This window comes from Burkholderia sp. L27(2015) (assembly GCF_009765705.1).
Lineage (GTDB): Bacteria > Pseudomonadota > Gammaproteobacteria > Burkholderiales > Burkholderiaceae > LMUX01.
The window spans coordinates 1-57,671 of record NZ_LMUX01000009.1 but is presented as its reverse complement, the minus strand read 5'-3'; the positions used below and the strand labels follow the sequence as shown (position 1 = coordinate 57,671).

49 protein-coding genes and 1 pseudogene (1 of these 50 running past the window's edge) are annotated in these 57,671 nt (G+C 59.0%); 25 read left to right on the top strand and 25 right to left on the bottom strand.

All coding sequences use genetic code 11. The features are described 5' to 3' along the window. The 6 genes from GSQ77_RS05045 to GSQ77_RS05025 all read right to left on the bottom strand — a co-directional run. Window positions 1-1,386: the 5' portion of an NRAMP family divalent metal transporter gene (locus GSQ77_RS05045; protein WP_158899696.1), read on the bottom strand. It extends 282 nt beyond the left edge of the window; 1,386 of the gene's 1,668 nt are visible here — the first part of the coding sequence; its start codon is at window positions 1,384-1,386; its stop codon lies beyond the left edge, outside the window. A gap of 117 nt (window positions 1,387-1,503) precedes the next feature. Next, window positions 1,504-1,644, bottom strand: a complete 141-nt coding sequence (locus GSQ77_RS29165; protein ID WP_174246391.1) for a hypothetical protein — start codon at window positions 1,642-1,644, stop codon at window positions 1,504-1,506. A gap of 614 nt (window positions 1,645-2,258) precedes the next feature. Then, window positions 2,259-3,503, bottom strand: coding sequence for an MFS transporter (locus GSQ77_RS05040; RefSeq protein WP_158899694.1), 1,245 nt, complete (start codon window positions 3,501-3,503; stop codon window positions 2,259-2,261). Window positions 3,504-3,925: 422 nt separating this feature from the next. Beyond that, the gene (locus GSQ77_RS05035) at window positions 3,926-4,576 is read right to left on the bottom strand and encodes a hypothetical protein (RefSeq protein ID WP_158899692.1); all 651 of its coding nucleotides are present in this window, start codon (window positions 4,574-4,576) and stop codon (window positions 3,926-3,928) included. After that, window positions 4,573-5,535 carry a hypothetical protein gene (locus tag GSQ77_RS05030; RefSeq protein WP_216854854.1) on the bottom strand — a complete coding sequence of 321 codons (963 nt, stop codon included), beginning with the start codon at window positions 5,533-5,535 and terminating at the stop codon, window positions 4,573-4,575. The genes GSQ77_RS05035 and GSQ77_RS05030 overlap by 4 nt, the downstream gene beginning before the upstream one ends. Before the next feature lie 59 nt (window positions 5,536-5,594). Next, the gene (locus GSQ77_RS05025) at window positions 5,595-6,167 is read right to left on the bottom strand and encodes a PAAR domain-containing protein (RefSeq protein WP_158899688.1); all 573 of its coding nucleotides are present in this window, start codon (window positions 6,165-6,167) and stop codon (window positions 5,595-5,597) included. Window positions 6,168-6,518: 351 nt separating this feature from the next. Here GSQ77_RS05025 and GSQ77_RS05020 point away from each other — a divergent pair, with 351 nt between their 5' ends. From GSQ77_RS05020 to GSQ77_RS04980, 9 genes are all read left to right on the top strand, one after another. Next, the gene (locus GSQ77_RS05020) at window positions 6,519-6,821 is read left to right on the top strand and encodes a PbsX family transcriptional regulator (RefSeq protein WP_158899686.1); all 303 of its coding nucleotides are present in this window, start codon (window positions 6,519-6,521) and stop codon (window positions 6,819-6,821) included. 367 nt (window positions 6,822-7,188) lie between these two features. After that, complete coding sequence (locus GSQ77_RS05015) at window positions 7,189-7,407, top strand: DUF4148 domain-containing protein (RefSeq protein ID WP_158899684.1); 219 nt, start codon at window positions 7,189-7,191, stop codon at window positions 7,405-7,407. 135 nt (window positions 7,408-7,542) lie between these two features. Further along, window positions 7,543-8,292 (top strand): creatininase family protein, encoded by a 750-nt coding sequence (locus GSQ77_RS05010; protein ID WP_158899682.1) that lies wholly within the window; start codon window positions 7,543-7,545, stop codon window positions 8,290-8,292. Between the two features lie 362 nt (window positions 8,293-8,654). Then, window positions 8,655-9,809 carry a pyridoxal phosphate-dependent aminotransferase gene (locus GSQ77_RS05005; RefSeq protein ID WP_158899680.1) on the top strand — a complete coding sequence of 385 codons (1,155 nt, stop codon included), beginning with the start codon at window positions 8,655-8,657 and terminating at the stop codon, window positions 9,807-9,809. A gap of 144 nt (window positions 9,810-9,953) precedes the next feature. Beyond that, window positions 9,954-10,772, top strand: a complete 819-nt coding sequence (locus GSQ77_RS05000; RefSeq protein WP_158899678.1) for an ABC transporter substrate-binding protein — start codon at window positions 9,954-9,956, stop codon at window positions 10,770-10,772. A 13-nt stretch (window positions 10,773-10,785) separates the two neighbouring features. Next, window positions 10,786-11,472 carry an amino acid ABC transporter permease gene (locus GSQ77_RS04995; RefSeq protein WP_158899676.1) on the top strand — a complete coding sequence of 229 codons (687 nt, stop codon included), beginning with the start codon at window positions 10,786-10,788 and terminating at the stop codon, window positions 11,470-11,472. Continuing rightward, window positions 11,465-12,115 (top strand): amino acid ABC transporter permease, encoded by a 651-nt coding sequence (locus GSQ77_RS04990; RefSeq protein ID WP_158899674.1) that lies wholly within the window; start codon window positions 11,465-11,467, stop codon window positions 12,113-12,115. The genes GSQ77_RS04995 and GSQ77_RS04990 overlap by 8 nt, the downstream gene beginning before the upstream one ends. Then, window positions 12,112-12,840, top strand: coding sequence for an amino acid ABC transporter ATP-binding protein (locus GSQ77_RS04985; protein ID WP_158899672.1), 729 nt, complete (start codon window positions 12,112-12,114; stop codon window positions 12,838-12,840). The genes GSQ77_RS04990 and GSQ77_RS04985 overlap by 4 nt, the downstream gene beginning before the upstream one ends. A 32-nt stretch (window positions 12,841-12,872) precedes the next feature. Beyond that, window positions 12,873-14,129, top strand: a complete 1,257-nt coding sequence (locus GSQ77_RS04980) for a transposase (RefSeq protein WP_158899669.1) — start codon at window positions 12,873-12,875, stop codon at window positions 14,127-14,129. Window positions 14,130-14,153: 24 nt separating this feature from the next. On the opposite strand, the gene GSQ77_RS04975 is transcribed toward GSQ77_RS04980, so the two are convergent. Continuing rightward, window positions 14,154-14,591: a PRC-barrel domain-containing protein gene (locus GSQ77_RS04975; protein WP_158899667.1), complete on the bottom strand. Its 438-nt coding sequence runs from the start codon at window positions 14,589-14,591 to the stop codon at window positions 14,154-14,156. A gap of 470 nt (window positions 14,592-15,061) precedes the next feature. Here GSQ77_RS04975 and GSQ77_RS04970 point away from each other — a divergent pair, with 470 nt between their 5' ends. The 4 genes from GSQ77_RS04970 to GSQ77_RS04955 all read left to right on the top strand — a co-directional run bounded on the left by GSQ77_RS04970 (window position 15,062) and on the right by GSQ77_RS04955 (window position 20,003). Beyond that, window positions 15,062-15,919 (top strand): glycosyltransferase family 2 protein, encoded by an 858-nt coding sequence (locus tag GSQ77_RS04970; protein WP_158899665.1) that lies wholly within the window; start codon window positions 15,062-15,064, stop codon window positions 15,917-15,919. Window positions 15,920-15,979: 60 nt separating this feature from the next. Continuing rightward, complete coding sequence (locus GSQ77_RS04965; RefSeq protein WP_158899663.1) at window positions 15,980-17,230, top strand: flippase; 1,251 nt, start codon at window positions 15,980-15,982, stop codon at window positions 17,228-17,230. Window positions 17,231-17,422: 192 nt separating this feature from the next. Further along, window positions 17,423-18,496, top strand: a complete 1,074-nt coding sequence (locus tag GSQ77_RS04960) for a glycosyltransferase (RefSeq protein ID WP_158899661.1) — start codon at window positions 17,423-17,425, stop codon at window positions 18,494-18,496. Between the two features lie 40 nt (window positions 18,497-18,536). Continuing rightward, window positions 18,537-20,003: a hypothetical protein gene (locus GSQ77_RS04955; RefSeq protein ID WP_158899659.1), complete on the top strand. Its 1,467-nt coding sequence runs from the start codon at window positions 18,537-18,539 to the stop codon at window positions 20,001-20,003. On the opposite strand, the gene GSQ77_RS04950 is transcribed toward GSQ77_RS04955, so the two are convergent. The 6 genes from GSQ77_RS04950 to GSQ77_RS04925 form a co-directional block, all read right to left on the bottom strand. Then, window positions 19,976-21,343 carry an O-antigen ligase gene (locus GSQ77_RS04950; RefSeq protein WP_158899657.1) on the bottom strand — a complete coding sequence of 456 codons (1,368 nt, stop codon included), beginning with the start codon at window positions 21,341-21,343 and terminating at the stop codon, window positions 19,976-19,978. The two genes, GSQ77_RS04955 and GSQ77_RS04950, sit on opposite strands and share 28 nt — an antisense overlap. Before the next feature lie 22 nt (window positions 21,344-21,365). Further along, window positions 21,366-22,481: a glycosyltransferase family 1 protein gene (locus tag GSQ77_RS04945; protein ID WP_158899655.1), complete on the bottom strand. Its 1,116-nt coding sequence runs from the start codon at window positions 22,479-22,481 to the stop codon at window positions 21,366-21,368. A gap of 98 nt (window positions 22,482-22,579) precedes the next feature. Next, window positions 22,580-25,063, bottom strand: a complete 2,484-nt coding sequence (locus GSQ77_RS04940; RefSeq protein WP_158899653.1) for a polysaccharide biosynthesis tyrosine autokinase — start codon at window positions 25,061-25,063, stop codon at window positions 22,580-22,582. A 58-nt stretch (window positions 25,064-25,121) separates the two neighbouring features. Next, entirely contained in the window at window positions 25,122-26,273 is a 1,152-nt protein-coding gene (locus GSQ77_RS04935) for a polysaccharide biosynthesis/export family protein (protein ID WP_158899651.1), read from the bottom strand. 82 nt (window positions 26,274-26,355) lie between these two features. Continuing rightward, complete coding sequence (locus GSQ77_RS04930) at window positions 26,356-27,735, bottom strand: undecaprenyl-phosphate glucose phosphotransferase (RefSeq protein ID WP_158899649.1); 1,380 nt, start codon at window positions 27,733-27,735, stop codon at window positions 26,356-26,358. Window positions 27,736-27,757: 22 nt separating this feature from the next. After that, on the bottom strand, window positions 27,758-28,588 hold the full coding sequence (locus tag GSQ77_RS04925; RefSeq protein WP_158899647.1) for a Crp/Fnr family transcriptional regulator: 831 nt from the start codon (window positions 28,586-28,588) through the stop codon (window positions 27,758-27,760). A 558-nt stretch (window positions 28,589-29,146) separates the two neighbouring features. Here GSQ77_RS04925 and GSQ77_RS04920 point away from each other — a divergent pair. Both GSQ77_RS04920 and GSQ77_RS04915 read left to right on the top strand, forming a co-directional pair. Beyond that, window positions 29,147-29,812, top strand: coding sequence for a GNAT family N-acetyltransferase (locus GSQ77_RS04920; RefSeq protein ID WP_158899645.1), 666 nt, complete (start codon window positions 29,147-29,149; stop codon window positions 29,810-29,812). Further along, entirely contained in the window at window positions 29,809-31,335 is a 1,527-nt protein-coding gene (locus GSQ77_RS04915) for a mannose-1-phosphate guanylyltransferase/mannose-6-phosphate isomerase (protein ID WP_158899643.1), read from the top strand. The genes GSQ77_RS04920 and GSQ77_RS04915 overlap by 4 nt, the downstream gene beginning before the upstream one ends. Before the next feature lie 32 nt (window positions 31,336-31,367). Here GSQ77_RS04915 and GSQ77_RS04910 read toward each other — a convergent pair whose 3' ends face one another. After that, a complete protein-coding gene (locus GSQ77_RS04910; protein WP_174246390.1) occupies window positions 31,368-32,873 on the bottom strand; it encodes a sigma-54 dependent transcriptional regulator in 1,506 nt (501 codons plus the stop codon). Window positions 32,874-33,675: 802 nt separating this feature from the next. Here GSQ77_RS04910 and GSQ77_RS04905 point away from each other — a divergent pair. From GSQ77_RS04905 to GSQ77_RS29900, 3 genes and pseudogenes are all read left to right on the top strand, one after another. Then, window positions 33,676-34,374 (top strand): phosphatase PAP2 family protein, encoded by a 699-nt coding sequence (locus GSQ77_RS04905; RefSeq protein WP_158899639.1) that lies wholly within the window; start codon window positions 33,676-33,678, stop codon window positions 34,372-34,374. Between the two features lie 146 nt (window positions 34,375-34,520). Further along, window positions 34,521-35,711, top strand: coding sequence for a glycosyltransferase family 4 protein (locus GSQ77_RS04900; RefSeq protein WP_158899637.1), 1,191 nt, complete (start codon window positions 34,521-34,523; stop codon window positions 35,709-35,711). Window positions 35,712-35,830: 119 nt separating this feature from the next. Further along, window positions 35,831-36,262: pseudogene (locus GSQ77_RS29900) on the top strand (phosphatase PAP2 family protein); the annotation flags it as partial. Between the two features lie 201 nt (window positions 36,263-36,463). On the opposite strand, the gene GSQ77_RS04890 reads toward GSQ77_RS29900, so the two are convergent. Genes GSQ77_RS04890 through GSQ77_RS04865 form a run of 6 tightly spaced genes read right to left on the bottom strand, consistent with a single transcriptional unit; the run spans window position 36,464 to window position 42,551 of the window. After that, window positions 36,464-37,453, bottom strand: coding sequence for a 4,5-dihydroxyphthalate decarboxylase (locus tag GSQ77_RS04890; protein ID WP_158899633.1), 990 nt, complete (start codon window positions 37,451-37,453; stop codon window positions 36,464-36,466). Between the two features lie 19 nt (window positions 37,454-37,472). Then, window positions 37,473-38,873: an MFS transporter gene (locus tag GSQ77_RS04885; RefSeq protein WP_158899631.1), complete on the bottom strand. Its 1,401-nt coding sequence runs from the start codon at window positions 38,871-38,873 to the stop codon at window positions 37,473-37,475. Window positions 38,874-38,924: 51 nt separating this feature from the next. Then, window positions 38,925-39,914 carry an ornithine cyclodeaminase family protein gene (locus GSQ77_RS04880; protein WP_158899629.1) on the bottom strand — a complete coding sequence of 330 codons (990 nt, stop codon included), beginning with the start codon at window positions 39,912-39,914 and terminating at the stop codon, window positions 38,925-38,927. A gap of 23 nt (window positions 39,915-39,937) precedes the next feature. Next, the gene (locus tag GSQ77_RS04875; RefSeq protein ID WP_158899627.1) at window positions 39,938-40,483 is read right to left on the bottom strand and encodes a hypothetical protein; all 546 of its coding nucleotides are present in this window, start codon (window positions 40,481-40,483) and stop codon (window positions 39,938-39,940) included. Further along, the gene (dapA, locus tag GSQ77_RS04870; protein ID WP_158899625.1) at window positions 40,480-41,373 is read right to left on the bottom strand and encodes a 4-hydroxy-tetrahydrodipicolinate synthase; all 894 of its coding nucleotides are present in this window, start codon (window positions 41,371-41,373) and stop codon (window positions 40,480-40,482) included. Before dapA ends, GSQ77_RS04875 begins: the two co-directional genes overlap by 4 nt. A gap of 50 nt (window positions 41,374-41,423) precedes the next feature. Beyond that, window positions 41,424-42,551 carry a cupin domain-containing protein gene (locus GSQ77_RS04865; RefSeq protein ID WP_158899623.1) on the bottom strand — a complete coding sequence of 376 codons (1,128 nt, stop codon included), beginning with the start codon at window positions 42,549-42,551 and terminating at the stop codon, window positions 41,424-41,426. Between the two features lie 215 nt (window positions 42,552-42,766). Between GSQ77_RS04865 and GSQ77_RS04860 the strand changes: the two genes are divergently transcribed. Both GSQ77_RS04860 and GSQ77_RS04855 read left to right on the top strand, forming a co-directional pair. Continuing rightward, the gene (locus GSQ77_RS04860) at window positions 42,767-44,020 is read left to right on the top strand and encodes a citrate synthase family protein (RefSeq protein ID WP_367889647.1); all 1,254 of its coding nucleotides are present in this window, start codon (window positions 42,767-42,769) and stop codon (window positions 44,018-44,020) included. Window positions 44,021-44,173: 153 nt separating this feature from the next. Beyond that, window positions 44,174-45,223, top strand: coding sequence for an alpha/beta fold hydrolase (locus GSQ77_RS04855; RefSeq protein WP_158899621.1), 1,050 nt, complete (start codon window positions 44,174-44,176; stop codon window positions 45,221-45,223). 64 nt (window positions 45,224-45,287) lie between these two features. On the opposite strand, the gene GSQ77_RS04850 is transcribed toward GSQ77_RS04855, so the two are convergent. Next, entirely contained in the window at window positions 45,288-46,766 is a 1,479-nt protein-coding gene (locus tag GSQ77_RS04850; RefSeq protein WP_254067444.1) for an MFS transporter, read from the bottom strand. Between the two features lie 208 nt (window positions 46,767-46,974). Between GSQ77_RS04850 and GSQ77_RS04845 the strand changes: the two genes are divergently transcribed. Then, window positions 46,975-48,264 (top strand): NRAMP family divalent metal transporter, encoded by a 1,290-nt coding sequence (locus tag GSQ77_RS04845; protein ID WP_158899617.1) that lies wholly within the window; start codon window positions 46,975-46,977, stop codon window positions 48,262-48,264. A 342-nt stretch (window positions 48,265-48,606) separates the two neighbouring features. Here the strand turns inward: GSQ77_RS04845 and GSQ77_RS04840 are convergent, their stop codons facing one another. The 3 genes from GSQ77_RS04840 to dld all read right to left on the bottom strand — a co-directional run bounded on the left by GSQ77_RS04840 (window position 48,607) and on the right by dld (window position 51,170). Next, window positions 48,607-48,879, bottom strand: coding sequence for a type II toxin-antitoxin system RelE/ParE family toxin (locus GSQ77_RS04840; protein ID WP_158899615.1), 273 nt, complete (start codon window positions 48,877-48,879; stop codon window positions 48,607-48,609). Next, window positions 48,824-49,150, bottom strand: coding sequence for a type II toxin-antitoxin system Phd/YefM family antitoxin (locus tag GSQ77_RS29895; RefSeq protein WP_158899613.1), 327 nt, complete (start codon window positions 49,148-49,150; stop codon window positions 48,824-48,826). The genes GSQ77_RS04840 and GSQ77_RS29895 overlap by 56 nt, the downstream gene beginning before the upstream one ends. Window positions 49,151-49,445: 295 nt before the next feature. Continuing rightward, window positions 49,446-51,170, bottom strand: coding sequence for a D-lactate dehydrogenase (gene dld, locus GSQ77_RS04830; protein ID WP_158900452.1), 1,725 nt, complete (start codon window positions 51,168-51,170; stop codon window positions 49,446-49,448). 186 nt (window positions 51,171-51,356) lie between these two features. On the opposite strand from dld, the gene GSQ77_RS04825 reads away from it, so the two are divergent. From GSQ77_RS04825 to GSQ77_RS04815, 3 genes are all read left to right on the top strand, one after another. Next, window positions 51,357-52,241, top strand: coding sequence for a LysR family transcriptional regulator (locus GSQ77_RS04825; protein ID WP_158899611.1), 885 nt, complete (start codon window positions 51,357-51,359; stop codon window positions 52,239-52,241). A 102-nt stretch (window positions 52,242-52,343) separates the two neighbouring features. Beyond that, the gene (locus tag GSQ77_RS04820; protein WP_254067443.1) at window positions 52,344-53,948 is read left to right on the top strand and encodes an MFS transporter; all 1,605 of its coding nucleotides are present in this window, start codon (window positions 52,344-52,346) and stop codon (window positions 53,946-53,948) included. 121 nt (window positions 53,949-54,069) lie between these two features. Next, window positions 54,070-55,701, top strand: a complete 1,632-nt coding sequence (locus GSQ77_RS04815; RefSeq protein WP_158899609.1) for an ATP-binding domain-containing protein — start codon at window positions 54,070-54,072, stop codon at window positions 55,699-55,701. A gap of 24 nt (window positions 55,702-55,725) precedes the next feature. Here the strand turns inward: GSQ77_RS04815 and GSQ77_RS04810 are convergent, their stop codons facing one another. Beyond that, complete coding sequence (locus GSQ77_RS04810; RefSeq protein ID WP_158899607.1) at window positions 55,726-57,027, bottom strand: DUF445 domain-containing protein; 1,302 nt, start codon at window positions 57,025-57,027, stop codon at window positions 55,726-55,728. A gap of 326 nt (window positions 57,028-57,353) precedes the next feature. Between GSQ77_RS04810 and GSQ77_RS04805 the strand changes: the two genes are divergently transcribed. Next, complete coding sequence (locus GSQ77_RS04805; RefSeq protein ID WP_158900448.1) at window positions 57,354-57,617, top strand: BrnT family toxin; 264 nt, start codon at window positions 57,354-57,356, stop codon at window positions 57,615-57,617. Window positions 57,618-57,671: the final 54 nt, after the last annotated feature.

Sequence of the window (57,671 nt, the reverse complement as noted above, 5' to 3'; positions counted from 1 at the left end):
CAGCATCTCAAGCAAAGTCTCGCCGCTGATATCCGGGTAGATAACCGACGCCGTCAAAATAATGGACAGCATCACCAGAACCCAAACCACGGCCCCCGTAAACACATTGAGTTTCTTCGAGTTGACCCAGGGCCCCAACACAGCCTTGTCATTGCACAAGAGCAGCAGGAACACCGTGGCGCTCGGCAGCAATACGCCGGCGAGGGTTTGAACAGCCTCAGTCAGAAGCCCTAGCGGGCTGCCTGGAATCAACACCAACGCGGCAGCGGCTGCAATGATGGCGAAGTAGACGAGGTAGAAGCCCTTGGCATCGCCCACACCGCGATGCAGCGAATGGCGAATCTTGAAGACATCGCCTATGGCATACGCAGTCGACAGCGAGACCGCTGCCGCACCGATGATGCAGGCATCCAATAGCGCGATCGCAAAAATGACCGCAGAGGTATGTCCGACATACCTGCTCAGGCCGGCGATCACACCTCCTGCATCGGTGAAATTCCCAATTTCGGGCTTGCCGGCATACATCGCCGCACAGAAAGACATCATGGCGATGCCGCCGATCAACACAAATACGATACCAATCCAAAGATCGGCCTTTTCATATTTCATGAAGCGCGGTGTGATGCGCTTGTCGATGACATAGCTTTGTTGGAAGAACAGCTGCCATGGCGCGACAGTCGTACCGACAATACCGATGACCAGCAACATCACATCGCTGAGCTTGGAATTTGCAGGCCAGTTCGGAATGAAGAAGTCGCGCGACATTTGCGCTACCGGCGGATGAATCGATACCAATACCGGAATCAGCAGCAAGCTCAGCAAACATAACCCAACCGCAAAACGCTCGAACCGCCTGAAGCTGCCGGTACTGACTGCAGCCATCGTCAGAGCGGCCGCGATACATACGCCCAGAATTTTGGATATGCCGAAGAAATCGAGGACGAACGTGATCCCGATGAACTCCGTAACGATGGTCAGCGCATTGAGGATAAACAGATCGATCACGCTGAATGCGCCCCAGAACTTGCCGAAGCGCTCAAAGATAAGACGCGCGTGACCCACGCCCGTAACCGCGCCTAGACGCAATACCATTTCCTGATTGACGAAGAGCACCGGCACCAGAAGCAAGAGCGTCCACAGCAGCGTGGTGCCGTAGTTTTGCCCGGCTTGCGTGTAAGTCCCGAACGCGCCGGCGTCGTTGTCGCCCACCATGACGATGAGGCCGGGGCCGAGTATAGCCAGCAGGGTTCGTATGCGTGCCCACCAGTCGGTGCGAGGCGCCGTGTCGTGGTGTGCAATGGTGCCCAAGGCGCCGCGGATGTCCCCGACATGGGCATCATCGAGAACGGCGGAGCGGGGTGGTGAGATATTCGATGGCGTCGACATGTTCGTTTTCTCGTGAAGGCGGTATGTAATCGAACACGCGCCGACAGCATACGTAAAGGCAACCGCCATCCGAGGCTATGGTTTCCCTTGCGTATCGCCGCAGCACGCAAAAAAAAATCAGGAAACGAGCGCCTTCAGACGATTCCAAAACGCCGCAAGCCGATGCTCGCTAGTCCCATGCAGACGCAGCATCGCGTCGTAGTGGGTACGGGATTCTTGGACGTTGGGAAGGTGCGGCAGCAGCAGGCCGAAGTTCATGGCACTTCTCCGAGTATTAGGCTCGACGTGTGATTCACGGAAGCCAGCAGACCCGGAGCAATGCGCATGGCGCAGGTAGCCGCGACGGTCTACTCGCTTCCCTTGGATAAAGGCAAAGTGAGGCGGTGTAACGGGTAACTGTCACTGTCCGGCATGGAAGCTCCTTAAATTCGTTCTCGGCGAACGTGTTTATCCCTGCGCGTGCTCACGCCGCTCCGTTGAAGGAGGACGAGCGCGAGCGCACACATCACGAGCGGCGCTCGTGACTCGATGCCGTATGGACGTGCAAAAGCACAACGTCAATACGGCGAAAATGGGTGCACAGGAGGTATTGCTACGATGCGCACCGCTTGCCCGTTCGGCAAGACGGCGGCGAAGAAAAAAGCGCGGACGTCTTGCTTATCGGGCGGTAAAACCCTTCAAGGATCTACAACTACTGGTGTCCAAGGCGTCAGCCCCATTTGTGAGAACAGGCGAATTTTATGTACCGGCCGAGTCGAAAGTCAACCGAATATTTGCCGTAACCGAATTACTTTGATTACGGCGCAACACTCGGTTGTAGAAGTCCGATCTGAGCAGTGCTAATGGTCTAACCGTAGGCGCCGGATCGCGCGCTATTCGGGTCGGACCTGACTGGTGCCCGTATGGGCGAGGGTCTTTCCGACCGCACCGAAACCGGCGATTGCGGCCAGCCCCAGGAACGCGAGCGCGCTGCCGAACCAGAAATCGGCAGGGATGCCGACCCGGTCCACCACTGTGCCGCCCACCAGGGAACCGACTGCGATCGCTACCTGGATGATGCCGACGAACAAGGCCGAGCCCGCCTCGGGCAGATCAGGTGTCGCGAGTTGCACCCATACGCTAAGGCATAGCGGAATGGCGCCAAACGCGACGCCCCACAGCAGTACCGTAACCGTCACCGCAGATTCGGAATGCCGCAGCAGCGGCATCGTCAACAACGCGAACATGAGCAGCGATACTACGGTCCCCAGCGATGCTTTCAGATTGCGCGTGACGAGCGCAGAGAACGCGGCGTTGGAGACGAACCCGACGAAGCCGAAGCCGAGCAGCAACCACGTAATGCTTGAGACACTGAAGCTCGCGTTTTGCAGCAGGAACGGCGCGATGTAGGTGTAGGAAGAAAAGTGCGCGCCGAAGATCAGCGCGACCATCAGCAAACTTCTACGTGCATGGGCACGGCGCCATAGCGCGACGAGATCGGCGAATCGCAGAGCGGCCGTCGATGGTAGCGAAGGAACCAGCAATGCTTGCGCAGCCAATGCGACCGCGACCAATCCGCCGGTCACCATAAACGACGCGCGCCACGACGCCAAGCCCGAGATAAACGTGCCGAGCGGCACGCCGATCACCGTCGCGCACGTCACCCCGGTTAGTATCATCGCTGTTGCTCTCGCTGCGTCGTTGGGTCGCACCAGCCGTCCTGCCGCTGCCAGCGCTAATGTCCAGAAACCGCCCAAGCTCGCGCCGAGTATCGCGCGTCCCAGCAGCATGACCCCGAAGCTGGGGGCGAATGCCGATATCAGGTTGGACGCCAACAGCAAGACCGACAGTATCAGCAGGATATGGCGACGATCGATACGCCCTGCGCCCAGCATCAGGCCCGGAGCTGAAATTGCGGCGATGACACCGGGTACGGTCACCATCAAACCGGCAGTGCCGGGCGTGACGCCCAGATCGCGCGCAACTTGTGGCAACAGACCGACGGGCAAAAACTCCGTCGTGACAAACGCAAACGCGCCGAGCGTTACTGATCCCACCGCCAGCCACGCGCGCAAAGGAGACGAGTCGCCGCTTTCCGGGGTCGGGTCAACCGCCGGTTGATTCTTTTCCATCATCATGATGCTGCTTTCAGTCCAATATGCGCGATCGAGTGTTGGGATGGGTGATGCCGAGTCGTCCGAGGTTTCGGGAGCGCGCGCGTATCAAAGAAAAAGCCCTGTTTCCAGAGCGGTTTTCATTGAGAAGCAAGCGACGCGGTCTGACCGTTTCACCAAGTCGAATGATAGAAGACGCTCGTGACGATAACGTGCAAGCGTGCGCCTCTCTCAACCGGCCGCTCACCACGTCATCAATGTCATTTGTGCTGCCTGGCTAAGACACGTATCGATCGCTGAGTGCCTGGGCGCACGACACCATATCACCCCTGCGGATATCGTGCAGGCGGCTGAACCGTGCTTTGCCCATACCGCTGCCGCGACGAATGCGACGAATGCATAAAAATGGCAGCGGCGCTTCGCGGAGCGCCGCTGCCAATTGCAATTCATTGCTGTTCCGTCTCCGGGGTAAGCGGTTCACCCATGCTTACGTCGATGAGGTATACAGATTTCGCGCTAGGCTCGGGACGGCACTCCTCCCAGCATTTGAAATTGAAAATCATGCGATACCTTTCCGTAGCAGACAATCCGCGGCTCCCGCCCACACGTAATTCTTTAATCCCTTCCGGTGAGCGCGTATCGAACCAGTCCGGGGGACCGTCAGCCGAGGTTCTGATGGGTAGCCAGCCAGCCTTCTTGAAATCGGCCTGCAGCCGATTCAATAGGGCAATCGCTTCGTCAAACGGCAACGCGTCAAGCATCGGTGACGAAGTAATCGTTACAACTTTTCGATCTTCGTACCCAACCGCGCCAAACTTGGTAGGCGGAAGAGTAAAGCCATACTCGGGGTCGTTGAATACGATGACAACGGCCGGTTTCGATATCCAGGTCGAACCGCCGTAATACGGTTTTTCGCTGGGCGGAACGGAGTTCCTCTCGACCGGGTACGTCGATCCTTTTATGACGTCATCATAGGTTTCACCGATTCGTAGTGAGAGCGTGGTCGTTGGAACCAAGTAGTCGTGCTTTATCCATACCGCTGCCGCAACGGCTACCGCGATTCCAGCGACTGCATAAATATACCGAGGACGATTCATCGAAGGCTGGAGCCGGTCGCAATGATGATCATCGACTGTTCTATGTCCCTGCGCGCAGGTCCATTCACGAGCATGTCGAAGCGTTGGGCACCGTGCATGACGAACGCCATGCGCTGATCTGGGTCAGCGAGATCAGCGGTCAAGGTCCGCGGGAAAGTCTCTGTTCGGTCAGCAACAGGACTGCACTGCGCGGCCAGTGTAAGCTGGATTTCGGCTGCAACGCCAGTTGGTATGCCCGTCACCCATGCGGCCTGATTGCTCTTCAAGAGCAACCGCATGTCGGGTCGGTTGTACAAGACTTTTTGCAGAATATTCAACTGTTCGTGGCTGGCTAGACTATCGACGCTTCGCATTATCTTGCCTTCGTCGACTTGCTGGAAGCCTCTTAAAATTTCGTAAAACGGATAACCAAATGGCAAGATTTTCGGATCGACTGGCCATAGGACTTTATCTGCAATTTTCTGCCGATCATACTGACACGCCTCAAACCGTTGGATGCCATACCGCTTGTAAAACAAATGCAGCGGATAAATATCCAGGAATAGCGCTGTATTACCCAACGCCAACAAAGAAAGCATTTGCGAGGAGGACTTCGCCATCACCGCATAGCCATCACTAATGGTTGGGTCACCCATTGATGCACGCGAATAATCCTCTAATTCGTTGGCCTCCTGCTTAAGCTTCGCCGCATGTAGCATGCCGCAACCGACCTGCTTCGACGCGAAAGCGGCGAGCCCGGCCCACTGGAAGCGCTTATCTTCGAGCCAAAGTCGTGCATATGCGGCGTTGATTCGCGCATTGCGCGCATACGGGTCTGTAATCAACTCTCCCCTAGGTGCAACGATGGCTTCCGCTTCTTTTTGCAATTCCAACCACTTGTCTTCACAGGTATGGACGACAATTTCCTTCACTGTCTTGTCTGTAGTTGACGTCAGCGTGCGGGTGGCGACATAGAACATCTTTCCGCCGTGCTCGTTTTTGATGGTCTTTGGTACGCCCCGCGGCGGTTGTGGGTCTCTCACGCTGCTCCCCCGAGGTAGACATGAACGTCCTCTTCGCTGTCAATTGCGGCCGGCAAATGCGTACGCCCTTGGTCATCCGTTTGGCCGATTTCCGGCGCACCGTCGCCGCGCTGGATCGCGTAACGCGTATTGCAGATCGGCGTGCCGTCCACTGTGCGCAAGACGTAGCGATCATCAAAAGATGACGCCCGCGCCGCGCGCGTTGTCGTCGCATTCGTTGCACTAGCCGTCGCCTCGCCGCCTCCGTCATCGATTCTGCAGCTTCGTCCATGGACAGCAATAATGCGAGGGCGTCGCTCGCATTTGCAGAGCACAAGGTCGCCACCCAGTGCTTCTCGTTGCCCAAGCTCCGAGTCATGCATGCGCAGCATGTCGGGCGAACCCGGCGCAGCTACGATGGGCCCCACACTTTTGCACGCGTCGCAATACGCTTTATGGCCGATGAAGGCTTGATTCCGGCTCCGCCCGTCTTCGCCTTCAATTGTGAAGTTTGACGCACCTTCAATCACACAGCCGTTGCCGCCGCTATCAAGTGGATCGCCTTCCACCGCACTGTAATAAATTCCCATGTCGACATTCCAAATTTTTAGTATTGCTAATTAAACAAAGAACCACGTGTTGTCTCTTGTACAATCGAAATTCCTCCCGGCGATATCCAGCATGTTTGGTACAAGAGCCACCGAGATGCTTGACGATCTGGGTTTGCGTACCGGCTCGTCAGCCAAGTGAACAAATCACCCAGTCGAATATGTTAAGTCGTTATTTTTTTGGGAAGGGCGGTTCAGCGAAAATAAGGTTTCGTAACCCCCGCGTTCTGGCTCGGGCGGCCCAAACGGAAACATCATTGCGTCCGTCTCGCCGCGACACTTGAAATGACATCAGCAATGAAAGCTGGTTAAACGCAAACAAAAGGTCGCATCATGGCAAAAACCGCAACCCCCAGGCTTAAGGAGCGAGGCAACACCCTCGCCGCGCGTCTTCCGGCTACCGTCGCTGGCACGGTCCGATACAAGGTCGGCCAAGAGGTTGAAATATCGACACAGGAAGTCGGATTGGCCATGGAACTGATCGGTCCGCGCAAGCCGACACTAGCCGAAAGACTAGAGCGGTTCGACCCGGAAAAACATGACGACGAAGCGATGGCAACTGGGCCGATCCGCGCTGAGGTACCTACCGCACATCCGCAAGCAAACACTCAAGCAGCACCGCAGCCGAAGGCGTGAGATCCTCGCGATTACGCACACAAATCTTCACGTTATACGGCGCCCACTCATCAGCAAGCTCGATCGTCCGCAGTCCCAGCGACGAAAATCGCGTCGCAATGAAGCGCGGCGAGGGACTAATCCCCGCAAGAGCTGACAGACCGATTTAGTCACGCCCTCATTCTTCTATTTTCTGAAACGCTGATAGCCCCTTTCAATCGGTTCCATGGATGTTTGCGCCGCATTAGCCACGGAAAGTGAAGTAATCATTTTCCCGAAGCGCCCTTTGTCTTTGACGGTCCAGGAAATACCATTGTTTCTGTCGACGGCGCTTCCACTTACTGGCTTCAACCGCGCCGCCTCCCTCATTAATGACTGGAGAAACACCATGAAACGCGCACTTTTCGCCACCCTGCTGATGTCCACCGCCGCCGTACTCGGTAGCACCCTGATCGCAGCTCCCACGTTCGCAGCCACTGCGGATCAAGCCGCACTTCAAGCGCACGTGCAGCAGAAAACGCGGGCCGAGGTTCGCCAAGAATTGGTCGCCGCGGAAAAGAGCGGCGAACTCGCCCGCCTGGACACCACCATCTACGACCACAGCTAAAGACGGGTCGCAGGACCGATCGAATTTGAATAAAGAGCCTCGGCGTCTGTCGCCCGGGGCGATGCCGGCCGACGAGAGCCGGCGGCAATTTACTAGGCCGCGTTCCGATAGGAGCCGGCAGCACCGAGAACCCCAATGCTTTTACACCTATCAACCTGGGCCGAAACCGAGCAATTCCTGGAACGCAGCCGCACCATTGTCGTTCCGATCGGATCAAACGAACAGCACGGCCCGACCGGCCTGCTAGGCACCGATTGGCTGTGCCCACAGATCATCGCGGAAGAAGCGCAGGAAACCGCCGACATCCTGATTGCCCCGACCTTCAATATCGGCATGGCGCAACACCATCTGGGCTTTCCCGGGACGATCTCGCTGCGCCCCTCGACTTTCATGGCTGCCATTGGCGACTGGACGCGTTCGTTGGCCGCCCACGGGTTCCAGAAAATTCTATTCCTCAACGGCCACGGCGGTAACGTCGCGTCGATTGACGCGGCTTTCTCAGAGATCTATGCCGAGGCGAGCTTTGCCAAACGCCGTGCGGGATTCGCGTTGAAGTTGTGCAATTGGTGGGACCTCGAAGGCGTCGAGGCACTGGTGCGCGAGCAATTTCCGACCGGTCACGGCATACACGCCACGCCGTCTGAGATCGCCATCACCCAATGGGCCTTTCCAAACGCGATCAAGTCGGCCAATTACGCGCCGGAGATCGCCCCGTCAGGCCCGATCCGCGAAGCCCGCGACTTCCGGGCTCGCTTCCCGGATGGACGCATGGGCTCGAACCCAGGCCAAGCGACACCAGAAAAAGGCGGTGCGTTGGTCAAGCTGGCCGCGCAAAGCTTGGTGCGCGAGGTGGCGGCGTTTAGCCAGGAGACGGCACCGAACTGATCAGAAGCATATCGGCGCGAGTGATCGCGCTCTTCAATCGTTAGGACCCCGCCTTTTTCCGCAGACCCCGGAGGCCCCGCAGCCCCGCAGCCCCGCAGCCCCGGAGCCGCCGAAGCCCCGCCCACATGCTGGGCGGGATTTGCATCTTCCCGCTAGAAATCAAACAAGTGATGCGCAAGAGCGCCGCCCGGAAAAGTTATTTTGGCGGGCTTGAGTTTACCTATCCGACTTGATATTGTTGCAAGCGATGCAATCACTTGATTGCATCGGTTTCTATTTGATTCAGCGCATTTGATTTAGCTTTCGCATTTTATTTTGCTTCTCTTTGCAGTTAATTTTAACCGCTGAACAGAGACGAATCGATGGCTCTTTCTCCTTTCCTCACGGCACGTGTCGCCGAATTGAAACCGTCGGCCACGGTCGAAATGACTGAGCGCCTGCGCGCCGCGCGCGCCGCCGGCCGCAACATACTGAGCCTGTCCAGCGGCGACCCGAATATAGAAACCGACAGCCGTATCATCGATGCGGCCGAGCGCGCAATGCGCGCGGGCGATACGCGCTACGGTCCCGCAGCCGGCATGCCTGCACTGCGCGAGGCGATCGCCGAGCGCGAGCAGCGCCGTTGCGGCGCGACCTATGAAGCCGCGGACATCCTCGTCACCCCAGGCGGCAAGTTTGCACTGCTCACCGCCCTGATGGGAACCGTGGCACCGGGCGACGAAGTCATCGTCCCGGAGCCGGGCTGGGTCAGTTACGGGCCGTGCGTCAAGCTGTGCGGCGGCACGCCCGTGATCCTGCCGATGCTCGATCGGGTCGACAGCGCGATGATCGAGCGTGCGATCACGCCGCGCACCAAGGCCATCATCCTGAATTCACCCGTCAACCCTAGCGGCCGCGTCTTGCCGCAAGACGAGATCGACGCGGTGCTGGCGCTGGCCGAGCGGCATAACCTCGTGCTCGTGTTCGATCAGGTGTATTCCGACTTGCTGCACGAGGGTCCATTCGCCTACCCGCAGGCGACCCCTGCTGGCCAGGCGCGCACCTTCGTGGTCGACAGTTTCTCGAAGACATTCGGCATGACAGGCTGGCGCTTGGGTTATCTGGCGACGCCGCCGGGGCTGGCGAAGACTATCCTGCGCTTCGTCCAGCATTCGATCTATTGCGTGCCCGGCTTCGTACAGGCCGCTGGACTCGAAGCGCTCGGGCTATATGACGAATTGGTGCCCGTGTATCGCGAGCGCTTTCGCACCAAGCAACTGCGCGTAGCTGAACACCTCAACAAGATCGACGGCATCGAGTGCACGGCGCCGCGCGCCAGTTTCTATCTCTTTCCGCACGTGGCCGCCGACGACAGCGCGCTCGCTACCGCCTGGCTCGACAAGCTCGACGTCTCGTCGCTGCCCGGCAGCGCATTCGGTGCGGCGGGTGCCGGCCATCTGCGTCTGTCTGTCACTGCCAGCGACGCGGATATCGACGAAGCACTCGAACGAATCGCAAGATTCGGCCTCGGCGCGTAGTCCGGCCTCGGTGCGTAATTCGGCCTCGGCGCTTAGTCCAGCCTCTACGCATTGTCCGATCAGCAGCACTCGATTCGTTGATTTCGTTTATCTGGTTCGGTCAGCCAGTCTACTGACTTGATTCGTTTCTCAATGGGGAAGGCGATGAATTGCAAACATGTGCTGCGCACAGCCGCGCGCATCTTGATGATGACCCTGGCGATGCTGATGGTGGCAGCGCCCGCGGCCCACGCACAAGCATCGCAGGACGGCGTAGCCGCCATCAAGCAGCGCGGCAAGTTGCTCGCGGGCGTGAAATTCGACACGCCGCCGTTCGGTTACCTCGACGACCAGAATCAGCCCACCGGTTTCGATCTCGACATCGTGCGCCTCGTCGCAAAACATCTGGGCGTGCCGGTCGAGTTCGTCAAAGTGACCTCGCCCACGCGCATACCGCTGCTCGTCAGCGGCAACGTCGATCTGGTCGCCGCCTCGATGACCCGTACCCCCGAGCGCGCCAAGGTGATCGATTTCAGCATCACCTATTACGTCGGTCATCAATCGCTCCTGGTCGCCAGCGACAGCGCGATCAAAGGCCCCCAGGATCTGCAGGGCAAGCGCGTCACCGTGCAGCAGGGCACCACGCTCGAACAGACCATTGCCAAGGTAGCGCCCGGTGCACAGGTCATGAGTTTCAAGGACTATGACAGCGCGTGGCTGGCGCTCGCCCAGGGTCGCGCGGATGCGTTGACCGGCAGCGAATACATCTTGCGCGGCTTCATGAAGAACAACCCGAAGTTCAAGATCGTGGGCCAGCCATTCAGCTCGGAGCCGTTCGGCATCGGCGTACGCAAGGGCAATACCGCATTGCTGACACAGGTGAATGCCGCATTGAACGATGCCTGGAAGAGCGGTGAATACCAGAAGCTCTACGTGAAGTGGTTCGGGTTCCAGCCGACCACGCCGGTAGGTGCGGATAATTAAGGATGGACAGCAGGTGAACTATTCGTTCGATTGGAGTGCGCTGTGGCTGCACCGCGACCTGATCGTCAGCGGCTTCGTAACCACGGTCGAGCTGGCGTCCATCTCGCTGGTGCTGGCGACGGTGCTAGGCATCGTCATCGGTACGTGCGGCGCCGTCGGCTCGCGCGGGTTGCGTGTGCTGGCCATCGGCTGGGTCGAGCTGATACGCAGCGTACCGCTCTTGATCCACATGTATATCTGGTACATGGCGCTCGCCGTGCTCAAGTTGCCGGCGTTCGCCTGCGCTGTGCTCGCGCTGTCGATCTATTCATCGGCGTACGTTACCGAGATCGTGCGGGCCGGTATCGAAAACCTGCCGGCCGGTCAGGCGAAAGCGGCATTGGCCAGCGGCCTCACGCAGTTCCAGACGCTACGCCTGGTCATCTATCCGCAAGTTTTTCGCCGGATCCTGCCATCGCTGGCGAGCGTCTTTTCGCAACTGATCAAGGACTCGTCGCTTGCCTCGGTGATCGCGGTAGCCGACATCACCTACGAGGCTGGCGCGCTGGACGGCATGACCTTCCGGACTTTTGAAGTCTATGCGATGACGCTCGTGCTGTACCTGGTGCTGGTAAGCATCGTCAACCGGCTGCTGGGTGCGTTGCTCGGCTCGTCGATGCGCTCTTCGAGACCGTCGCCCAGGGAGCTCAGCGATGCATGACGTCATCTTCGTGAACCGCGATTTTCTCGCCGCGGGCTTGTTGGCGACGCTGCAGATCTCGGCGATTTCGATTGTGTGCGGCACGCTGATCGGCGCCATCGTGGCGCTCGTGCGCTACCTGCGTGTACCATTCGCGTCGCGGTTTTGCGCGCTGTATGTGGGGCTGATCCAGGGCGCGCCGCTGTTGGTTGTGCTGCTGTTCTGCTATTTCGCGCTGCCCGCGCTGTTCGGCTACACGACGACTGCATACTGGGCGACCGTGTTGTCGTTCTCGGTTTTCATCGGCGCCTACCTGGCCGAGGATATCCGTGCCGGGCTGCAGGCGGTCAGCCCCAAGCTGATTCAAGCGGCGCTCGCCAGCGGCCTCACCATGGCGCAAGTGCTGCGCCTGGTGGTGCTGCCGATAGGCGTGCGCTCGGTCATTCCGCCTATCATCAGTCAGTACGTGCGGCTGATCAAGTTCACCTCGGTGGCCTCGATCATCAGCGTGCAGGAGTTGACGGGCAATGCCTTGCTCGTCAACGCGCGGGTATTTGAGCCAGCGACGATCCTCAGCTTCGTGGCGATCGTCTATCTGATCGTTTGTCAGGCAGTATCGTTGTTCGGCCGCTGGCTGAACGCGCGTTTTGCGGTAAGAACATGATAGACATCCAGAATGTATCGAAATCGTACGGTGCGATACCCGTATTGCAAGACTGCTCGCTGTCCGTCAAGCGCGGCGAAGTCGTGGTCGTGTGCGGGCCGTCCGGCTCCGGCAAAAGCACGTTGATCAAATGTGTGAATGGGCTGGAGCCTTATCAATCGGGCAGCATCAAAGTGGCCGGCGTGGAAGTCGGCGCGCGGCAGACGAATCTACCCAAGCTGCGCGCAAAGATCGGCATGGTGTTCCAGAGCTTCGAACTCTATCCGCATCTCTGCGTGCTCGATAATGTGATGCTCGCGCAAATCCATGTGCTGCGCCGGTCGCGCGACGAAGCACGCACGCGTGCGATGGCGCTACTGACGCGGGTCGGACTGGCCGAGCGCGCGCACCAGATGCCCGCGGATCTCTCGGGCGGCCAACAGCAACGCGTGGCCATCGCGCGCACGCTGGCGCTCGATCCCGACGCGATCCTGCTCGATGAACCGACCTCTGCGCTCGATCCGGAAATGGTCAGTGAAGTGCTCGACGTGATCACCGCGCTCGCGCGCGACGGCATGACCATGATGGTGGTCACCCATGAGATGGGATTCGCCAGGCGCGTGGCCGACCGCGTGATCTTCATGGACCGGGGGCGTGTAGTGGAAGATGCGCAGGCGGAGACGTTTTTCGCCTCGCCCGCGAGTGCGCGTGCAAAAGAATTCCTGTCCAAGATCCTGGCGCATTGAAGCCACGCCAACACGAGCACTAGCTAGACGAGATGAGTATTCTTATTCGCAAACCCGAGGCGGCGACCGTCGACAAGATTATCGCCATCGCGGAAAAAATGTTTGCCGAACACGGCTATCGTGGCGTGTCGCTGCGCGCGCTCATGCGCGAGTGCGGCGTGAACGCGGCCGCTGTGCACTATCATTTTGGTTCGAAGGAAGCCCTGCTCGAAGAGATTTTTGTGCGACGTGCCGGCGCGCTCAATTCGGCGCGGCTACGCTTGCTTGATAGCAGCATGCAGGATGCCGGCGTAGACAACAGCGGAACCCTAGAACTCATCCTGCGCGCGTTCCTGAGCCCGGCGTTCTCGCTGCCCGACGGCGACGAGGGCGTGCGCCGCTTTACTCGCTTGCGTTCTGTCATCGCCCACGAGAACGCCGAGTTGTCGCAGCAATTGATCAGCCGCTATTTCGACGAAACGAGCGGCCACTTCATCGCAGCGTTGCGGCGGGCCTTGCCCCGGTTGCCGGATCAAGCGCTGTTCTGGCGCTTCCACTTCCTGCTCGGTGCGCAGTATTACACCTTGAGCAACCCCGGCCGAATCGAAAGCCTCTCGGGCGGATCGTGCGATGCAAGCGATCTACAGTGCGCACTCGATGAGATGATCGCGTTCGTCGCGGCGGGATTTCGCGCGCCGTTGCCGACGTCGCGAGGCCGCGGGGCACAGCCGAAGAATCTGCGGCGTGCGGATAGTGCCGCTGGTGCGGCTGGTGCGACTGGTGCGACTGGTGCGGCTGGTGCCGTTGGTGCTGCCGGTGCCGCTGCTGCTGGCGCCACTGCTGCTGGTGCTGGAAGGGCTAGAGGTGCCGGAAATGCTGGAGCTGCAACCGGTACCGCGGGCGCGATAGCTCACACCCGGGTAGCACCGGCCCCTTCGCGGCAAGGTACGGCCGCAGATCGACGCCGCGCTCATGACGCCGACCTGCAAATCAGCGACGTGACATGGTCGGCAATCGCACCGTTGCTCGAAGCCGCTTCGACACGTCTCGACCCACCGCGTGGCCGCAAGCCCATCTCCGATCGTGAAGCGCTCAGCGGCATCGTCTACATGATGCGCCACTCCTTGCGCTGGCGCGACCTGTCGAACGCGTCCGGCTTTCGCTCCGGCGCCAGTTGCTGGCGGCGGCTGCGCGAGTGGGAGGCGAACGGCGTATGGCAGCAGATCGAACAAGTGCTACGCGAGCAATTGTCCGATGGACTAACGCTGGATTACGCGACAGTGGCAACGCGTACGAACGCCGCTACCTGAGCGTATCAACGCATCCCGCACAGATCAATGATGCTCGTATTCCGCTCTGGGTTTTGGCATCGCAGCCATCACCTTGGCGTACTGAAACACCGGCATCGCCTTGATCGCACTCTTAGTCGCACCGGCAAGCACCAGCCGGCCATTGGCGAAATCGAGCTGCTCGATCGGGATCGCGACGTCATGATGCGAAACGCCCAGGAACTGGTCCGCCGCAATGATCGCGTACGACACCGACCGATCCGGCGCGACGATGATGTCATGTATGACACCCACACGCGCCCCGTCTTGATTGAATACCGGTTTGTCCATGATGGACTTCCTGACACTCCACCCTCCCAGTATCGCCGCTGATTCTTCCACGGTGATGCCGAGCGGCTGGGCGCCGGCCACTTGAGCATGCGTCGGTATCGATGCCAGCGCGAGTGACGACGCAATCAGCAATGTGAGCAAGTTCGCCTTCATGATTTTCCTTATTTAAAAAGAATTGCCGATTCCGCGCTGTCGTTGCGCCATCGGCCTATCAATGATCTGGTGAATAGCGCGCCATACGCGCCCCAGTTCATCTTAGGTCGCATTGCGGCCAATCGTTAGAAAAAAATGGCGATCTCTTATATTTTTTCTTGCACACGCACGCATAGGATACGTGCCGCGCTCCCCAGCATCCCGGCCATGCCAGTACATTGAAGCATGCATGCATTCATGGGTGTGCTTATGGGTGTGCTTATGGGTGTGCTTATGGGTGTGCTTATGGGTGTGCTTATGGGTGTGTTCACGCACCGATCATCCGACCACACGATGATAGCCTGAGCTCAGTCGCATCGGGCGGCTTGCCAGCCCGGCAATAAAGCGACCCTGACCCCGCGAGCACTAGAAAGGCCTGTGCGTAAGCCAGCACGGGGCCGTCTTCCGACCACGGTTCAAGGACTAATCCCATGCAATCTTCCCTCAAGATATCTCTGCTGCTCGCCACACTCGGCCGAACGGAACAGCTAAAATTTTTTCTCGAGAAAGTTCGCGCACAGAGCTATCAAAACTTCGAAATCGTTATCGTCGACCAGAACGCCGACAACCGTCTCGATGCGTTGCTGGCTAGTCACGGCGGCAACCTTGCTATCAAACATCTGCACTGCGCGCCGGGTTTGTCCAAGGCGCGCAACGTCGGCTTGAAATCATGCGACGGCGACATCATCGCGTTTCCCGATGACGATTGCTGGTACCCGCCCAATCTGCTGGCTCGTGTAATGCGCTTGCTGAATTCGGACTACGACGGTGTCACAGGCCGCCAGCTCGATAGCAAGGATCGCGACTCCGGGCCCCGGTACGATCGCAAAGACGGTCCGATTACCCTATTCAACGTTTGGGGGCGCGGCATTTCCTCCTGCATTTTCTTAAAAAGGCATGCAGTCGAAGCGGTCGGCGAGTTCGATGAAACACTGGGCGTCGGGGCAGGCACGCCGTATGGTTCCGGCGAGGAAACCGATTATCTGATCCGTGTCGTCAAAGGCGGCTTTCGGCTCAACTACCTCCCTGACCTATTCGTTCGCCACCCGCCTTCCGAACAGGTGATCACGTCCAAGATGTTGGAGCGTACTTATTTTTACGGTGCTGGTATGGGGTACGTGCTGCGCAAACACCACTATCCGCTCTGGTTCAAGGCGCGCTCGTTGACTCGCCCTCTGCTGGGTGCTGCGCTTGCGCTTGTGCGCCTCGAGCCGAAGCGCGCCCGACTGCATTGGACGCGTTGTCTGGGCCGCAGCCATGGATTGCTTGCCCAACATCCGTCCACCTGATGCCGAACCCGACATTGAACGCAACGTTCAATCCTTAGCCGCCCCCAGGAGATCGTCGGAATGGCTTCGGTCAGAAAAAACTTCGCCGTATTGATGACGGTGCAAATCTCGACCTATGTGGTCCCACTGCTTACCCTGCCGTGGCTGACCCGTATCTTGTCGCCGGACGGTTATGGCCGCTTGAGTTTTGCATTGGCTTTCACCACCTACTTCGTCACGTTGACCAATTACGGCTTCTACCTGACGGCTACGCCCCAAGTCGCGATTCACCGGCATGATCGGACTCGCCGATCACAAATCTTCTGGGCGACTTTCCTCGCTCAGTTGCTGATCATGGCGACCGGCTTCGTGGTGCTGCTCTTGCTGACGTTCGCGTTCCAACGTCTCGCGCAGGATCGCGGACTACTCGTCATCGGCTACGGAATGGTGCTGGGCGCTTCGCTGCTGCCGACCTGGTATTTCCAGGGTGTCGAAGACCTGCGCGCGATCAGCATCCTGGTTTTCGCGGGGCGCGCGCTCAGCATCCCGGCGATGTTCCTGCTGGTGCGCGATCGTGGCGATCTGGAGTGGGCGATGGCCGTGAACAGTGCGGTACCGATGCTGTCAGGAATCGGCGTGATGATTTATCTGTTTGTACGGCGCGAGATCGAATTCGTGCGCATCCAGCCAGGCGAGATCTTCGCGGCTTTGCGCGATGGCTGGCGCGTTTTCATGGCGACCGCGGTGGCCGACTTCTATGCTTCGAGCAACACCGTGGTGCTCGCACTCATTTCCGGCAATGTCGCAGCCGGTTATTTCGCCGCGGGCGACAAGCTGATCAGGGCGGCGCTCGGCATGCTCAGCCCGTTGAAAACGGCGGCATATCCGCATATCAGCTACTTGATGCACCATGCACGCGAAGATGCTTTTGCGTTCCTGCGCAAAATGCTGATGGTGCAAGGGACCATCGTGCTCTTCATGTCGCTGGCGATTTTCCTCGCTGCGCCGTTTGCGGTGCACCTACTCTACGGGCAGCAATTCGCGCCCACGGTGGACGTGCTGCGCTGGATGGCATTCGTGCCGTTCATGGCCGGAATGACCGACGTGTTCGGCGTGCAGACCATGTTACCGCTCGGACTCAAAGTGCCGTTCAGCCGAATCTTGATGGCGTCCGGCGTATTCAATTTCGTTTTGCTGGCGCTGCTGGCCAAACTGTTTGGTGCGACAGGCGCCGCCGCCACCGTGTTGGCGACCGAAACGATGATCGTGGTCGCCATGGCTTACACGCTGTCGCTGCAGGGCGTGGAACTCTTCAAGCGCAAGCCCGCTTGAACGGCCCGGGATACGCGTAACGTGTGCGCGCGGTGTGTGATCCTGCACAGCCCTGTGTGTGTGCCTGCGTGGGATGTGCGTGCGATGTGTCCGCGACGTGTGTGATTTCGCACAGCCATGCGAGCTCGCCACGCGTACGATAGTTCGGCAGGGTGCACACCGCGCCTATGCCACCGCGCCAGGAGCCAACCCATGACGACAGCTGCGCAGGAATCCGGCGACCGCTTGCTGACGGTCGTTATCTCCGTCTATAACCTCGAACATTACATACGCGATTGTCTCGAGTCGGTCTTGCAACAACGCTTCAGCGAAGACATAGCCGTGATCGTGGTCAATGACGGTTCCACCGACAGCACCGCGGCACAAATCGAAGCCACCCTGCGCGACCACCCAGGGCACCATGTCAGGGTGATATCGCAAGACAATGCGGGAGTAAGCGCCACGCGCAATCGAGGCATTGACGAGACCCGTTCGCGTTACCTCGCTTTTCTCGACGGCGACGACATGTGGGCTCCTGACTTCTTCGAGCAGATAATGCCGGTTCTGCTCGCGGGTCGAGCCGACATCGTCGAATTCAATATCGACGTGGTAAGCGACGCCGGCCACCCGGTCGATACGGTAACGCTGGTCCCCGTCGACGCAACAGGATCGCGCAACGTCGACACAGCCGCGTTATCCGAATTCGTCGAAACCTATCAAGCGTTCGTGTGGGCACGGGTTTATCGCAGCACGCTTTGGCATGACGTGCGCTTCCCGCTCGGGCGCCACTACGAAGACAACGCCATACTTCCCCAACTCTATTTGCGTGCCAGCTCGCTGCATCGGCTGGAGCATCGGTTATATCGCTATCGCCGCCGCGGCGGCAGCATCACCCATGTGGCAACACTGAATACGGTGCGCGATCTCGCCATGAATGCCGCGGAAGCGCTCGCGCGTTGCGGTACTGCGCAGGGGGAGTATTGGTTGAGCCTATTCCACAAGATGTTCCTGCATACCTGTTCGCAAGCGGCGCGCGTGGATGCCGCCGTATTTCCGGCCGCCCTGCAGATCGTTGGCGCCCTGGCAAAACAGCACCAGGATTTCCTCACGCAACATAGCGACGCCGCGCCGCGCCGCGCGTTGGGAAATTTTGCCTGGGGCGTGCATCTCGATCGAAGCGTGTTTCTCGTCAAGCGTACGGTGAAGCGCATTCTTGGCCGCGAGATGAAGCCACGCGCGCGCCTGGCAATCGCGTCCGTTCACGACCGCGCGCCGCCCTCGCACTGAGCGGCATACCGCTCTCTACATCTCAGACAAGGCTATCTCCATGATGCAGCGCAAACGGCCGCTATCGCGGACGCAATACCTTGGCGCCTGCGCAATGCTCGCCGCGAGTGCAAGCATGAGTTTTCCGCAGACCGCTTACTCGGCCGATGCCGTGCCGAACACCGCGCCCTCGCGGATCCAACCGCGGCCCGAACCGCCAAGGATCACCGAACTGATCGGCGCCAACGGTTGGCCGAGCTCGGCGAATGACTTCCTGGTCTGGAAAAACATGGGCTTGACCTGGGGCCGCGATTCAGTCGGCCCAGGCCGTGCAGACTCGCCCGCCAGTGCGCTCGATATCGACAAGACCGGACCCGGCTATAACACGGCGCTCCCCTCGATCATCTTGAACAACAATCGGCACGGCATCAAATCGTTGATCTTCCTGGGCTATACGCCGGCCTGGAACGGCATGGTTCCGGGCGACAGTAACTCGGCGCCGAAGAACGAGCATTATTGGCAGGAATATGTGGAAGCCGTGGTGAAGAAGTATTCGGCGCCACCCTACAACGTGAAGTATTTCCAGATTTGGAATGAAGCGGCCGGCCCATTATCGGGCGGCTCACCGCAGGCGACCTTCTGGCATGGGCCGTCACCGGACAATCCGCACGGTGATCCGCAACACGCGCAGGTCTATGCCAACGCCATGCAGGACTACGTCAACCTGATCCATATTCCGGCGGCACGCATCATTCATAAGTACCACGCCTATGTGGTGTATGGCGGATGGCCCGACCAAGGCGGTATGGACAACTACATCAAGTGGCTGGAATACGAGAGCCCCAGCGAGCATGCACGCATGCTCGACTATGTCGATTACCTCGATGTGCACTATCTCGGCATCGGCGACCTCGATCGGCTCTACCAGCGCTATGTCGCGACGGGCAAGGTACGCGGCGTGTGGCAGACCGAAATCGGTGATACGTATATGCGCAATCCGCAGTACTTGCCTGACTATTACTTCAGCCTTGCGGTATGGGCCTTGGATCACCAGTGGAACGATCCCGATAAATACCTCTCGCTGATCTATCACTGGGACGGGCTCGAAGCGTATCGGCTCACGCACCGCGGGTCGCCTCGAACCTATAACCCATCGGGACGCGCGTTGATCGCGCTCAGGCAAAACGTGTCAGGCGTACTCGCGCCGTTTCACCACCCGATACGATTTAGCGACGGCGCATCGGGCAAGGCGCTGTATGCGGATGAAAATATTGTGTTTCAGGTTCATGCACAGCAAGGCCATCGCTCGCTCGAAGTCGACGATCTGCCAGCGCCCGCTTCGGGACACGTCAAGCTGACTTACATCGATGCGGTCAGCGGCACGCCGGTGCCCGATGCGAAGCTCGAGGTATCGTGGCAAGGCACGCGCCTGTCGCTTGCCTTCGATGCACCGGGCGCAGGTAGCAACTCCGATGGCAAGCCCCTGGCGAGCCATCTCGGCTACCTGGTGGTCACACCGCTGCCGTGAATCGGTACGGTGCGCGGTGGCGTATGCGGCCCCGTCTGTGGCCCCGTCGGCGGCGCCATATTCGGCCCTGTCTGCGGGCCACCCCTTAAGCCAGTGAACCCGGCGCGCACAAGCGACCGACCGAGACCGGAGGTAACGGTAGCGGTCCGCAAGCGCGAGGCTAGCAGCAAGGAAATCGCCAGAGCCGGCAATAGGACATTCGAAGGCGTGGTAAGCCGATGTTCCGATACCGACATAACCAGCAGGCATACCGCAGACAGCTCGACAAAAACAAAGCCGGTGTAATCGGTGTAGGCGTCGCTGGCCGACGCCTTGGCGCCTTTGATCGCCCACATCATGAGTTCCCAGTAAAAGCGCATCATCAGGAACAGTCCCACGACACCCAGCTCGGCCAGAATATTCAGGAAGGAATTATGCGCATGCGAATCGCTGTGCATGATGGTCACGCCGACCGGTTGCGCGTACACCCCAAAGTAATTGACCACTGACGAGATCTGGTCGTCGAACGATCCGAAGCCCATCCCCACGATGGGACTGAGTTTGAAATATTCGAGCGCCCGCGGCCAAAGCCACTCGTAGCGGATATCCAGGTTCGCGACCTTTTCGTCCGGGTTGGATATGTCGAAGCGGTAACCCAGATAGTTGATCGACGAGTGGGTGTGACTGATCGCGATAAACAGCGACACGCCAATGAGGCCCACGATCAAGGTGGCTAGCACCGGACGCGCCCAACTGCGGCGCACAAACAGATAGGGCACGACGACCAGCAATCCAAGCATCGACCCGCGGCTGTATGTCGAAAACAGCATCATGCCGTTAAGCATCAGCATGCCCGTGAGCAGCGTGCCACGCCGCGTCAGATAACATGCGATTCCCAGGCAAAACAGAATCGCCAGGAAGCCGCCGGCAGCATTGCGGGCGACGAAATAACTACCGAACGATTCGTCGGGATGCGTGAAGATGGACAATAGGCCGGCATGTGCGAGATATACCGCGTAAACAGGAATGTTCGCTGCCACGGCGAAGATGAAGAAACGCCTCAGCAGCTTGTTCAAATCCCATCTGTGCGCATAGACACAGCCAGCGAGTATGGGCGCATAGGCGATAAAGAAATTTCCGTCGCGTCGGTAGAACTCGAAATTACCCAACGACGCCGGATCATAGAGCAGCGTCGACACCAGTGCATAGAGCGCGAACGCCGCCAGTGCCACCACGAAGGCCGGATAGGTCCGGCCAAAAAACCGCCACACGCCCAGCACAATCGGAATGAAACCGATGGCACTCAGCGGCACGAAGTTCGTGACCGAAAACAGCAATGCGATGAGCGATATGTACGCCACAAATTCCGCCTGAAATGAGTTATTACGTATCGGAAGCCAGACCGGCATCTGACGCTTCAATGTGCGCCAACGCGTCGGACAATTGATCTGCTGCCTCGCGCCAACCGTGCGCGTGCGCGCGTTTCAACCCAAGTTGCCGGTGCCTCTCACGCAACTCTGGAGAGCCCAGCATCAGCTCGATTTTCTGCGCGATGTCGTCGATCGAGGCTGCATCGCAATACAACGCCGCATCGCCGCACACTTCAGGCAACGATGCCTGCCGCGACGCGATCACCGGACAACCGCAGTACATCGCCTCGAGCGGCGGCAGTCCAAATCCTTCATAGAGCGAAGGGAACACAAAACACATGGCGTTTTCGTAAAGCGCCTTCAATTCGCCATCGGTGACAAAACCCGTTCGTATCACTTGTCGGGAGGCCTGCGATTGCGGCCCTGTCACGGCCTCGAAGACGCGGGCGTTGCTCCCTCCGGCCAGAACGAATTTGAAGTCGGGCGGGTAGGCGAGCTGCTCGATCGCCGCCAGGCATCGCGTCAGGTTTTTGCGCGGATCCAGACTACCGACCATCAGACAATACCGTTGCGGCAGCAGGGCATGCCGCGCGAGCACGCCGTCATCACTGACAATGTGTTCCAGGTGGTCCACGGCCGGGCGGATAACGGAAATCCGCGACGCCGGCACATGCAGGTGATGAATCATGCGTTGCCGCGAAAATTCTGAAACCGTAAGCAAGTGCAGTGAATTGCGACGCAGCAGCGAAAATACCAGGCGATACCACAGACGGAATTTTCGAGTGAACGCCGCAGCCGTGTCGTAGATCGCCATGTCATGGATCATCACGACGTGACGTCTTTTGAATAGGGGTCCGGTATTGCACAAACTGACGAGCGTCTGCGCGCGTGTCGATAGCGGCAACGCGATTTGCTCCCAGAGATTGCCTGTGAGACGGCCTATAATGCCGCCGCTGACTTGACGCCGCTCGAGCTCGGATTGCGCTGGCCGGGCGTTCCTGGGCACCACCAGCGCGAGGTTGCCGTGCCGCATCGCGCGCTCGGCCAACGCGCGCGTCAACTCGCTTGCGACACGCTGCACCCCAGTGATGCGTTGCGCGGTAAATTTGCCATTGATGACGAATCCCATCGTGCGCTCTCCTTTCATGAATACGGATTGCGCCAGTGCAGTCACGCCCGCTCGCGCAAACGCCTTGCACCGACCCGATACCGCTGCGGTTCCCAGTTTTAAGCGGCGCTCGCAGCGTCGACACGCGGTTCGTACACGTAGCGGGTATTGAGATCATGGCCATACGGTCCCGCTCCCTGCCGCGTCGGCATCGCATTGAAAACCGCACCGACCAGGTGGGCTCCCGTGCGGTCCAGCCCTTTCACGGTGTCTTCCACTTGCTTCTTGCTCTGCATGTCGGAGCCGAGCACGAGCAGGGTCGCTCCCGCCTGCGGTGTGACAATGGCAGCATCGGTGACCGGCAGGAACGGCGGCGTGTCCACGATCACCATGTCGAACTGTGCATCGAACTCACTCAGTAGTTGGCTGAACGTGCGCGTCATCAACAATTCGGAAGGGTTGGCCGGGTAGGCGCCGCAGGCCATGAACGACAGGTTCGCGATACCGACCGAGCGGATCGCGCTGCGCACTGGCAGGCTGCCGCGTAGCACGTCGGCGAGGCCTCCCGCATTGAACTGCCTGAAGAAAGACGCGAGACGACCACAACGCATGTCGGCATCGATGAGCAATACGCGCGCTCCTGTCTGTGCCTGCAACACGGCCAAATTGGCCGCGATAAAACTCTTGCCGGTTGCCGCAGTCGGCCCCGTGAACGCGACGATCTTGTTGGGCGCATGAACCATCTCGAAGCGCAACGCGGTACGTACGCGGCGCAACGACTCCATCGCTGCATCATGCGGAAAACTGCGGGCGAGCAGGCGATGCGCGCTAGGCGGTAGCGACGCGGTGAGATTCATCGTCTTGGCAACCCCGATGCGGGCACCCCAGCCGGGGCGCATCGGCACTTCGTCGCTGGCGCTGTCGGTTCCGCCCGGGTTCCCGCCCGGGTTCCCGCTCGGGTTTGCGCTCCGACTGCCGCTCTGGCTCCTGCTTTGAATTCCGCTTTGATTCCCGCTTTGATTCCATTCAACGCGGCTTTCCGGCTGCGTCGACCGCAGCGGCTCCGCCGACATCTCAAGGCCCGCTTGAGCACGGCTGAAGCCCAGAGCGCCGAACAGCGGCACGCTCAAGTATTGCTCGATGTACATCGGGTCTGTCACTCTTCCGAACACTTGGTAGCGCACAAACACATACGCGATTGCGAGGAGCAACCCAAGTCCGATCCCACCGCCGATCACCAGGATCCGGTTCGGTTTGATCGGCAGCGACGGACGCACCGCCTGATCGACGATATGCGCGTTCCCGGTCGTGCCGGCGCGTCGCACCGATAGCTCCTCGGCCTTGTTCACCATCGACGTGTAAATCGCTTCCGCGACTTTCGCTCGACGCGTAAGATCGGCATTCTCTCGCTCCGACGCCGGCATGCTGCTGAAGCGCGCGTCGAATTTCTGCTTGTAGGCATTGAGCTGCCCCAGTTGCTGGTCGACGTTGTGCACTTGAGTGCTATCGGGCGTGAAGTTCTGCAGCAGTTGGGTACGCTGGATTTGCAGCAAAGCGATCTGCCGCTGGAAATCGATACCGCCTTGCAGATACGATTGCGCTTCCGCCACAGGCTCCATCGATCCCGACGACGTCCGGAACTGAGTCAGATCGGTCTCGGCTTGCTGGAGATCGTTACGCAAGCGCGGCAACTCCTGCTGGATGAAAGCCAGCGTCTTGCCGTCGGTGCCTTGATGGCTTTCGATCGATGCCGCGATGTAGCTCTGCGCGATCGCATTGGCAACGCCGGTGGCAACCACGGGGTCGCGGTTGCTGAATGTGATGCGTACCACCCCGGTATCCTTGCCGTCGTCCGACACGGTCAGACCGCCCTGGAATCGGTGGATCGTATTGACCTCGTTGGAACCGCTCACGTCGAAGCGGGTGCCAGGCCGTGCGACCAGACCCTGCACCAGCATCGACACGCCATTGCCTTGAGCGGGCTGCCCGACTGTGCCGCTGAGTAAAAGACGGCCAGCCGCGTCGAATAACTGATAGTGGCCGTTGTCCAGCGCTTTCAAATCGAGTTTCTTGTCTTCCAGTTGCGCCGGTACCGTGAGCGACGCGACATCGATCTGTTCACCGCCCCACGCATACGAATCGAGGTCGATGCCCAACCCCGGGTCAAGACGCAGGCTGGGCCAAATCGGCACCCCCGGCTTGGCGAACAACTTGGTCAGGGCGCCTAGCACCGGCACCGCGTGGGGCACGGCGAGCACGCCGAACTTGTACTGTTGGATTACCGGCTCGATCACCGAGCGGCTTTGCATGATCGCGATTTCCGCCTGGGTTGGAGGCTGCACCGCCTGGGTCAATATTTGACCCTGCGGGGCCACGCCAAACGCATTGGGTTCGGGCGGATCGACACGGACCAGCACATCGGACGAGTAAATCGGCGTGGCCAGAAACGCGTACGCGACCGCCAATGCCGCAATACACGCGGCAATCCCGAGCACCTGCCCGATGTGGGCGCGCATCAGACGCACGATATCCCCGGCACTGGGCTGTCGTTCCCCCGCTGTGACCACACGGGGGAAAGCCGGACTCATAGGAGAAGTATTCAAATTGATGTACCTCGCAGATCGATTGCCGAAGAAGAACCCGCCATGTTGAGCGGCCGGTTCACGGTCGGAGAGAATTGAGCAGATACAGGCTTTCCGCAGTCGGCAGCAACTGGTCCAACGCGCGGTTGAAGTGAGCCATACCCGAGGTTCCGACATAAACGACATCCAGTGGCTGCAACTGGAACTGCGTCGCCAGCATGATGGCGTCGACCTGGGACATGTCCAGCCGGTACAGCGATGGCTTGGTCGGATCGGCCGCCGAGCGCCGGATCACCAGTATTTGGCGGGGATTGGCGCTACCCGTGTCGATACTGCCGGCGTTCGCAATCGCATCGGCCAGCGTAAGGCGGCCCTTGTTCATGAATAGGCTTTGCGGCTTGAGGATCTCACCCAGTACGAATACGCGGGTCTGGGTATGATCGGGAACGTTGAGGATGTCGCCGTTTTGCAGCACCACGTTCTGATCCACTGCGCCCTTGTCGAGCGCGGCCTGTATATCGAGCAACGTGGTCTTGCCGCCGCGCGTAAGCTGCACGCGCTGCAAATCGGCATCGGCCAGTGCGCCGCCCGAACGCGCGATGGCATCGACCACCTTCAGAGGTGCATCGGTGATCGGCATCGAACCGGGATCTTTCAGATCCCCGGTCACTTGTATTTGCTGGCTACGGTATTGCAGCACGTGGACTTCCAACTGCGGATTGACCACGGTGCGCGACAAGCTCCGGGCCAGCATCGCACCAATTTCCGCCGTAGTCTTGCCCGCGACCTGCACGCGTCCCAGTGATGGGAAGAAGATCGTGCCGTCGGTGCCGACCCGTTGACCGCCGGGTGCAATTTCCTGGCCCCCGGCGTTGCCGGACACCGCGCTGCCCGCGCTCGGCAGTGCGGCCGTAGCGGCGCCCCCCGCCGTGAGTTCGGGGTGATTCCAAATGGAGATGCCCACGATATCGTCAATGCCCACGTGATAGTCGCTATCACGCGCAGCCGTGGAGATCACCGGCGGTGTGGGCCGCCGCGTTTGGTCGTGCAACTGAGTGGCGATCAGTTCCGGGGTGATCAAGGTCACGGGGTAGACCTCGGTACTCGTCTTCGCACTCAAGTCGTCGTGCATGCGCGATGCATCCAGATGCGGCCCCGGCGCGAGCGTGCAGCCCGCGAACGCGGCAAGGGATAAACATACGCATAGGCTTGTCGCGGTTCTGATAGGCATAGTCGCTTTTTCCTTGGAATGGCCAATGCTGCGCTCGGCATACCGATGCCGAGCGCGCTGGCCTTCGTGATGTCTGGTCGGCTCAGAACGCGTTTCGTCCGCCAAAGCCCTTGAAGATGGTGATGAAGATAATTTTTATGTCGAACCAGAAACTCCAGTTCTGGATATAGAACAAATCGAACTTGACGCGAGCCTCCATTTTTTCGACTTTGCGTGTTTCGCCGCGATAGCCGTTGACTTGCGCCCACCCCGTGATGCCGGGTTTGATCCGGTAGCGGTACATGTAGCCGTCCACCAGATCCTTGTACAAATTGTCATGCTCGATCGCGTGTGGACGCGGCCCCACCACCGACATCTGACCCAGCAACACATTGACGAACTGCGGCAACTCGTCGAGGCTGGTACGGCGCAGGAATGCGCCGATTCGGGTTATCCGGCGGTCGTGGCGAGAGGCCTGGGCAAGTTCGCCCGGCTTGTCCGCATGAAGTTTCATGGTGCGGAATTTGAAAATAGAAAACTGGCGGCCGTCGACGCCTTTGCGCTTCTGCATGAACAGCACGGGCCCCGGCGACGACAGCTTGACGAGCAGGCTAAGCACCAGCAGCAAAGGCAGCATCGGGATCAGCACCAGCGCGGCGAAGACCCGGTCGAACACCAGCTTGGGCCACAGTTCCGGCTCGCTGATCGGGCTGGCCGTCAGGTTGATGGCCGGCATGCCCACGACTTCCGCAACGCTTTGCGTAAACAGCGATACGCTGCGCACATCGGGCAAGAAGCGCAGATCGACGAAATCGTGACGGAACTCGCGCACGAACCGCTGGATCGTGTGCTCTTCCGACAGCGGCAACGCCAGCCAGATCTCGTCGATGTTTCGACGCCGCACTCGTGTCACCAATTCGTCGAACCGGTTCATCACTTCGAGGCCGCACACTCGGTGCCCTTCTGCGGCGCTTTCATCGAACAGGCAGCGGGGGCGAAAACCCGCTTGAGCCGCGCTGTGGATTTGGTTCAGGACCATGCGGCTATAGCTTTCCGGCCCGACGATAACGATAGCCTTCTCGTTGATGCCCCTGCTGCGCAATTTGCGCAAGGTGAAAAGCACGAGCGCTTTCTCCATGATCAGAAATGCCCCGGCAATCAGCGTGGCCAAACCGAGCCACAAGCGCGAAATGGCATCGGTGCGATGCAGTGTGAAAGCGAACAGCAAACCGATTGCGGTCACCACGCACCATGCGCCCAGCACACGCCAAAGCAATTGCGAAACTGGCATGCCACGCCATGACCTGTAAAGGCCGAAGCCAGGGAACAGCAGCAAGACCAGCGTGCAGTAAAACGCAATCATCAGTTGCTCCGTGTCGGCCAGATAGACACCCGCACCGAAACGAAGCCTGTGAGCAAGAAGCGCAGCGGCCGCCACCAGCGCGACGTCCAATACCCTCGCGGAAATTCCCAGTTTCAACATCGTGCGTTCTCCGTCGATATGCCTACCAAGTCAGCGCGCGCGCCGGCGCATGCAAGCCCTTGGACGAAATGACCGCGCGCCCGGTGTCACGGATGCGTGTGGATTTTTCTTCGGCGCGCGCTGGCAACAGGCGCTGGAACTCGCCCTTGATGATGCTGTAGCACTCGCAGGTACGGTCTTCCAGACCGTCACGATCTGTTATCGTTATGCGGCCGCGATGGCGAAGAATGAGTCCCGCAGACTCGAGTTTCCCGGCCGCTTCGGTTACCCCCTCACGGCGCACACCCAATCTGTCCGCAATCATCTGCTGCGTCGTCACCAGTTCGGTCACCTCTGCGCCGGCCTGCATACGGTCTTGCGCCGAGAGTAACCAACGACATAGCTGCTCATCGACGGAGTGACGCCGATTACAAAGCGCGCTTTGCGCGATCTGCGTCATCAGCGCCTGGATATACAGCAGCATTAGGCTATTGATGGCGTCCGAGCGTGCGAATTCGCTTTTGAAATGGTGCGCGTCTACTGCGTATCCGTATCCTTGCGTGGAAACTTCGATACGGCTTGGCATTGCATGACCACCGGTCAGAACGGGTACGCCGGCGACACCTTCACGACTGATCGCGGAGACCTCCACGCTAGCGCCGTCTTCCATCAAGCAGCGCAGCGACAACACCGCTGTCGTCGGGAAGTACAACGCTTTGATCGGTTCACCCGCATCGGAAAGCAACTGCCCCGCTTGCAAGTGCACAAGACGAAGATGGGGAGCAAGCCGGCGAAGCTCCGTCGGTGGCAACGCACCCAATAGATGGTTGTGGTGCAGCTCCGCTGGTACGTTCAATCTTGATACGTTCGACATTTTTGCTACCCCCTGTTATCCGGCTCCCGCAAAGCGACCGCTCGGTGTTGCAACGAGCCTTGTACCCGACGCGTTGCTCGATGAGACCTTATGCATAGAGCGACATCCGTGCCACGGCTGCGCATCCCCTGTGTTGAAAGGGTTACGCCTTGATGCGCGAAATGCGGCGCACCTCTTAGCAAAAACGTTGCGGATATGAATCGTTGTGGGACCGAGCGCTTATCGCACTACGAAATCGAAGTGGTGACTCGCACCGTCCGGGAGGCAATAGGCCTTGTGATACCTACTGATTGGCGATTCGTGATGCGGCATCTAGCGACGTGGATGGCGCCGCGTAAAACCGGATTCGCAGCCGGTGAGGGCGTGAAAATGTCGCATCAGCGAGACCTGCCGATGAGCGAGTGCGCGATGCATGGATGCATGCGTCACTGCTCCATGACGAGAGCGAACAGTAGCGACGGCCGCTCTCGCGCCGAAAAAATATTAAAGAAACCGACATGCTGTTGCCTATGAGTTCGGTTTCGAACCGATCCTCGCCATCGGTACGCGTAAGGTGCAATGGTCAATGCGCGCCGGGCGTTGGTCTACTGCGCACCGGCTAATAAAACGGCGAACGTAATGCCAGCTTTAGAGGAACCGGTCATGAATTGGAAATGCAGTGATTTCGAACATCTCTCGGCCAAAGAGTTGTATTCAATACTACGAGAGCGCAGCACCGTTTTCATTGTCGAATATGCGCACATTCATCTGGACATCGACGACAAAGACGAGACAGCGCTGCACGTCTTTCTTCTTGAATCAGGTCATGAAGCCGCGAACATGCGGCCGCAGATCGGCGCCTACGCGCGTCTGCTGCCCGGCGATGAATTGGACCCGGAAGTGATCATCGACAAACTGCTGACGAACCCGACGCGACGCGACGACGACACGCACGAGCAGTTGGTGACTCATGCGCTGGCAGCCGCCCAGATGGCGTGGCCGGGCCGTCCAGTTCACGTCAGCGTTCCAACGCAGCAAGAAAGTTTTTACGAAGCGTTTGACTTTCACAAGACCGTGGGGCCCTTTCTGGAGCACGGCATGCCTTATCTCAGCATGGCATGGAACCCTCCCGACATCGAGCACGATGCTGCGCACGCTGGGTCGGTCTTGCAGTTCAGGCGCGCTTCCCCAGAGGTAACGGAAGCGGCGGCGGAACTGCCCCATCCTTTTGGAGCGACGCTATGAAGATAGTCCACGAAAACGTCCACGCACTGACCACGGAACACACTGCTACTGAGCACCTCGATATCGCGCTGCAACCGGTGATTCTGGCCGGCGGCGCCGGCACCCGTTTGTGGCCGCTGTCGCGCGAACAGTACCCCAAACAGTTACTCGGCTTGCTGGCCGACGAGACTCTGCTGGAGGCTACCGCTTGCCGCCTGGACGGTCTATCTCACGCGACTCCGGTGAACGAGCGCGTAATCCTGGTGTGCGGCGAAAACCATCGCTTCATGAGCGCGGAACAATTGCGGCGCGTCGGCAAACCGGCGCAGATCATTCTCGAACCGAGTCCGCGCAACACCGCGCCAGCGCTTACCGCCGCAGCACTTGAAACACTAGCGGTCGGCCACGATGCGATCATGGTGGTGATGCCCGCCGATCATGCGGTACCGGACACGAACAGTTTCAAGGCGGCCGTGCTGTGCGCCGCCGGCTACGCTGCACACGGCGCTATCGTCACGCTCGGTGTGGTGCCGAGACGCGCCGAAATCGGGTATGGCTATATCAAGGTCGGCGCACCGTTCGACACGAACGGCGGCCACAGAATCGAGCGCTTTGTCGAAAAACCTCATCAGGAACTTGCGCAACGTTATTTGCAATCGGGCGAGTACTGGTGGAACAGCGGCATTTTTGTAGTCCGCGCATCCGTATGGCTGGCGGCGATAGAGGCCTCTCGTCCCGAGATCTACGCGGCATGCAAGACCGCGTTTTCATCCGGCTCGCTCGACGGTCAATTCTTCCGACTCGATGCAGACGCATTCCAGGCTTGCCCCGACGATTCGATCGATTACGCCGTGATGGAAAACCTTTCCGCCAACGGTCCGTTCCCGGGCGTTGTGGTACCGCTGATCGCCGGCTGGTCCGATATCGGTTCGTGGGACGCCATCTGGGAGGCGGTGGCTAAAGATAACGACGGCAACGTGTCTCGCGGGCGTGTGATGTTCGAGGATACGACGTCGAGTTTCGCCCATTCCGAAGGGCGGCTGATCGCCTGCTTGGGCTTGCAGGATGTCGTGGTGGTCGAAACGGCGGATGCGATTCTGGTCGCCGATAAAAATCATATGCAAGGCGTGAAGACCGTCGTCGAGCGGCTCAGGGCTGAGCACGGCAGCGAAGTCAGTTGCCACCGCAAAGTGCATCGGCCGTGGGGCTCCTACGATTCCATCGATAGCGGCGAACGGTTTCAGGTCAAGCGCATCATCGTCAATCCAGGGACTAGCCTTTCTTTGCAGATGCACTATCATCGCGCCGAACACTGGATCGTGGTTCGCGGGACCGCCAAGGTGTCTTGTGGCGACGAGACCTTCCTGCTCACTGAAAACCAGTCGACCTACATTCCGCTGGGTACAACGCATCGACTCGAGAACCCAGGCAAGACGCTGCTCGAAATCATCGAAGTTCAATCCGGAAACTATCTGGGGGAAGACGACATCGTGCGCTTCGAGGATAACTACGGGCGAGTCCCGGCCGAACCGGCCGCGTCATAAGCTCGCGCGTCGCGCGGTTATTGGTCTACTACTCAGGCAGAGGGCGCCGGCTGCCGAATCAATGCGAGCGCTTCGCCATCGATCTCACGAGGGCTCAACGCGGGGCCCGGGTCGCGGCTGGAGTCGGAAGCCGATCCGTTCTGGCCGCTCGAAGCATCCGAGCTCTCTTCGGGCGACGCTTGTGCAGTTGTCGACTCCTGCGTGTCTGCGCGCAAACCATGACTTTGTATCAGCCGGTAGAGCGTGGCACGCGAGATCCCGAGCGCCTGGGCCGCCCGGTTGAGGCGATTTCGATGATGCAATAACGCGTCTTCGATGGCCTGACGTTCGGCCGCTTCGCGGGCGTCGATGAGGGTAACGACACCGGCGTCCACACAGTGTTCGAGTTCAAGGTCTGCGGGCGTCACGACACGTCCCTCGGTCATGACGATGGCACGCCTGACGCGATTGATCAGTTCGCGAACATTGCCCGGCCAATCATAACTATAGATCGCCCGAATCGCCGCCTCGGAAAAGCCGCGGATGCGCCGTGGGCTGTCGCCCCGAAAACGTTCGAGCATGTGGTGCGCAAGGATCTCGATGTCTTTGCCGCGCGCGCGCAAGGGCGGCTCGACCAGTCGCAACACGCAGAGCCGATGGTACAGGTCGGAGCGAAAAGTACCGTTGCGCACGGCCTCCTCAAGTTCAACGTGGGTTGCCGAAATGATGCGCACATCGACAGCGATAGTCTCGTGGGAGCCCAAGCGCTGGATCTTTCGCTCCTGAAGGAAGCGCAATAGACCGACCTGACTCTCGAGCGGCAGGTCGCCGATCTCGTCGAGAAACAGCGTGCCTCCATCTGCCGATTCGACGTGTCCGATTTTGCGTTGTTGTGCCCCCGTAAAGGCGCCGCGCTCGTAACCGAACAACTCGGACTGCAGCAGTTCGTGAGGAATCGCGCCGCAGTTGATGGCGACGAACGGCCCTTTGCTGCGGACCGACCGCTTATGGATGGCCGCTGCGGTCAACTCCTTACCGGTTCCGGATTCGCCGTAGACGAGCACCGGCGCATCCGTGTTGGCCACCTTTCCTATCGTTCGGAACAGGGTCTGCATCGCTTCGCAGGTTCCGATCATTTCAAGGTCCTCGACCGGCGCCGTTTCGGTGCCTGCCTTATCGACCGTGGTCATGCCGTGCGCATGGTCGACGGCATCGACGACACGGTCTGCAGAGCACGGCAACGCGACAAAATCGAAAAAATACAGCCGTATCATCCGTAGCGTCTGGCTCTGCTCCAACTGGGCCTCGGATACAGTGGTAACCCACCCTACACCAGGCACAGTGAACACGCTCTCATACGCGGAGATTTGGCGCGTCGTAAAACCGCTGTGGAAATCGAACAGTCCGACGATAGGCGCTTGTTTCGACAGCAGCCGTTGCGCCTCGCGCAGCGACCCGGTCGTCGAGACCGCCCAGCCTCTCTCAGTCAACAACGCCTGCAGAGCGGGGTCCGGCGTCCTCGACACGTATAGGAGGTGTCCTCCAGGTTGTTTGTTCATCGCGTGCATCCTTCATTGGGTGGTGCATTCGGTGTCTCCTGGGAACTCGACAAATTCGTACGACCTATATGAGAGAAGTGGGTCTGAAACGGAAATGCATTGTCGATTCGACGATATGTAATGGTCGGCAGTTGTTGATAGCGAACGGGGTTGTCCATCGGACAAGGATCAAATCAGGATCAAGGTCGAGGCCAGGATCGAGCGAGCGGCACAGCCTCGTTCTCGGGCTGGGCAACGCACGCGTCAAATAGGCGCATCACGAACTATTTCCGCTCCAAGGATCCTGTAAGCCGAGCGATCAATGGGTAGTCTTCTTGAGACCAGCAGTTCGAACCCCCTGTGCAGGGCAAGTTCCAAACGGATACACAATGAAACATAAAGCCTGATCCGACCCGACCCTACTGCGCTCGGGTCCTCAGATCGTTTGCCCGCCACGCTCTAGTGACGTTGAGCCCATGCCGATGTCCGGGAAAGTACGTAGAGATGTTCGGGCAAAACGCCCTGGACCGCAACTCATAAATTTCTATCGACATTTTATTAAGCACTCCGTCATAGATTATTTATTTTTCGCGTTCTGCCCCTACGGCGAAAATGATCGGTCATTTCGTTACCGAACAGACGGTTCAGATAGCTGACTTTCCCTACCATGAGACACATGACAGAAGAATGACAATTCGCGATTACAAAGCAGAAGGAATCGTGGATGTGTGCGCATGCGCCGCGCGTCGCTGTCGGCACGTTCGTCCATGCATTGAGGTGGGCGAGAACTCGATCGAAGAATCGCAGATACGGAGAACAATAAATGAACGCCTTCGATACACAGGTCATCGACTATCTGAGCCACATTACGTTTCAGTCGCCTCTCGTCCCACATATCGTCCTGGCAGTCGCCAACCACTATATCTTCAAAGGTTTGGTTCTGGTCGCCCTATTGTGGTGGGTGTGGTTCAAGCCCAGTGGGCAGCCTCGACGCAACCACGAAGTCGTCATCGTCACAATCGTGAGCGGCCTGCTTGCATTGATACTGGGCCGACTGATGGCTCACTATCTGCCGTTTAGGATCAGGCCGATGTACAACCCGGCATTTGAGGCGCTGTTTCCGTCCACCGCAGACGTAAAGGAACCGTTGTTGCGCACCTGGAGCTCATTCCCGAGCGATCACGCGATGTTGTGGTGCGCGGTCGCCACGGGCATTTTCGTGGCGTCGTGGCGTGTGGGCATCTACGCACTGCTGCACGCTGCGATACTGATTTGTCTGCCGCGTGTGTTTCTCGGCCTGCATTACGCAAGCGATGTGCTCGTGGGCGCGGCCCTCGGCGTCGGGATGGCCTGCGTGATGAATGTGCCGTATGTCCGAACGCGCGTCGCGGCACCCGTGTTGACCTTAGCGCGAGGATATCCGGGGGCCTTCTATGCGATGGCCTTTATCCTGAGCTTCGAACTCGCGATGCAGTTCGACGAGTTGCGTTCGCTAGTGCAGGGGTTGACGAAGGCCTTGTGAGGCGCGTTGAAAGCACATCGCGAAGCGCTGGCAGAGCTGTCATCGAGCGATGCAACGCGGTACGCAGTGACGATGGGTGGGAATACGAACAGAACTTCAAACGCATCCGGCGTACAACAGAAGGACTGTAATTTCGCGGGAGGCGTATGAAAGTTGCCATCGTCCATGACTGGTTGGTTGTCTATGGAGGAGCCGAACGGGTCCTCGAACAAATCATCGACTGTTTTCCCGAGGCCGACCTGTTTAGCCTGGTCGATTTCCTGGGCGAGCGCGAGTGTTTGCGCGGCAAGCCTGTTCATACCTCATTCATCCAGAAGCTGCCCTTTGCCAAGAAGCATTATCGGAACTACCTTCCGCTGATGCCTCTAGCCATCGAGCAATTGGATCTGTCGCGCTATGACCTCGTGATCTCGAGTTCGTATGCGGTCGCCAAAGGCGTACTCACCGGCCCGAGCCAACTGCACGTGAGCTACGTGCACTCGCCGATACGTTACGCATGGGACCTGCAGCACCAGTACCTGAAAGAATCGGGTCTGGACGCTGGCGTCAAGTCAATCGCCGCGCGCATGCTGCTGCACTATATTCGCAATTGGGACGCGCGGTCGGCCAACGGCGTGGATCACCTGATCGCCAATTCAGCCTTTGTCGGACGACGCATCGGCAAGGTGTACCGCCGCAACTCGACGGTCATGCACCCGCCTGTCGCCGTCGATAAGTTCAAGCTCATGGAGCGTAAGGAAGATTTTTACGTGACGGCGTCACGCTTGGTGCCGTACAAACGTATCGACCTAATCGTCCAAGCCTTTGCACAGACGCCAGAGCGTGAACTAGTCGTCATTGGCGACGGCCCAGAGATGAACAAGATTGCCGCTCTTGCGAGCCCTAACGTGCACATCCTCGGATATCAGCAGTTCGATGTGCTGCACGATCATCTCCAGCGTGCCAAGGCATTCGTGTTCGCCGCCGAAGAGGACTTCGGCATTTCCGTTGTCGAGGCGCAAGCCTGCGGCACACCAGTGATCGCGTATGGCCGCGGGGGCGCGCTGGAATCGGTACGCCTGCCCGGCAATACGCATCCCACAGGGCTGTTTTTCGACGAGCAGTCCGTCGAATCGTTGCACGATGCGCTCACTCGTTTCGAAGATTCGCCCGAGCAATTTACCGCTGCCGACTGTCGCATGAATGCCGAGAAATTTTCCGCGCCCCGTTTTCGCGCGGCCTTTGGGCGCCTCGTCAATACCTTGATCGAGCGCTCCAGTGCGCTAAGTGGCACGCAGAGGACTGGGGCAGAAAGGCCAGAAGAAAACCGCGAGGAAGCACTCAGGCTCGTTCGCTGATGGGTTCGCCGGTTTGTCGGCGGACGTTTCGTTGATACCGCCCGTGCCTCTCCCGATCGACATTGACGCGCGCAGTCTGCGCGCGTGACCCGGCAAACTCTCTGCAATCACTGGCGCTTATGAATTTTTGGAGACTACTCTCCGCTTTCGGGGATCCGTATCTCACGTTGCCACTGGCCGGCATCATCATGGTCTGGCTCGCGACGACGGGACGCCGACGCATCGCAGTCGCCTGGGCGACGTTCTTTTGCGTCGCCGCGCTTATCGTCGGCGTGACGAAGTTCGCCTATGCCGGCTGGGGACTCGAAATCAGCCCGTTGCATTTCACCGTGATCAGCGGCCACACGATGCTCTCGAGTGCGGTGTATCCGATGGCGTTTTACCTGTGCGCGCACAGCGCCGGTGAGCGTACCGCACGATGGGCCGCACGTGGCGGCCTGGGATTCGCCGTGCTGATCGGCGTCTCCCGGGTCATGGTAGGCGCGCACAGCACATCCGAGGTGGTGGTGGGGCTGCTGCTGGGGTCCGTGGTCAGCACGGTGCTTGTTCGTGCGCTGGATCGCAAGGGCCACACGCTCGCGTCGTCGTTGCGGTTTGTATCGGCGTGCGCGATTACGATGTTCGCATGCTATGGGCACGCCGCACCGATCCAGGCATGGATAGCCGATACGGCCCACAGCTTTCGCATCTGCTTACGCAGCACTTTTAGCTCAGCGATGGCCCCTGGCCGAGCTTCAATAACCGAACCGAAATCAAACCTTCACCGAGCTCAGGATTTCCCGTGGGAACAGATCTTCGGGTTGCAAAAGCCGATGGCAGACGCCTTGTCGATACGCAAACTTCAGGAACGCTTCCAAGGTCGTGCGGTTCGGCTCGATCCCGTACGGCCACACATCCGCGCCGAACAAACCCTCGGCCTGCTGAGCGCGCTCGCTCATCCACGGCAGCGGAAAGTGTGAACACGTAATGTCACGCAGACGTTCCAGGCTATTTTGTTTGGCCTCCTCGAAGGCCTTGAGCAGATTGCTGGCGATCCAGCGATTCGCCTCGAACGTCTCCCGGCGCAGCACGATCAAGTGCATGATAGGGAACACGCGGCTTTCGAGAAAATAATCGCGCTCCGCCTCGATGAAATCCGGGAACAGTCGCACGATCTCTCCGCTACGCTCGGCCGGCGGTGCCGGCGGCCGAGCGCTGAAAATGGCATCGATCTGCCCGTTCAACAGCAGATCGGTCAATGCGTATTGCGGTTCATGACGATACGCGACGCCCTCGGGCAATTTTATTTGGACCTTCTCCTTGCGGCCGGCCTGATTCACGCCGCCCTGTACCCACTCGACGTCCTGCAGTGCAATTTTTTGCGTGTCGGTCAGCCAGCCTCGCGTGTAGATCGAGGCGGTCTGCGCCCACTCGGGCAGCCCGATTTTCTTGCCGCGCAAATCCGCTGCGGTTTTGACCGCGCCGTCGCGGCGCACGTAAATCGACGAGAGCCGGAACGAGCGCGACGGGAATATCGGCAGGGCGATCAGCCGCTCATCGCCCTGGGAGCGCAGCGAAGCGTATTTGCCGAAGGACATCTCCGAGATGTCCCATTCCTGGAAATGCGTGGTCCGGTAGAAAATTTCTTCGACGGGCAGCACCGAAGGCAAGAGCTGAATACCTTCGGCGCTCACTCTGCCGGATACGAGATCCCGCACATGGTCATAGTCGTTGATGGCCAGGCTTAGCGTCAGTTTTGACATGAAGTGACTCGGTTTTTAGTTAATGCACGAAAGACGCCGCCATCGCCTTCTTGGCCGGCGCGGCAAGAAACAGCAGTGTGGCGGCCAGCAGCAGAGCCGCGCCGATCACGACGAACATGATCCCCGGCCCGCCCGACCATTGCTGCAAGACACCCGCGACTGCCGGGCCGAGCATGGCGCCAAACCGCGCCAAGCCAAGGAACACACCCACACCCGTGCTGCGGATTTCCGTCGGATAAGTGGAGGCAACGAGGTTGTTCAGTACCAGTTGCGGACCAATCACGAATGCGCCCGCGGTGACGATACCGATAAACGTGATCGAGCTGTTGGCCGCCAGCGCGAGTATGGCGATGGCCGTGGCGCCCAGAATCCATGAAACCCAGAGCACGCGCCGACGATCTCCGGCGCGGTCGGCAAACCAGCCGCCGATCAGCCCGCCGACGACAGAGGTTGCCGAGAGCAGCGAGCCGTAGGCGAAACTGGTGGACAGGTTCTCGCCACGCGCCAGCAAGATGGTCGGCAACCAGCCCGACAAACCGTATGAGGCGAACAGACTCAGTGCGCCGGCCGCCCAGAAGGAGAGTGTCTTGCTCCGGTATTGGCTGCTCAGTAGTTCGCCGATCGAGCCCGCGTTCGCGCCGCCATTGGCGAACGTGAACTGCGCGGTCTGATATACCCTCACGCGGTCGGGCCGTATCTTGATCATCAACGCCTTGACCTCGGGCCAGCGCGCTCGGCTCGCAAGGAAGTGCACCGACTCCGGCAACAGCAATTGCAGCACCAGCGCAAAAGCCAGCGCGATCCCACCGACGTAGTAAAGGCTTTGCCAGCCATACATCGGCGTCAATCGTGCTGCGATCAAACCGGCCGAGCTTGCGCCACCTAACCAGCCGATCGAAAAGAAGCAGATCGTAAATACGTTCGAGAGGCGCTTGGGCGCGATCTCGTTGATGAACGTGACGGCCTGCGGCATCAGCAGACCCAGCGCCAAGCCCATCACGACGCGCATCGCGATGAACGAAACCAGGCCGCTCGCGCCTACCGCGATCGCGAGGCTCATGCAGCCCGACGCCCAGCAGCCGAACAGCAGCACCTTGCGACGTCCGAAGCGGTCGCCGAACAAACCGCTTACGGCCGAGCCCAATGCAAAGCCGGCCAGGCCACTCGAAAGCATCAGGCCGATCTTGCTCGGCGATAGGCCCCAGGGGCCGGTAACGTAGTGGACGATGTAGGCCGCGTTATAGAGATCGTAGCCATCGAAGAACAGGATCAGCGCAATCATCACGCCCACTTTGATATGGAAGGCGACCATCGGCGCCTCTTCGATCTCGAGCCGCACATCGAGCGCTCGCGCAGCAGTGTCCCCCGCAGCGTTGTCTCCGGCAGAGGTTGGGGGTTGCCCGGTAAATTCGGCTGCCATGTTTTGTCTCCGTGATATTTCTATTTTTTTTAGTGGCGTTGCAATGGATATTCAGAACAGGCGAGGGGCCTGTCGTTGCGGCTGCGGCAGCGGTGTCCCCAGGCCCGCCTGCCGCGCCCGACGCAAGATCTCGATGCCAAGCGCTAGGTCGGAAATGCCCATACCCATTGCCTTGAATATGGAAATGTCAGTGCTTGCACCCCGTGGCGCGGCGGCTTCGATCACCTTGCTCAACGAGCGCACGCGATCCCAGTTCCTGGTTTCGCCGAACGCGCCGCGAAACTCGCTCGACAAGTTTTGTACTGCCTGAAGATCGTCTGCTACGGCAATGTCGCAACGCGCGAAAACGTCGCCGCCTAGTTCGGCACGTTCCGACGTGATCGCGCCCACGGCGTTGATATGCGTGCCGGGCGCCACGGATCGCGCATACAAGAACGGTTCCGTTGCTCGCGTCACGGTCGTGATGATTGCCGCATCCTTGACCGCCGCCTCGATGCTCGTGGCATCGACGAAGGCGATCTCCAACTGCGCACACTGCGCCGCGGCGCGCTCGATAAACGCTGCACGTCGCTGCGCGTTCGGGCTGAATACCCGCACTTCGCGCAACTTGCGCACCGCCGCGACCGCCGCTAATTGCGCAAGCGCCTGCTTGCCGGTACCGATCAAAGCGAGCGTATCGGCCTCGGGGCGAGCGAGCCATTTGGTCGCGACGCCCGAAATGCCGCCGGTACGCATCTGACCCAGCGCAAAGGCTTCGATAATCGCCTGGAGCTGGCCGGTTGCCGCATCGAAAAGAACCAGCAGCGGACACGCGCCGCCCGTCGTATGCGCCCATGTCTTGGTGCCAATCAAGCCTGCGCCCGGATAGACCGCGCCGATCGCATGCAGATTGTTATGGCCCCAGGCGACATGCGTCTTGACCATGTTCTGCGCTTCACCTCGGGCTTGAAGAGCGAGTCCGCTCTCCAGAGCAGTAATCGCTTCCGCAAGGCTCATCAGCCCAACAACGTTTTGTTCGGAAATCCAGATCGGCTCAGCCATTAATTTCTCACTCAAACAAGATATCACTCGAATATAGAAGGCACGGGCGGCGCTAGCTTCAGGGTGTTGACGACCATGGCATGCGTCACGTAGCGGCCGATGAGCAGCACGAAGGCCATCGCCTCACTTGGGCGCACCAAAGCGGCAAACGCCTCGAACTCTTTTTCGGTGTCGAGCCCGCGGGTATGCAGCGCTTTGAGCGCGTACCGCTGGGCCGCTTTTTCCAAGTCGTTGAGTTGACTCGCCGTGTCCGGGTTCAGTTGGTTGACCTGCGCGACCCACTCCTTGGGGAACCCGAGCTTCACGCTCAGGCGTTCATGCTGATGACGTTCGTACCGGTTCTCCATGAAGCTGGCCACCGTCAAAGCACCCAACTCGGTCAGGCGGTCAGGCAGTGCGTCCTTGAGCGCGTCGGTGAAATGCATGAACTGCAGCGTGACGTCCGGCGCATGGCCCGCGCACTTGAAAAGCTCGCCCAGATAGCCGAGCCGTTTGACACGCGGTGCCAGGTAGTCGGCAAGGTCCGCTCTCAGTTCGTCCATCTCCAACCGGGGAATCGACGTGCTCACGACAAACCCGCGCGTGCCAGCACAGCATCCAGGCGCAGTTCGAGTTCGCGCGTGGCAGGCATCATGGGCAAGCGGTGCTCATTGCTCTTCAATAGCCCCATGCGTTTCATCATGTATTTGATCGGAATCGGATTGGTGTCGTAAAAGACCGAGAGATTCAGGTCGAACAACTCGAAATGGAGCGCGCGTGCAGCGTGCAAATCGCCACGCTCGACGGCCTCATACAAGAGTGCAACCTTGCGCGGTGCCAGGTTGCCCACGGCGTTCATCAAACCGCAGGCGCCGACGGCCAGCATCGGGAAACTCAACTCTTCGAGGCCGACGAATACGCGCCACTGCGGCCCGAACGTATCGAGCATGTGCGTGACAAAGCCCATATCGTTGACCGCGTGCTTCATGCCGACCAGGTTCGGTATGGCTTCCTTCATCGCCTTGACGGTCGCCAGATCCGTGGTCACCGCAGCGCGCCCAGGGATGTGATAAATCAGCACGGGCAGTTCGGTACGTTGGCAGATATCGGTGTAATAGGCGATCAATCCGCGTTGCGGCGGGCGCACGTAATACGGGGTGACCACAAGAAGACCGGCAACGCCGGCTTTGTCGGCATGTGCTGTCAACTCGACGGTCTCGGCGTGAGACTGCGAGCCGGTGGCCGCCAACACTGGAACCCGCTTGTTGGTGGCTTCGAGTGCAACGTCCACCAAGCGGTTTCGCTCAGTCACCGTGAGCAAACTCGGTTCGGCCGTCGTACCGTTGACCAGGATCCCATGTCCGCCATTGACGATCTGCCAATCGACCAGACGCGCGTAGGTGTCGTAGTCGACCGCGCCGTCCTTGAAGGGCGTGACGATAGGTGTGATTGAGCCTTTTAGCCAGGAAACATCGGTCATTGCTGTCTTGTCCTTTTTTTCTGCGTCCTCTTCGTCACTTATTGGGTAACTTAGGCGGCAACCTTCTTGCGATTTGTCTCAAACCCGCTCTGCGTACCCAGCACCACTGGCGGCTCTTTCATGCTTTCCTGCCAGAGCAGCGATTCCATGTAGATGTTGAGCGGCTGATCCTGAATCGTCAGCTCATACACGTAGTCGTCGTACGAGGCATGGTTATGAACGGCCCAACCAGGTGCGGAAAGCATCAGGTCGCCCGCTTTCCATTCGTACCGGTTGCCGGCGACCATGCTGTAACCCGAGCCCGAGAAGTAATAATTGATCGCGGCGGAAACATGGCGATGCGGACGATCGACGATCTTGGGCGGCCGTATGGTCATGGTCGCAAAGAAGTTGGGCGTGATGCCGTTGGTGCGCCCGGTGACCGGGTTGTACATCATGTAGAGGCGTCGCCCGACGTAGTCGCTGCCGAGCGCTTCGAGCTTGTCCAGCTCGGCCTTCACCTGCTGCCACGGAAAATGCAATGGGTGCGATTCGACCGCGGTCGGGTTGATCAGCGTTTCATAGGGCATCAGCAGGCCGCCATCGGTGCCGATGGGGAACATCCCGTACGGATTCGTGCGTTTCGGATCGGCGCCGGCATGCTGAGGGGCCGCGGCTTCATGCTGAGGCGCATCGAGGCTGATCTCCCGCTGCGCGACATACACTTCCATGTGCTGCAGCAGCGCGATATTCGAATACACCAGCCGCGCCTGCACTTCCTTCGTATCGTTGGTGTGCACGTACGGCGCAAACGATGGGTGGTTCCACACGTCGTACTGCTTGAACTGAATGGTGCGGCCCGCGACCGTGGTCCTGCCAGCACCGCGGATGCAAAAATTCACTTCGGTGGCGTTGTGGCGCATCGGCGCGGTCGATTCGCCAGGCAGCAATACCTGGAGCGCAACCTGGATGCCGGGCGCCAAGCCAGGGGACCCGGCCCGTGCGCTAGGGTGGACGATCAGCGACTGGCGTCTGCCGTCTTTAGGCGCGGGAAGCGAGGCGAGCCGCGCGATTTCCGCATCGATTTCCTCGCCGGTTACGACCACCGGCTCCCAAAACGTGTTCTCCGCCGGGACGACGCCCGTCTGGTCGAGAAACAGGGCCTGCTTGCGCTCAAACTGGCGCTTCAAATCATGCATGAGTTTGTCTCCGAGAGATTCTGCTTATCTTTCTACTTGGCCATCGCGACACCGCAAGCGACGACCTATAGCTGCAAGTTAATCCTCGGATTTCTAATTATCAAGATCGATATTTAAAATCAATATAACGTTTTACGAATCTTGTACTGCCCTGTGTGTGCTTCGCTGTTTGTCGATGCTAGACTCCGTATCATTGATTATTTACTAGAAAAATGATGCAGAAAGATCTGATGACCCGGGAAGAGGTGTTGGCGAGGCTCAACATCAAGTCGGCCACTTTGTACTCCTATGTCAGTCGCGGCCTGATCAAGACCGCACCTCACGACGACGGTCGCAAGAGTCTCTATATGCGCGCGGATGTGGAGCGGGTGGGTAGCCGCAAACGCGGCCGGCCGCCACGCCAGGTTGCGGCCGAATCGACGATGCGTTGGGGCGAACCGATCATCAGCTCGTCGATCACGCAGATCACGACGCAAGGCCCCATGTATCGCAATCGTTCGGCAGTCGGGCTCGCAACGGCCGGCGCCTCATTTGAATCGGTCGCACAACTGCTGATCACGGGCGTGTGGCAGGACAGCATCTCAGCGTGGCCTGTCATCGAAACTCCTGCGGATGTGTTGCCGCTGCTCGATACCTACGCCGGCACGCTGGCCAGCAACGATATGGGCAACGTGCTGGGCATCGTTGCGCTCGCGATGGGTATGTGTGGTCGCGGCCAAGCAGAAATTTCAGATGGAAACTCGGTCCAGGCCGCGCGCTTGGTGATACAGAGCATGGTGGGTTGCATCGGTTTTCTCGGGCCGACGCGCCGCTTCGTGCGTCGCGACCCGGCAGAAAGCTTGGCGGCGTACATCCTGCGCGCGGCAAGCGGCACCGCATCGGCGGATGCGCTGCGCGCCATGAACGGCGCATTGACGGTGCTGGCCGACAACGAACTGGCGCCGGCAACCTTTGCCGCGCGCATTGCCGCGTCCACCAACGCGGATCTGTTCAACTGCGTTGCTGCGGCAATCGGCTCGCACGTCGGTTTTTCCACCGGCACCGCGACGCAGAAAATCGAATCGTTGTTACTTCAGAACGCAGGCGCGCATTCGTTGGAGTCGCGCTTGAACCTGGTGCGCGAATATGGCGCCAGCCTTTTTGGATTCAATCATCCGCTTTATCCCGATGGCGATACACGGGCCGATCTGATTCTGCAATTGATGCGTGAAACACCGAGCGCCACTCCCGAAACGTCCGAGACACTCGATTTTCTCGCGTTGGCCCGGGAAAAACTCGGGACGCACCCGGGCGTTGCTATCGCGCTTGTCACGCTTGCGCGTGGCCTGGGTCTGCCCGACGGATCGGCAACGGCAATCTGGATCATCAGCAGGACTGCAGGATGGGTCGCGCATGCGCTCGAGCAACGAACGCAAGCATTTCTGTTGCGTCCTCGCGCGAAATTCGTCGCGACTTCGTGGCCGTATTAGATTTGTTCAACTGAGTTGTTCAACTGTAACGCAATGTATCTGGCCACCGGAAATCTACATTAGCATTCAAATCCGACTGCTTGGGACACATCTCGGATACATCGGAATCGTATCTTCGCAACTGGTTCAGCCCCAATTGATGGAGAGAGATAGATGCCCGAAGAAATCAACCACCGGCGCCGCCTGTTTGGCGCTGCGGCGATGACCTTAGCCGCAGCCCAGCTTGGCGTAACCGGTTCCGCGATGGCGCAATCCGGCAAGACCAGCGCGGCAGGTGTGCCCGCGATCAAGCCGGGGACGAACACGTCCTTTGGCCCGATCAAGCAGATCAATGCCGGCCTTCTGAATATCGGCTACGCCGAAGCGGGCCCGGCAAACGGTCCGGTGGTTATTCTTCTGCACGGCTGGCCCTACGACATTTATAGTTTTGTAGACGTCGCGCCTCTGCTGGCCTCAAGCGGTTACCGGGTGATCGTGCCGTATCTGCGCGGTTATGGCACGACACGCTTTCTTTCCGACGACACGATGCGCAACGGCCAGCAATCGGTCGTCGCGCTCGACATCATCGCCTTGATGGATGCGCTCAAAATCCAGACCGCGGTCATCGGCGGTTTTGACTGGGGTGCGCGCACGGCCTGCGTCATCGCGGCACTATGGCCACAACGCTGCAAGGCGCTGGTCTCGGTGAGCGGTTATCTGTTGAGCAACGTCGACGACGGCAAGCACCCGTTGGCGCCGACGGCTGAGCACGACTGGTGGTACCAGTTTTACTTTGCCACGGAACGCGGCCGCGCCGGCTACGACAAATACCGGCATGATTTTGCGAAACTCATTTGGCAGACGGCCTCGCCGAAGTGGAACTTCGATGCTGCCACGTTCGAGCGCAGCGCCGCAGCACTCGACAATCCGGATCAGGTCAGCATCGTGATCCATAACTACCGCTGGCGGCAGGCCTTGGCTGCGGGCGAGCCGCAATATGACGATCTGGAAAAGCGGCTCTTCGCCGCACCGGTGATTACCGTGCCCACGATCACGCTCGAAGGCGATGCGAATGGCGCGCCGCACCCGCCTCCAGCGGCCTATAGCAAGAAGTTCTCGGGCAAATATACGCACCGGAACATCGAAGGCGGCATCGGCCATAACCTGCCGCAGGAAGCGCCGAAGGCTTTTGCTGACGCGATCATCGAGGTCGCCGGGTACTGAGCGATTGCATCTGGCGAGCGTCGGAACCGAGGGCGCGGGCTACAAAGCCTGCGCTCTCGGAAGCTCAGTCGATTAAACTCACCGGCACTTCGGCCTGCACGGTCGAGTGGCGATGCTTGTTGTTGTACACAATGGCGCTGAGCAACAAGATCAGTATCAAGCAAAGCTCTGCACCCAGGCCCGCAAGCGCCGCATTCAAATACTTTCCGGAGCGCTGCAACGTTTCCGCGAACACAGCACCCAAAAGAGCGGATCCCAGCCCGAAACAAGCCTGCTGTACCGTGCTCAGCACGGCGCTGCCGGCGCCACCTTGATCGGCTGGCACGTCGGCCAGGCCTATGCGGAAAAAAGACCCGACGATAAAGGCTTGCCCGAAACCGATCACCATGGTCGCAGGTGCGAGGTTCAGGATGCCCGGACCGGGCCACACGATGCGCAGTGTCGCAATCAGGGACAAAAGTCCGACCATCAGGATGACGCAACCCACAATCAAAACACGGGTGCGGCCCAGCCAGGCCACGCTGCGCGCGCTGAGCAGGGAACCGATGAAATAGGCCGTACCCATGGCCACGAAGACATTGCCTGCATGTACCGGCGACAAGCCCGCACCGGCTTGCAACGCCAACGCCATGACGAACATGTAGCCGCTCCACGAGGAGACGAACAGGAAAGCGATCAGCAAGCCGAAGCGAACGCTAGGCAGTCGCAGCAACGAAGGCGGCATCAGCGGGAACTCACCTCGCATCTCTTGGTGCAATTCGACTTTCCAAAGCAACCAGAGCAGGGGGATCGCGACCAACATAGGCAGCAGGCTTGGCAACGACCAGTGCAGCGTCGGTCCCAGCGACAGCGGAAGCAAGAGGCAAAGGATGATGATGGCGAGCAGCAATGTCCCGGACTTATCGATGCTGGCTGCATGGTCACGGCGCGTTTCAGGTATCCAGCGGCGCGAGAACGCAAGAACGGCGGCGCACACCGGCAAGTTCACCAGGAACACGCTGCGCCATCCCGTGCCGGCAATATCGGCCGATACCAGAAATCCACCCAGTACTTGGCCAACGATAAACGCCAGGCCGCCGATGGCGCCGTAAAAACCCAGCGCACGTGAGTGCTCGTGTCCTCTCATGCTGACGTGTATGGTGGCCAGGATCTGCGGGACCAACAGTGCGGCCGCGGCCCCCTGTAACCCCCGGGCGACCAGCAGGAACCACATCGAGTTCGCAACACCACACAACAGTGAGGCGACACCGAACAACAGCACGCCGATATTGAAGACGCGTTTGCGGCCAAAATTGTCGCCCAGCCTCGCCCCCATTGCGAGACATACCGCAAATGCGACGCCGTAGACAGCCACTAGCAATTCGAGCTCGGTTGCGCTGGCATTGAGCGAGTGGGCAATGGCGTCAAGCGCCACGTTGACGATCGAAAAGTCGATCTGCGGCAGCATTTGTCCGGCGAGCAAGACGAACAGGCCCGCTTGACTGAGTTTGGGGAGGGAGATCGGTGCGGTCATGACGATGCTTTTATCTGAAAGATACGACACGAATGCTATCAGCGAACGCGATTGCACACAGCGATGGCCTTTGCTGCGCACGGCCTTCGGCCAACTTTCTGCACTGTGCAGTGAACTACCGCTATTTAAGGCACTTCCCCCCGGAATTTCGTTTATTCTGACTCGGGTATGCAGTTCGCTCGTCGGGGTCGACTGGCTGCGACGTCAGTACGTTCGAAAAGGCCGGGAACCACTGCACATGGATACACTGACACCCGACCCGGTAAAACAACCGGATCGTCCCAAGCTGCTGCTGGTGATGGGGCCTGGCCTGATCACGGGTGCATCCGACGATGACCCGAGCGGCATTGCCACCTATTCTCAGGTCGGCGCGCAGTTCGGCTATGGGCTCGCCTGGACCTTGTTGTTCAGCTATCCGCTGATGGCGGCCATCCAGGAAATCAGCGCGCGCATCGGTCGGGTGACGGGCTACGGCATCGCGGGCAATCTGCGGCGCCACTATCCAACATGGCTTTCCAGCAGCATAGTCGGCCTGCTGTTGATTGCAAACATCATCAATCTGGGCGCCGATCTGGGTGCGATGGGGGCTGGGCTCAAACTGCTGATCGGCGGGCCAGCGCTGCTCTATGTCTGTTTGTTCGGGTTATTGTCCGCGGCGTTGGAGATTTTCACGCGCTATGCCCGCTATGTTTCGGTCCTGAAGTGGCTTTGTCTGTCGCTTTTCAGCTATGTCATTTGTGCCTTCGTCGTGGATGTGCCGTGGGGTGAAGTCGCGCGGGCCGTCTTCTGGCCGTCGATATCGCTTAAGCCGGACTACATTGTGGCCATCGTCGCGGTGATGGGCACTACGATCAGCCCTTATCTGTTCTTCTGGCAGGCAGAGCAGGAGGTCGAAGACGAGAACGAGCGGCCTGGGGCACATCCTCTCACGCACGCGCCATGGGAAGCGCGCGCTGAATTCTCCCGTATCCGCGTCGACACCTATCTGGGTATGGCGCTATCGAATGTCATTGCGTTCTTTATTGTTGTTACTACGGCGACGACGCTACACGCGCATGGTCATACGGATATTCAAACTTCGGCTCAGGCGGCCGAGGCACTGCGCGCGGTTGCCGGGCGCTTTACGTTCGTGGTGTTTGCGGCGGGCATTATCGGCACGGGTCTGCTGACCCTGCCGGTGCTCGCGGGTTCGGCAGCTTATGCGGTTGGGGAAATGCTTTCCTGGCGAGTCGGGCTGGCCAGTCGGCCTTTGCAGGCCAAAGCGTTTTATGCGGTTATTGCTGCGGCGACGGCGATAGGCGTGGGCTTGAACTTCACGGCTATCGATCCTGTGAAGGCCTTGTATTGGAGTGCGGTTTTGAATGGCGTGGTCGCGGTCCCAGTGATGATCGTGATGATGCATCTGTCCATGCGTAAGGGGATCATGTCGGCTTTTACGCTGCCACCCGCGCTACGTGTGCTGGGTTGGATCGCGACCGTTGTGATGGCGGCGACCGTGGTCGCGATGGTTGTTACGTGGCTTGCATGAGGTTGCGCGTACCCCTGCTTGCGGATCTGTGCGATCCGGTCTTTGAATTCGTCGCTGATTTTGGGGAAGAGGCTTTAAAACGTCTTATGCGCCAAACGGACGTCCTTGGTGACTTCGACTCAGGACTCCAGCCCGTACCCGGTGAGTGTGTCGACAGCTACCATACACGCGCATCAAGACCTCCCGCATCAGACTCGCAATAACAGGCCAATCGAGAAATCCGAAAGGCCGACGCCAGATATCCGATTCTCACGTAGTTCCAGGCGGCGGACCAAACACAAGTGCCGCGTTCGTCCCACCCAACCCGAACGAATTCGAAACCGCATAGCGCCCTCTTTCGCGCTATTGCTGCCGCTTCCAAATGCTGTAAACGTCGTCGTCGTTTCGCTTTCCAATGACGATGACCTCAACGGTGTCGTCACGGATTGCGTAGATGGCACGATACTCGCCAATATCGACACGCCGTTCGCCGTGTTTGCTCCCCTTCAGCAGAGAGCTGTCGTGCGGCTCCGGATCTTTAAGCAATCCAATTACCGTCAGCATCACCTGCCGAAACTGCTTAGCGTCGAGGCTTTCGAGTGTCTTGGATGCCTGTCGCGTTAGGCTTAACCTCATCTTGTACTGCTCCTAGCCGGACAAGGAGCGCGTTAACCTCTTCTGGTGTTGCGTAGCCTTCGTTGCGAGCCGCTTCTGCTCGCGCGAGCCAGAGCTGATCTTCCAGCTCAGTCAGGCGGCTAAGTAGCGCATCGTAGTCTCGCTTTGACACAACGTAGGCCACTGGCCGGTCATGTCGAGTGATGCTGACGGGTTGCCCTAAGGCTTGATCCAGCATCTCACCAAATCGGGTTTTAGCGTCCCGCGCCGTGTAATTGACGGGGGTATGCATACCTGACCTTCCTTCTCTCTAATAAACCTGGTTTGCTTTGGTTTCGTTTCGTTTGCTTGATTTGTGACGAGGAACTAACGGATCCAAGTACACGTGCGAAGTATAGTGCATAAGAATCATAATAGTCAAATTAATCACTTTGAATCACTTTGAATCACTTTGAATCACTTTGATGCTCGATGGCCATAATCGTCCCCATTTTCGCTCTGGCCGAAAAGCCTGTAGGCACATCGGTGCGTCGAAGCGAGGTAACCTCCGTCCTTCACGCGGGGGGCTGCCGCGGGCACCTGCATGATCAACCCTCCACCTCGCGATATTTCGTAAATTTCGAAGTCTTCCCTATCCCCGGATTGAAACAGTTGCACGGATCCAGCTCCTGATAGAACGTCGCGAGCGCAGGCTTAGCGTGATACAGATGCCCGACATTATGCTCAGCCGGATACTCCGCACCCCGTCGGTCCAGCAACTCCCACATCTTGTGTTCAAGTTCCAGGCAATCATTTCCCTTTTTCACAATGTAATCTTGATGAAACACATGACAAAGGAAGTGGCCGTAGTAGAGCTTGATAGAAATAGCTTCGTCGATTTCCGGCGGCAACTTCTCCAGCCAATCCCGATCATTACGCCTGAGTGCGATATCGAGCGCGACGATATTTTCAACCTCCTTGGCATGCACAGTCCGATAACGCACGGCCGCGCCGGCCGCCGCGAACCGATGAAGGAAAGCCTTCTTCCCCTCGTCATCCGTGCATTCAAAATACGCGCCGCTTGCGTTCGCGAAGTAGCGCGACAAAAAATCCTTCGCTTCAGCCACACCCTCGGCCGCGACCTTCAGCATCAAGTGATGCTCATACTTGTCCCGGTACTCTCTCATTCGCGGCGGAAGGTGGCTAGGAAACAAGCGGCTCAAGGCTTGCAGCACCCGATCGCTGAAATTCGACGGCAGAAAACCCAAACGATCGAAGAAAGCATCGCACCGGCTTTTCAGCCCGAACAACGCTGGCAAGCGCTCCGTACCCAGAATATTGATCATCAGAAACATATCCTTGCCATACTCTTCCGCAATATCGAAAGCGTCCTTGTGCAAGTACTCGCCCGAGATCGGCAGATGCGTGAAGTCGTGGAGTGCCTGGCGACGAATTTCCGTCAACACCTCCGGTTGGTTAGTGCCGATGTAAAACACCTTCGCCCCCTGCTCGATAGGAAACGTATCGAGCCGCACCGCGAACACCATCAGTTTCCCGGCTGATCCCGACGCCTCGTATAAGCGATGCGGATCCGCGTTGAAGCGGGCGGGCGTGTCGGCATCGATCTCACGGACGTGGGTAACGTAGTTGCGATCGGATGCGGCACCCGTATCGTGCTGGACATCGGCGTCCGAAAAGTCCCCGCGATCCAGTCGCCCCAGTACATCCTCCGGCGTACTTCCGAGGCGAATACCAAGATGGTTCACGAGATTAAGCTTGCCGCTCGCATCGACCTGGGCAAACACCGCCATTTCGGTATACGCCGGCCCACGCTGAACTAAAGCTCCACCCGAGTTATTGCAAACACCGCCAAATACCGAAGCACCGATGCAACTCGACCCAATGACCGAATGCGGTTCACGTCCAAGCGGTTTGAGCGTGCGCTCGAGCTGATCCAACGTGGCACCCGGTAGACAAACCACCTGATTCCCTTGCTCGATCACGTACACCTTCTTCATCCGCGTGGTGCTGACGATGACGATGTCGCGATCGTAGTTATTTCCATCCGGCGTGGACCCGCCAGTGAGACCGGTGTTCGACGCCTGCGTAATCACGATGACATTCGCCGACATACACGCTTCGAGCACCTTCCATTGCTCGACGAGCGTACCGGGTTGGACAACGGCCAAAGCCTTGCCCGCACCGAAGCGAAACCCAGTCCGGTAGCGGTGCGTCGCACTGTCGTCGGTGAGAACATGCTTGCCGCCCACTATGCTCTTCAGACCCGCAATCAACGAGCCATGGTCGCCGTTTAAATTCCCTGCCTGAGCCATCGATCCTTCGCGAACTGCCGACATCGTAACCTCCTCGTAAATATGACGATTGCGACGCGCCTGCGTGCACCTCCAGAGAGATAAATGCTCTCGGAAAACACAAAACGAGTCGAGCTAACGAAAGGTTAGAATCTGGCAAGCGATTAGTCCAATATCTCGATAACACCTTTTGGAGACGAAAAAGATATGGAATTTCGTCAACTGCGTTACTTCCTGGCTGTGGCGGAGCATCTGCATTTCACCGAGGCTGCGGCGCATCTGGGCATTGCCCAACCCCCATTGAGCCAGCAAATTCTCAAACTCGAACGGGAGATCGGCACCAAGCTATTCATCCGGCATCCGCGCCGCGTTGAATTGACGGAAGCCGGGCGAGTCTTGCAGGAAAGTGCGCGCCGCATCGTCGAAGACGCGCAGCTTGCGCTCACCGAGGTACAAAATGCGGGGCGAGGCGAGTCGGGGCATTTGTCGCTCGGGTTCGCAGGCTCAACGGTGTTTCACCCGCTCGTTGCCAGCGTCATGCAGAACTATCGCAATGCCTACCCGCGCGTTGTGATCCGCTGCGAGGAAAGCAATAGCTCCGCGCTACTGGACAAAGTGAGCGAAGGCCACGTCGACGCGGCGCTGGTGCGCTTGCCCCTTCATTGCAGGGACCTCGTCGTGCAGCCACTGGTCGACGAAGACATGCTCGCCGTTCTTCCGGCGAACCATCGCTTGAATCGTCGCCGACGCATCGATCTCGCCAGCTTGGCAGACGACTCGTTTATTTTCTTTCCCCGCCCGATCGGGCCCGATCTCCACGATTCGATCATCGCTGCGTGCATATCCGCCGGATTTTCTCCATCCGTCAGCATGGAGTCTCCGCAGATTTCGTCCACGGCGAATCTGGTCGCAGCCGGCTTCGGTGTCGCGTTGATTCCTGCATCGATACGGCAGATCCATGCCGAAGGCGTGTCCTATCACGAGTTGTTGGGCAAGCCATTGCATACCGGCATTGCGCTGGTGCATAGGCAACGCGAAAAATCGCCGACGGTATTGAACTTCGTCAAGGTCTTGCGCAAGGCCGCGAGCTAGCCCCGCAAGAGGGTTCAAGAAACCCCGTTAGACATATAGGTGTATATCAACGCAATATCCCATCGAATGTTACTATGGCCAGAACACTCGACGGATATTTCAATGAAGAACATGCCCGATACCGATGCCGGCGGATCGCCAAGCGTCGAACTCGACGAGGCTCGCCCCAAGACCGAGCGATGGGTGACCGGACGTCGCGCTCGCGTGCTGCTATGCGCGTCAGGCGTGTCGTTCATGATCATGCTCGACTCCAACATCGTCGCCGTTTCGCTGCCCGCCATCGCTAGAAATCTCAACGCCGCCTTCGCCGATATCGAATGGGTAGTGAGCGCCTACGTCCTGACTTTCGCGGCGCTGCTCATGCCCGCCGGGGCGCTCGCCGATCGTTTCGGTCGCCGGAAACTGCTGGCTGTCGGGTTGTCCGTTTTCACGGTGGCGTCCCTATTGTGTGGTCTCGCGCCGAGCGCGCCCGTCCTGAACTTTGCACGCGCGCTCCAGGGCGTAGGCGCCGCGCTCCAGCTCAGTGCCGCGCTTGCCGTTTTAGGCCACGAATTCCGGGGCTCCGAGCGCGCACGAGCGTTCGCTTTTTGGGGCACAGTGATCGGGGTCGCCGTTGCGCTCGGACCGCCTGTAGGCGGGATCATTACGTCGGCGTTCGGTTGGCGCTGGGCTTTCCTCGTCAACATTCCGGTAGGCATAGCGCTGCTCACGCTTACGGCGACCGCCGTTCAGGAATCGCGCGATCCCGATGCACGTGCGCTCGATCTCGCCGGCATGACGCTGTTCGGCAGTGGCCTGTTTTGCCTGGTCTGGGCATTGATCGGTTCGAATACGATCGGCTGGTCAAACCGCGTCACGGCCATCAAGTTCGGTGCCGGAGTCTTATTGCTAGCGCTCTTCGTTGTGGCGGAACGTATGCAGAAGCGGCCGATGGTCGACTTTGATCTCTTTCGCAAACCCACGTTCCTGGGTAGCGCCGTCGCCATGCTCGGCTTCGCGTCGGCCGCTCAAGTCATGATGACCTACCTGCCGCTGTATTTGCAGAACACCTTCGGCCAAAGCCCCGCGGCCGCCGGGTTGGGCATGCTGCCTTTTGCGCTCCCGCTGTTCTTTTGCCCACGGATCGGCGTGAGACTGGGCGGCCGGATTTCAGGGCGCGCGTTGCTCACGATCGGCCTTGCTATCGTCGCCATGGGCAATCTCGCCACGGCCGCGGCAGCGTGGGCGGCGATGCCCTATCCGGTCCTCGCCCTCGGCATGTTCGTGACGGGTTGCGGCGCGGGGCTGCTCAACGGCGAGACGGCTAAAGTCAGCATGAGCGTCGTGCCGCCGGAACGCGGCGGGATGGCGTCCGGCATCAGCGGAACGCTGCGCTTCGTCGGCCTGGTCACCGGCATCACGGCCCTGGGCGCGGTGCTCGTGAATGAAACGCAGCGACATTTCATAGCATTGGCACCGGCGTCCCTGTTTTCGGATGCCACAGGCGCAAACATTCATTCGCTGGTTTCCCGCATCCTCGCAGGCGACATTCCCGGCGTGGTTTCACAGATAGCGGCCCCGGCTCAGGCAACGATGCTCGAAGTTGCGCGCTTGAGCTTCGCTTCCGGTTTCACCGTCGTCTTATTGGTGGCCTCCGCCATCGCCGCACTCGCAGCCATACTGACATGGAGTCTTATCAGCGCCGTGGAAACGGCGCCCCACCGTTAAGAGAGAATTGGAAATTCGATTGCTCGCGCTTCGCAAGCAATCCACCGGTATACGCCAAGCCACGCGGTAACATAGAGCTCTCGCAGCCAGTGCTCTTAACACCTCGATAAAGGATAGCCCCGTGGCACGTGTCATTCCGGACGGATGGGAAACCATGCAGGAAACGGGCGCCGCCCAGCGCGAACTCGAAACGCTGGCCGTGCTGGCGACAGCGCTCCCCGATGACTACACCGTCTATCACTCGGTGCACTGGACGAACATCGACCATAGCCATGCGATCTACGGCGAAATCGATTTCGTCGTCGTGAACCGCAGCGGGCACCTACTGGTTATCGAACAGAAAAGCGGCTACCTGGACGAGACCGAGAACGGTCTTGCAAAAAACTACGCGGGCAAGATCAAGGTGGTGTCCGTACAGATGGGACGTACGGTGGATGGATTGCGCGGCAAGTTGATGCGCAGCCTCAACGGGCAGCCGGCGACGATAGAACACCTCTTGTATTGCCCGGACTACGTCGTGAAGAACCCGCTGACCGCGGGCCTTTCGCCCGAACGCATCGTCGACGCCAACCGACGCGATCAATTGACGAGGCTCATACAAACGATCTTGCCGCCGGGAGAGGATCGTCCGATTGCGGAGCGCGTTCATCGCTTTCTGCGCGACATCATTCATCTGGAAACCGATGTCAGCGCGCTGATCGGTCAAGCGCAAGCGCTGATCACACGCGTATCCGGGGGGCTGTCGCATTGGGCACGCCAACTCGATATGGACCCGTTCCGGCTACGCGTGATCGGCACAGCCGGTTCCGGCAAAACACAACTCGCGCTAGCTGAGTATCGTGACGCGGTCGATCGCGGGCAAAAGCCGTTGTACGTCTGCTTCAATCGTCCGCTAGCCGACCATTTCGTTTTGATCGCGCCGCCGGGCGGTTTGGCATGTACGTTCCATATGCTGTGCGATTTGCTGCTGCGGCACGCTGGGCGCGCGCCCGATTTCACTCGACCGGATGCTTTTGCACGACTCGTGAGCGACGCCGCGAAACTTGCTATCCCGGAGGAATTTCTGTTCGACACCATCATCATCGATGAAGGGCAGGACTTCACGGCGCAGTGGCGTGATCTGATCTTGCGTCACGCGAAACCACAGGCGCGGATGATCTGGTTGGAAGATCCCATGCAGAACCTCTACGATCATCCGCCGGTCGATCTGCCGGGTTGGGTCAGACTGCGCGCCAAGTCCAATTTCCGCAGCCCTCGATCGGTCGTGAAATTGCTGCAATCGTTGCTGCCGGGCGGCACGGAAATCGAAGCCGCCGCGCCGATCTCCACTGCCGAGGTCGAGATCCTGACTTACCGGGATCAGCCAGGGTTGTTGCAGGCCGTCAAAGACGCTGTCCGGCTCAGCTACTCGGCGGGTTTTCGCAAGAATGATGTGGTCCTGCTCAGCTATCGTGGCCGAGAGCATTCGCATCTGCTTGGACAAAAGCAGCTCGGCCCGCAAACCTTACGCACCTTCACGGGCGAATACGATCTGTTCGGGCAACCGGTCTATTCGGAAGGCGACATGCTGATGGAATCGGTATATCGCTTCAAAGGCCAATCGGCTCCGGCAGTGGTGTTTGCCGAGATCGACTTTGAAACGCTCGATGAACGAGAACTGCGGAAGATCTTTGCCGGAGCCACGCGTGCCACGTTGAAACTGGTGTTGGTGATTTCGGAGCGGGCGGCGACCGCGCTTTTACAAAGCGTGTAGAAGGTCGCACGGCCTCGCACGCAATCACGCCGCCATCGTCGTGGCAACATGAATGATCAGACCGACCAAACCGCCGACGAAGGTTCCGTTCAAGCGTATGAACTGTAGGTCGCGGCCGATGTTGAGTTCGAGCTTGTTCACCACCTCGTGCTCTTTCCACTCTTTCATCTTGCCTGAAATGAACGCGCCGATTTTTGGACGGAAGCGGTCCAGCAGTTCGGGAACGTAATTCAAGATTTGGTCGTTGATCCAGGTTTGCATCGGCGTGTCGCTGCTGAGCGTCGTGCCGAGCCGACCCGCAATTTCCGATATCTTTGCGTGTATCAGCGACTGCTTGCTTGAAAGGTCCTTTTGAATCCACGCGCTGATGTCGCGCCATAAGCTGTCGACGAAATCGGCCAACACTTCGTTGGAAGCGAGCTGCTCCTGATACTCCTTAATTTTCAGGCGAAACAGCAGATCGGATTTCAGCTTGACGATCAGTTCCGCGATTGCCCTGTCGAATTCCGCACGTAAGGGATGGTTGGGATCCTGATCGACCTCGGCTAACGTGTCGCCTACGTATCCGAGGATTTTTTCGATGAAGAAGGTGGCGGTCGTATCTTTCCAGGATTTGACGTATAGCGGAATTTTGTCAGCGGCGAAGTCGATGATGCGGCGTTTGATTTCGGGTTCGTTGATGTAGTTGCTGGCCCCCTTCAGCATTTGATCGAGTATGGCCTGGTGTCGTCCTTCGTGCGTGAGCGCTCGGAGGATCTGGCTAGCGAAGGTCGACAAATCCAGTTCGTTGAATTTCAGCGCGACGTTTTTTCGCAGGAAGGAGCGCACTTCCGTTTCGTCGAGCGCGTTGAGACCGTATGCGAGAACCTTGACCACGATGGTCCCGATCATGTCGGCATGTTGATGGTCTGAAAGCCACCCTGCGAGCTTCTGCGCGGGATTGAAATCGCGGATGACCGAGGTGACGCGTTCGGTCGAGAAAAATTCGCCCTGTACGAAATCGCCGAGGTTATCGGCGATGCGATCCTTGTTCTTTGGAATGATGGCTGTGTGCGGGATAAACGATAAGCCTAGCGGATGCCGGAACAATGCCGAAACGGCGAACCAGTCTGCCAGCGCGCCGACCATCGCGGCCTCCGCGAACGCGCCGACGTAAGGCCACGCGACGCTCGTGTTCTTGAAGAATACGGAGGCGATATAAAGCCCCGTTACGAATAGCAGCAGGCCGGTCGCAACCCACTGCATACGCCTCAACCTTATCCGCTTTACTTCGTCCTCTGCTCGCGCGAGCCGGACATAGACCGAATCAACGTACGGGGTAGGCATCTGAAAGAATGCTCCTGTTAGAACATCTATAGGTCAACGCGCTGGGCGATCTGAAGCTCCGATGGGCGACGCGGACCGTCAACGTTGCCTGCGTGCCTCGACCATTCGTCAAGTACGTCTCACTGGCATCAATACTGACCGTTAGTTGACTCGCCGTCGTCGAACATTGCTCACACAATGTTTGTGAACCCGAAGCTTCGACTCGTGAACGTAGAGAAAAATGCCCGAGTGAAATGTCGACGGCCAGTCGCTGACACCCGATCAAACTATAACGACAATTTGCTTGACCGCCAATTATTTCGTAACTACAATTTAATTACACGGACATCGAATTCGATCCCTCCAAGAGCCGCCGCAATGAAATTCTTCGCGGCATCTCTTTTGAACTGGTGCGTGAGTTCGATTTCATTACAGCCCTGACCAAAATTGACGCCCGGTGCGACTATGGCGAAACGCGCTATACGTCGATTGGCCCCATCGCATACCGGCTGCACGTGCTCGTATTCACGATGCGTCCACCAGGCATTCGAGTAATCAGCTTACGAAAGGCAAATGACCGGGAGGTTGCCCTTTATGAACAAGAAACCTAACCCCGAACTGACCGATTCGGACAATCCCGAATGGACTGCGGAAGATTTCAAAAA

Coding starts and splice junctions, on each gene's coding strand:
- GSQ77_RS29165 (WP_174246391.1), bottom strand. CDS start 1,644: ATGAACTTCGGCCTGCTGCTGCCGCACCTTCCCAACGTCCAAGAATCC.
- GSQ77_RS05040 (WP_158899694.1), bottom strand. CDS start 3,503: ATGATGATGGAAAAGAATCAACCGGCGGTTGACCCGACCCCGGAAAGC.
- GSQ77_RS05035 (WP_158899692.1), bottom strand. CDS start 4,576: ATGAATCGTCCTCGGTATATTTATGCAGTCGCTGGAATCGCGGTAGCC.
- GSQ77_RS05030 (WP_216854854.1), bottom strand. CDS start 5,535: ATGTTCTATGTCGCCACCCGCACGCTGACGTCAACTACAGACAAGACA.
- GSQ77_RS05025 (WP_158899688.1), bottom strand. CDS start 6,167: ATGGGAATTTATTACAGTGCGGTGGAAGGCGATCCACTTGATAGCGGC.
- GSQ77_RS05020 (WP_158899686.1), top strand. CDS start 6,519: ATGGCAAAAACCGCAACCCCCAGGCTTAAGGAGCGAGGCAACACCCTC.
- GSQ77_RS05015 (WP_158899684.1), top strand. CDS start 7,189: ATGAAACGCGCACTTTTCGCCACCCTGCTGATGTCCACCGCCGCCGTA.
- GSQ77_RS05010 (WP_158899682.1), top strand. CDS start 7,543: ATGCTTTTACACCTATCAACCTGGGCCGAAACCGAGCAATTCCTGGAA.
- GSQ77_RS05005 (WP_158899680.1), top strand. CDS start 8,655: ATGGCTCTTTCTCCTTTCCTCACGGCACGTGTCGCCGAATTGAAACCG.
- GSQ77_RS05000 (WP_158899678.1), top strand. CDS start 9,954: ATGAATTGCAAACATGTGCTGCGCACAGCCGCGCGCATCTTGATGATG.
- GSQ77_RS04990 (WP_158899674.1), top strand. CDS start 11,465: ATGCATGACGTCATCTTCGTGAACCGCGATTTTCTCGCCGCGGGCTTG.
- GSQ77_RS04985 (WP_158899672.1), top strand. CDS start 12,112: ATGATAGACATCCAGAATGTATCGAAATCGTACGGTGCGATACCCGTA.
- GSQ77_RS04980 (WP_158899669.1), top strand. CDS start 12,873: ATGAGTATTCTTATTCGCAAACCCGAGGCGGCGACCGTCGACAAGATT.
- GSQ77_RS04975 (WP_158899667.1), bottom strand. CDS start 14,591: ATGAAGGCGAACTTGCTCACATTGCTGATTGCGTCGTCACTCGCGCTG.
- GSQ77_RS04970 (WP_158899665.1), top strand. CDS start 15,062: ATGCAATCTTCCCTCAAGATATCTCTGCTGCTCGCCACACTCGGCCGA.
- GSQ77_RS04965 (WP_158899663.1), top strand. CDS start 15,980: ATGGCTTCGGTCAGAAAAAACTTCGCCGTATTGATGACGGTGCAAATC.
- GSQ77_RS04960 (WP_158899661.1), top strand. CDS start 17,423: ATGACGACAGCTGCGCAGGAATCCGGCGACCGCTTGCTGACGGTCGTT.
- GSQ77_RS04955 (WP_158899659.1), top strand. CDS start 18,537: ATGATGCAGCGCAAACGGCCGCTATCGCGGACGCAATACCTTGGCGCC.
- GSQ77_RS04945 (WP_158899655.1), bottom strand. CDS start 22,481: ATGGGATTCGTCATCAATGGCAAATTTACCGCGCAACGCATCACTGGG.
- GSQ77_RS04935 (WP_158899651.1), bottom strand. CDS start 26,273: ATGCCTATCAGAACCGCGACAAGCCTATGCGTATGTTTATCCCTTGCC.
- GSQ77_RS04930 (WP_158899649.1), bottom strand. CDS start 27,735: ATGTTGAAACTGGGAATTTCCGCGAGGGTATTGGACGTCGCGCTGGTG.
- GSQ77_RS04925 (WP_158899647.1), bottom strand. CDS start 28,588: ATGTCGAACGTATCAAGATTGAACGTACCAGCGGAGCTGCACCACAAC.
- GSQ77_RS04920 (WP_158899645.1), top strand. CDS start 29,147: ATGGTCAATGCGCGCCGGGCGTTGGTCTACTGCGCACCGGCTAATAAA.
- GSQ77_RS04915 (WP_158899643.1), top strand. CDS start 29,809: ATGAAGATAGTCCACGAAAACGTCCACGCACTGACCACGGAACACACT.
- GSQ77_RS04910 (WP_174246390.1), bottom strand. CDS start 32,873: ATGAACAAACAACCTGGAGGACACCTCCTATACGTGTCGAGGACGCCG.
- GSQ77_RS04905 (WP_158899639.1), top strand. CDS start 33,676: ATGAACGCCTTCGATACACAGGTCATCGACTATCTGAGCCACATTACG.
- GSQ77_RS04900 (WP_158899637.1), top strand. CDS start 34,521: ATGAAAGTTGCCATCGTCCATGACTGGTTGGTTGTCTATGGAGGAGCC.
- GSQ77_RS04890 (WP_158899633.1), bottom strand. CDS start 37,453: ATGTCAAAACTGACGCTAAGCCTGGCCATCAACGACTATGACCATGTG.
- GSQ77_RS04885 (WP_158899631.1), bottom strand. CDS start 38,873: ATGGCAGCCGAATTTACCGGGCAACCCCCAACCTCTGCCGGAGACAAC.
- GSQ77_RS04880 (WP_158899629.1), bottom strand. CDS start 39,914: ATGGCTGAGCCGATCTGGATTTCCGAACAAAACGTTGTTGGGCTGATG.
- dapA (WP_158899625.1), bottom strand. CDS start 41,373: ATGACCGATGTTTCCTGGCTAAAAGGCTCAATCACACCTATCGTCACG.
- GSQ77_RS04865 (WP_158899623.1), bottom strand. CDS start 42,551: ATGCATGATTTGAAGCGCCAGTTTGAGCGCAAGCAGGCCCTGTTTCTC.
- GSQ77_RS04860 (WP_367889647.1), top strand. CDS start 42,767: ATGCAGAAAGATCTGATGACCCGGGAAGAGGTGTTGGCGAGGCTCAAC.
- GSQ77_RS04855 (WP_158899621.1), top strand. CDS start 44,174: ATGCCCGAAGAAATCAACCACCGGCGCCGCCTGTTTGGCGCTGCGGCG.
- GSQ77_RS04845 (WP_158899617.1), top strand. CDS start 46,975: ATGGATACACTGACACCCGACCCGGTAAAACAACCGGATCGTCCCAAG.
- GSQ77_RS04840 (WP_158899615.1), bottom strand. CDS start 48,879: ATGAGGTTAAGCCTAACGCGACAGGCATCCAAGACACTCGAAAGCCTC.
- GSQ77_RS29895 (WP_158899613.1), bottom strand. CDS start 49,150: ATGCATACCCCCGTCAATTACACGGCGCGGGACGCTAAAACCCGATTT.
- dld (WP_158900452.1), bottom strand. CDS start 51,170: ATGGCTCAGGCAGGGAATTTAAACGGCGACCATGGCTCGTTGATTGCG.
- GSQ77_RS04825 (WP_158899611.1), top strand. CDS start 51,357: ATGGAATTTCGTCAACTGCGTTACTTCCTGGCTGTGGCGGAGCATCTG.
- GSQ77_RS04820 (WP_254067443.1), top strand. CDS start 52,344: ATGAAGAACATGCCCGATACCGATGCCGGCGGATCGCCAAGCGTCGAA.
- GSQ77_RS04810 (WP_158899607.1), bottom strand. CDS start 57,027: ATGCCTACCCCGTACGTTGATTCGGTCTATGTCCGGCTCGCGCGAGCA.